This window comes from Metabacillus sp. GQ13, assembly GCF_059758525.1.
On record NZ_JCAXET010000008.1, the window covers coordinates 57,672 to 115,342 of the forward strand.

Genomic DNA, 57,671 nt, shown 5'->3' on the forward strand with positions numbered 1-57,671 from the left:
TCATACATGTAACCAATTACAACAAGAAATAGGTCAAAACCAGTCTCAATCATCTTTTCAAGGTGTACAAAATCAAACCCAACAATTACCTAGATATCAAAATTTCCAACAAAACCAACACTTTATTCAACAATAATGCTATTGGGGTAACAGGCTACTAGTGACGTTACCCCTTATTCCTTTTGTTAATCGCTGGATTTTAATGAAATGTGTGGAATAATCTAGGACACATGGGTTGACATACATAGTAAAGTTGAATTATAATTTATCTTGAATTCGAGATTGTTTCATCTGAGATAAATCGTTCTAATAAGTTCAAAGAAACTTTTTAAAAAATTATCTTGCCATGTAGCTAAGCATAATGCAAACAAATAATAGAAATTAATGCTGGTCGCACAATAAATTCTTTCTTATTATTTTAAACGAGGAAGATAAGTAAGAAGACAAGAGGAGGAAGCAAAAATGAATGTAAAGCCATTAAAAGGTATTCATCATGTTTCAGCACTAACTGCAAACGCGAAAAATAATTTTCATTTTTACACAAAAATACTAGGCATGAGGTTAGTTAAGAAAACAGTCAATCAGGACGATACATCTGTTTATCATTTATTTTATGCCGATGAGCGAGGAAATCCAGGTACTGACTTAACTTTTTTTGAAATTCCTCGTGCAGGGAGAACTTATCCAGGTACTAATAGTATTTCGGCGACATCTTTACGTGTTAAGAACGATTCAGTTCTTCATTACTGGAAGGATCGTTTTAAAGAATATAATGTTGATCATGATGAGATAAATGTAGAAAGTAGTCGATCTACTTTAGCATTCCGTGATCCTGAAGGGCAGCGCCTACTATTAGTCTCTGATGAGAAGAATCATGGAGTATCAGCTGGAAAGCCGTGGGAGAGAAGTCCTGTACCCATTGAAAAGGGGATCGTTGGACTTGGGCCGGTTCACTTAACTGTTTCACGTCCTGAGCGAACGATTAGAGTTTTAACGGATATGATGGGTTTTCGAGAAAAGACTAGTTACAACAGGAACGAAGATCAGAAGGAAGTTCGCGTTTTTGAAACAGGAGAAGGTGGAACAGGGGCAGAAATTCACGTCATAGAAGAAGATCAATTAGGTCGTGAGAGACCAGGACGCGGAAGTGTTCACCATGTAGCATTTCGAGTAGAAGATGTTGAGGAGCTAAATAAATGGGTAGCGATATTAAATGAAAATCACTTACCTAATTCAGGATTTGTTGAACGCTATTACTTCCGTTCATTATATTTTAGAGAACCAAACGGGATTTTATTTGAACTTGCAACAGATGGTCCAGGTTTCGAAGATGATGAGGACTTTGAACATCTTGGTGAACAATTAGCCTTACCTCCTTATTTTGAAGAGCAACGTGAAGAAATCGAAGCAAGACTAGAACCTTTAGAAACAACAAAATAGGATGAAGGGTGGATTAAACATGAAGCATATATTTAAAGAAGGTAAAGATCAGAATGCACCGACTTTATTATTATTACATGGAACAGGTGGAAATGAGAGAGATTTATTACCACTTGCCGAAATGATCGCACCTGATGCCTCAGTACTAGGAGTGAAGGGGAATGTTTCAGAAAATGGGATGCCGCGTTTTTTCCGCAGGTTAGCTGAAGGTGTATTTGATGAGGAAGATTTAATAGCTCGTACACTTGAGTTAAATGATTTTATCTCTGAGGCTTCAACTCAATATTCATTTAATAGAGACAATGTTCTAGCAATAGGCTATTCAAATGGTGCAAATATCGCAGCAAGTCTTATGTTTCATCATAAAGATGCTTTAGAGGGAGCGATCTTGTTACATGCGATGGTACCGCGTAGAGGGATAGAAATTCAGGACCTTACCAATATCCCTGTATTTATTGGGGCTGGAACAAATGATCCAATAATACCTCAAGCTGAAACAAAGGAATTAGCAAATAAACTAAGCCAAGCGAATGCTATTGTAACAGAGCATTGGGGAGGTGCAGGCCATCAATTAACTAGAGATGAGATCATCAAAGCGAAGGAATGGTATGATCAACATTTTGGTAAATAGGATGATGAAAAATAACGACGCTGATGTGCGACGTTATTTTTTTTGGGCGGTGAATTGTCGAAAGTTAGGTAGGTTATTTTCGAAATAGATTTGTTTGAAAAGTTGATAGGCAAGTATTGAAGTATAGAAAAGTTGTTTGAAACAACCTTGGTTAAACTTTGTGCTGTGACGCCAAATTAAACATTTATAAGCTGTTCAATGGTTCTATACAATCTTTAGAATCGTTTTTTGGAGAGTTTACGATGCTTGATACAGGATGGACTTCCATTAAATTCGCATCATATGGTACAAGTAGTGATTTTAACTTTTTTGTCTCACTAAAATCACGATCTAACCAACAATCATACTCCTGCGCTGGAAGAATCACAGGCATTCTGTCATGAATATCCCTCGTTAGATCATTTGGTGTTGTCGTTATAATTGTACAGGTATAAAGAGGGGCATCCCCTGGATTCCAATACTCCCATAAACCAGCAAACGCAAATGGACGTCTATCCTTCATAACGAACCGATATGGTTGTTTTTCATTAGACTTTTTTTTCCACTCGAAAAAGCCATCACTTAAAATTAAGCATCTTTTTTTCATAAAAGGCTGTTTAAAACTGTTCTTTTCATCAATCGTTTCAGCTCGTGCATTGATCATTTTATTGCCAATTCTTTTATCCTTAGCCCATGGCGGTATTAACCCCCAACGCATCGAAGTACCAACTCGATCTTGCCCATTTGAACCAACAACCAAAATTTTTTGTGAGGGTGCAATATTATATTTGAAATTTATTTCTTCATGTAAATCAAAATGAAATTGTTCTTGTAAAATCTCTTGTTCTGTCGCGAGAGAAAAGCGACCACACATATTTACACCCCTTTTAAAAATTGAATATTTCCTAGGTATTCATATGATACAGCAAATCCAAAGAAAGAAGAAATGATTTTTGCCTATAACAGAGTGATGATACGTGACATATAGTAAAACAGATAGAATGGAGGTGAGTTTATGGGAGGCGAAGCTGGTTACGGTTTTGGATCAGGATTTGCACTAATTGTTGTTCTATTCATTCTTTTAATTATCATTGGTGCATCTTACATCGGGTATTAATAGTTAATCAAGGAATGTAATATTAAAAATGTTCAAAAGGTTAGGAGAAAATAGTCAACTCATTCCAATGGCAGCTTGCTAAACCGCACATACATTTTATATACTTTGGCTTAGTATTCCATAAATTCATTGCTATTTTCTCCTCCTTTTAAACACATATTTATAGATCTTTTATCAGATAGATTTATCAACGAACCGATTGAGATTCTGTGGACTGGGTATGTTTAATAAAGCAGATTTCTTTTCATTTCCATTGAAATATTGCAAAATAAGGAAGATAACATGAAAGGAGTGTCTAAATGAAAAACTTGCAAAGTACAACAACATTACATAATGGAATTGAAATGCCATGGTTTGGCTTAGGTGTTTTTAAGGTTGAGGATGGTTCTGAAGTTATTCAATCTGTAAAAGCAGCAATTAAAGCAGGGTACAGAAGTATAGACACTGCGGCCGTTTATGGTAACGAAGAGGGGGTTGGTCAAGCAATTGCTGAAGCTGACGTACCACGATCTGAATTATTTATTACCACAAAAGTATGGAATTCAAAACAAGGCTATGAATCTACATTAGCTGCATTTGATGAAAGTATGAAGAAGCTTGGACTCGACTACTTGGATTTATATCTTATCCACTGGCCAGTTCCAAAGCAAAATAAATATAAAGATACATGGAAGGCACTTGAAAAGTTATATAAAGACGGACGTGTGCGTGCCATTGGTGTTAGTAACTTCCATGTCCACCATCTAAAGGATCTCATGGATCAATGTGAAGTCATCCCTATGGTAAACCAAGTAGAATACCATCCACGTTTAACGCAAACAGAGCTCCATGATTTCTGTAAACAACATAGTATTCAACTTGAGGCATGGTCACCATTAATGCAAGGTGGATTACTTGATGAACCGACGCTAATAGATATAGCTGCAAAATACGGAAAATCAACTGCCCAAGTTATTTTACGATGGGATTTACAAAATGAAGTAGTCACAATTCCTAAATCAATAAAACCGCGACGTATCAAAGAAAATGCTGACATTTTTAATTTTGAGTTAACCTCTAAAGATATGGAAAAAATAAATTTACTTAATCAAGATAAACGTGTTGGTTCTAATCCAGATGAAATGAACAAAATATAGGTGTTTAAAAGAGAATAATGATGATAGACGACTGAAGTTGTTCCTTTTCAGTCGTCTATTTTTGTTAACAAATTAAATGATGATCGGAGAAATATGGAGTTAGTATATTAACTAATTAGAAAGTAAAGGCTAAAGCTTTAGCAACATTAATAAGGAGGAAACAATCTCAAATGGTTAAACGTTTTTTCGTTTGTTTTTTTGTTGGTATACTTTTTCTTACTCCATTCAATGAATCAAAGTCTATCGCATTAGCTAATGGAAAATATTTTGAGGTAACTAATCAATTAAATGAGCTAATCAATAATCACCCTTCTCTACAAGGAGCAATATCGGGAATCAGTATTCGTTCTGCGACATCAGGAGAATTAATTTATTCGTCTAACGGTGATTTACGGCTAACCCCTGCATCTAATATGAAGCTTTTTACAGCTTCTGCTGCGTTATCTACACTAGGAAAGGATTATAAATTTCTAACTGAGATTAGAACAAATGGATCGATAAAAAACAATCAACTAAAGGGTAATCTCTATTTGGTAGGCAAAGGTGATCCAACTTTATTACCTGAGGATTTGAATCAATTTGCTTTAGCACTTAAGAAAAAAGGGATAACCACGATTAGCGGACATCTAATTGGGGACGATTCTTGGTATGATCGAAATCATTATTCTATTGATGTACCTTGGAGTGATGAATCTGCCTATTATGGGGCAGCCATTTCAGCTTTAACCGTATCTCCTGATAAAGATTTAAATACAGGGACAGTCGTAGTAGAAGTCACTCCAGGTAACGCTGTTAAAAAGAAAGCTAAGGTGAAGCTAGAACCGAGTACTGATTATGTGCAAATGATCAATGACACAATAACTGTGGATTCAGAAGGTGAGAATCATATTTTGATTACGCGTGAGCATGGGAGTAATATTATTAAAATTACAGGAACAATTCCGCTAACTGCGACAAAGCAAAAGGAATGGATTGCCGTTTGGGAACCAGCAAAATATGTACTTGATTTATTCAAACAGTCGTTACATAAGCAAGGGATCGAAGTTAAAGGGATAACAAAATTAGCCATCACACCAAAGCAAACAGATATACTCTATGTACATCAATCAATGCCATTATCAAAGATTTTGATCCCATTTTTAAAATTAAGTAATAACAGTCATGCTGAGGTTCTTATCAAAGAAATGGGGAAAAGATTTCAAGGTAAGGGAAGTTGGGAAGCTGGCTTAAAAATTGAAAAGGGAGCATTAACTACGATTGGAATGAAACCAGATAAGATGGAAATAAGAGATGGCTCCGGTATTTCACATATTAGTGTTGTACCAGCAAATGAAGTAACACAATTGCTTTTTATTGTTCAAAGCTTGGATTGGTTTCCGCAATTTTCGAATGCATTGCCTAAAGCGGGATCGAACGATAAAATGATTGCCGGAACATTACGTAATCGCATGCAAAACCTCCCTTTACAAAACAACCTAATTGCAAAAACAGGCACATTAACGAATGTTAGTTCACTATCAGGTTATCTTAAATCAAAAAATGGAGAACCAATCATTTTTTCTATCCTACTAAACCATTTAAACGATGAAGATGATGGAAAAAGAGTTGAAGATCAAATAGTGCATATTCTAGCAAATATAGAATTATAGGCAGAGTTTTTGAAAAAGGGTCAAGTCTTTGAAATAATAAAAAGGAATGATCGTAACTATTGTCTGAAAGGGGCAAACAATCATGAAAGTTTTTGTCGTTGGTGCAAACGGTCAAATTGGAAAGCAACTTATTCATTTATTAAAAGACAGTGAAGGACATACCGTAAGAGCGATGGTTAGAAAAGCAGAACAGGTTGATGCCTTTAAAAAAGATGGAATCGAAGCAGTAGTAGCAGATCTTGAAGGAAGTGTAAGAGAGTTAGCACAAGCGGCTAGTGGCTGTGATGCGATTGTTTTCTCTGCGGGTTCTGGCGGAAATACAGGATCCGATAAAACGTTACTAATTGATTTGGATGGTGCAGTTAAAATGGTTGAAGCTGCAGAAAAGGCTGATATTAAACGTTTTATCATGGTAAGTGCACTTCAAGCACAAAATAGAGAAAATTGGAACGAACAACTTAAGCCTTACTATGTTGCTAAACACTACGCGGATAGAATGCTAATCCAGTCAGATTTAAATTATACAATTATTCGACCAGGTGGTCTTGTAAACGAAGCAGGTACAGGGAGCATATCAATTGGTAACGAGCTTACAAGGACAACGATTCCAAGAGAAGATGTAGCTAGCACAATTCTTACATGTTTAGAGGAAAAAAGTACATTTAAGCGTTCGTTTGATGTAGTGAGTGGAGATGTTATTATTTCAGAAGCATTGGCAAAAATTTAGAATTAAAATGGCTATCAAAATGAAAGGTTCAGCCCCCATATCACATTTTTTTGTTGTTATATGGGTGTCTGACCTATTGAGCTAATTCCTTTTAAGTAAGTGATCAATTTACAAATATCGAGACTGAATTAATCGCATTTGTGTTTTTCTATCTAGATGGATTTAAGTTAGTAAATGATACCTTAGGGCATGATCTCGTTTTAATTGAAATTTCTAAGCGGCATTCCTCGATTGTTCGTCAAGAGGGACAGCTTTATCGGATTGGTTGAGATGAATTTGTTTTTATTTCACATTCTTCAAGAACGGCTGTTTCCAAGGAAAAGCTAGAATCCATTGCTTCAAAAGTCCTATTGGAGTTTTCTAAACTATTACCCTGCAGAGTTTATTCACTAGCTGAAGAATATGGAATGATTACAACATTTACCAAATGGATACTTGAAACGGTCGTTGAGGATTGTCATGTAACTGAAAGTATAGCTTTGCACGACAGAAATTATGTATTAAAGCAACTTGATCAGATTAGAGAAGAGGGAATTGAAATTTCTATGGATGATTTCGGTATAGGTTAGTCATCCCTTAGTTATTTGAAGAAATCCCTAATACAGAAAATGGAAATTGATTGCTCTTTTTTGCAAGGTAATCCAGTAGATGACTATGATAAAGCTCTCGTTATATCTATTATCTCTATAGCTGCTAACTTAGGAAATGAAGTAATTGCAGAAGGTGTTGAAATAGACGAACAAGTAGATTTTTTAATGGTAAATAATTGTTACCAAATTCAAGGATTTTGGTATAGTAAACCAATACCGATGAATGAAGTATCACTATTAATAGATATGGATGTACAAGGAACAGCATAAAGGGTGATTGACCACATTGCGTTTAATGCAGTTGTGGTCCTTTGTGTTAGCAATTTTCAAAAATCAAGTAATAGCTATTTTATTCCGTATGATTTTCTTTAATGAAAACTGGGTAATATAATACTGTACAAACAAAGAGCGGAAGACTAATTGATTCTTTTAAAAGGGGGAAGAAGAATGAAGCTAACTCAAGAACAGCGAATTCAACTTCACGGTTTTAATAATTTAACGAAATCATTAAGTTTTAATATGTATGATATTTGTTATACGAAAACAAGAGAAGAACGTGAAGCATATATCGAATATATTGATGAACAGTACAATGCAGAAAGATTAACAAATATATTGAAGTCTGTGACGGAAATAATTGGTGCACATGTGTTAAATATTGCTCAGCAAGATTATGTTCCACAAGGTGCAAGTGTTACCATACTAGTCTCAGAAGGACCGGTTGTTGAGGTACCAACAGAATCATTAGATGAATCACCTGGTCCACTTCCAGAAGCAATTGTGATGGGATTGGATAAAAGCCATATAACTGTACATACATATCCGGAATATCATCCCAGTGAAGGGATTAGTACGTTTAGAGCAGATATTGATGTCTCGACATGTGGTGAGATATCACCTCTAAAAGCACTAAATTATTTAATCCATTCTTTTGATACTGATATTATGACGATGGATTACCGAGTTAGAGGTTTTACAAGAGATATTAATGGAGATAAATTATTTATCGACCATAACATTAGTTCTATTCAAAACTATATTCCAACTGAAGCAAAAAAACAGTTTGACATGATAGACGCAAACATCTATCAGGAAAACATCTTTCATACAAAATGTAAGTTAAAAAACTTTGATTTAAATAATTATCTATTTGGCTATGCAAAGGATAAATTAAGTGTAGAAGAACAAGAAGAGATAACAGAGAGGTTAACAAAAGAAATGGATGAAATCTTCTATGGTAAAAATATATAAATGGGTATCAGGAAAGAAGAACATTTAAAAATAGATTTAATTAACGAAAGATAAAAAATGGGAAAGAGAATTTGGTAATCTTTTTCTGTATTTCTTCTTATCTTTCTTTAGCAGCTTGAAGTTGTAAAGAAATTTTAATTTGATCATCAACAAGAACTCCAGCAGTTCATTTGTTAAATTCCGTTTTTTCCTAATCGCTACGTTTAAGTTTTCATTTGACTTCGAAGCTGATTTGGCTTTTAAGGCTAAATGGACATAGAAAAAAATGCACTCCAATTGTTAGTTTACTTTCAGACAATTCGGGTGCAATTTTTTCTATTCTTTTCTATTTATCTATGATTGTTTTCAATTAAAGCGTGAATCTTTTTATTACGTACTGCTTTTTCCTCTTTACTAGCTAGGTCATATTTCTTCAATAAGTGGAACAGTGTATTTAACTCTTCTTGATCGATATCGTTGGAAAGATAGTAACTACATGTCTCCGATAGAGTAGCTGAGAGAAATGGAGTTTGATCTGCTAGTTTTTTTTGAACATCTTCTAATGTATGATCTATTTTACATGAACTCATTGTAGCCGTTAACCTCCAATATGGGACATTTCAATCTTTTTGCGTTTTGTTGACGTTTCACTTCGCTCAATTGAGTATTGATCTTTTCTACCATGCCAAATGGATTGGAGAATTTCGGTTAGTTCATCATCTGAAGGTGTGGACCTGATAGATTCACGTAAATCATATCCTTTGGATGCGAATAAACATGTATATAGGGAACCATTTGCAGAAAGACGTGCACGGTTACAAGTGGAACAAAAGGCATCTGATACCGAAGAGATTACCCCTATTTCATCATCTGTTCCAACATACCGATAGCGATTTGCAACCTCACCAGTATAGTTGGGGTCAACAGCTTCCAAAGGCATGATCTTGTGGATATCTTCGATTATTTGTTTTTTCGGATAAACATCAGTTAAATTCCATTGATTTGTATTACCAACATCCATATATTCAATAAATCGTAAAATATGACCTTTCTCACGAAAGTACTTCGCCATAGGGATGATTTCATGATCATTCATTCCACGTTTCACAACCATGTTTATTTTGACCTTTAATCCCGCATTAGCTGCAGCATCTATACCATCAATCACAGTTTTCACAGGAACACCCCGACCATTTATCTTTCCAAACAACTCGTCTTGTAAGGAATCTAAACTAATCGAAACCCGTTTGAGGCCAGCATTCTTTAAGTCTTGTGCATATTTAGGTAGTAGATAGCCATTTGTTGTCATAGCTATATCTTCTAGACCTTCTATTTGATTTAACCTATTAATAAGAGTTGCTAAATTCTTTCTCATTAACGGTTCACCACCAGTAATTCTTACTTTTTTCACACCTAAGGTATGAACGAATATTGTTGTAAGACGTTCAATTTCCTCATAGCTTAAAAGTTCAGCTCGTTTTAAAAAAGGATAGTCCGGACCGAAAATTTCTGCAGGCATGCAATACGTACAACGGAAGTTACATTTATCAGTAACTGAAATACGTAAATCACGAAGAGGGCGGTTAAAAGTATCATAGACAGTTGTACTAGTTTTCAAATTAATTTCCCTCCCAGTGTAGTTTATCATTTTAAAGTACAATAGATGTGAATTACCCCACAAAAAGGATGGTAAATAAGGTTATGTTAAAAAGTTATTTCGAATTAGTGTTATTTTTTGATATGGATGATTATTAATTGTTTATATATTAAGATGTTAGAATACATAACATCAATATTGTATTATTATATCATAAACCTTTGGTACGTTTTATTTTTAGGACCTTTTCTAAAAGTTTATTGCTACTAATCTATAAAAATTGGTCGTTTCGTGTAATTAGAAGCCATAGTTTAAAAGAATATCGCTTTGAAGCAGGAAATATTGGCCATTCTAAAGCCTATCTTTCGGATTATTGGTATTAAGATATTACTATTAACGAGAAAAATCAAGTGATTACTTTTATGTGGGAAAGAATATACTAAAAGGACTCTCATGTTGAACCTATCAGACTCCTTAATACAACGAGTTACTTTTGAAGGTAGAATATAAGAAAGGATAATCATATATATCTTGAGATCGCTTCATCAAAACATAGCGTGTATTTGAGGCAATCGGGTTATTATACTTAAGGAATAATCTATTGCTGGCAATTGCTATCAACCTAGTTTATTTAATTTCTGAACCACAAAGATAATTTGTTTCTCTCTTAGGCAGAAGGGGACAATAAATTATTTCCTTCTGCCCACATCTTTTTAGAAGCCAATAAGACCTAATGTTCGTTCTTCTCTAAATACTCATGTATTTTAGCTCAAATCTAGGGACATTCATCATTTATTCCTCATCATTTATTTCTCCATCACCAACTTCATCTTCTCCCGGAGCATCGTCACAAGCGACAACGGTTGTAGCGAAGAGAATAGCAAGAAAAATGGTAAAAATCTTTTTCATATGGGGTTTCACCACCATTCATTTGTATGTATCATTTAGAGTTCCTCTAAAAAGATCAAATTATGTCAGTTTAATTGACAAGTTTTAATCGTTTATAACATATATTTATTATAGGAAGAAAATAAGGGGGGGATGAATTGTGTTCATTTTTATCGTAATCCTAGTCATTCTAGTAGTTATCTTATTGGTTGTAGGACGAAGTAAAGTGCGAAATAAAACAATTCAGGTCATTCCGGTTGAAGACTTTATGCAAATGCACAACGATGATGAAGATGACATTCTAAGCAAAAATACTGGAATTTTTGATGACGATAAGGGGACAGGAGATAAAAAGGAAAATACAGACGGGTTTGAGAAATAATTAGAATGTTCGATGTCAGAAGATGTATAGGGATTTTTAGATGTAAATATTATGAATATTTAATATTCATCAACCACAAACCATGTTAAAATAAAAAAGGTCTAACAAAAATTCTGGGGGTAGAAGATGGACGCAAAAGCTAAAAGGTATATTGAATTATATGTATATTTCTCTGAAGACCTGGGTAGATTCTTATCTAAAAATGAACAGGACTTCTTAAAATGGATTGTTATTAATGATGGAGATTACGTAAAGTCCTAGTAGCTTTGCGATAACCGGTCTCTAAATTACATAGTTTTTAAAAAGGTTAACCCATACCGTTAGCCTTTTTTTATTGCATTTTTATTTATGTGTTTTCACATATATCGAAAAATGGCTGTGCACTAGCAAATTATAAAGTATCCGAACTGAAAAAACCGTTTACGATAGGTACCTTCATTGACTTAAGCTCTTTTCTAGCGGATACAACTCAGTACTGTATGTAGTAAGTGAATCTTTTTAATAGTGAAACATAAAGTAATAAAGCGAAATGATCACGAAGTAATCTTAAAACTTTATAAAACAACATACATTGTAATAATTAAAACAGCATGGAAGTGGATTATAACGATGTAATATTCTAATTATGATTGTGTATTAACGTATAAATCTGGTTTATTCTTTACATTTATCTGTTTTCATACTAAGGTTATACTGAACCGTATGAAAGAGAATAAGAGGATAAAAGAGGCGAGAGGAGATTTATATGAAAAAAGCACTTTCGATCATTGCGTTATTTACAATGATGCTAACAGGATGTTCTCTTTTAGATGAAGTTAATAATTCCTTAGATTATGTAAATGATGCTAAGTCATATATCAATTCTTTAACTGATTTTGCAGAAGGAACACCCCAACTTATTCAAGATGCTGCTGGAGATCCTGAAGCTATGAAGGAATTGGAGAATCAACTAAATGGTTTAGTTGAACAGGTAAACGAATTTAATGACATAGATGCTCCTGCAATCGCAGATAGTATTCATCAGGAAATTATTACGAAAAATGAAGTCTTACTTGAAGAGATTGACAAAGCGATGGAAAATGGTGAATTAGCGATTGAAAAACTTGAGAATTCTCAGTTAATGGACACTATAAATGAGGTCACCTCACTTTTAGATACCATTGAGAAATTAGGGCAGTAAAGAGCATACAATGTGATGCTCTTTTTTAATTGGACTATACTCAACTTAATTTAGAAAGGTTATATGATGGGTTTCTTTTTCCTTCATATTAAATTAATATAGAATAAAGATATTCTATGACCAAGTTATCATTTAGATAATAAGAATGAATTAGTGATAATATTACGAACAAACAATAACTAGATATTTTTAAAGTGGGGAGAAATAATCATGAAAAAACGTGTCGTTATTACAGGAGTTGGTGCAGTTACACCAATAGGGAATGATGTTTCAACAACTTGGGAAAATGCGAAGAATGGGGTATCAGGTATTGGACCTTTAACGAGGGTTGATTCTGAGAAATTCAATGTGAAAGTTGCTGGTGAGGTAAAAGACTTTGTCCCATCTAAATTTATAGATAGTAAAGAAGTTCGTAGGATGGCTAGGTTTGCACATTTAGCTATTGCTGCTAGTAAGATGGCTGTATTGGATGCGGGTATCCAAATAGGTGAGCAGGTTGCACCTGAACGTGTAGGTGTATGGATTGGTTCGGGTATTGGTGGTCTTGATGAATTTGAAGAGCAGCATAAACGATACTTGGCTAAAGGTCCTAGACGTGTTAGTCCATTTATTATTCCAATGTTGATACCAGATATGGCTTCAGGTCGAGTTTCGATTGAGCTGGGAGCGAAAGGGATTAATAACTGTTCTGTAACAGCATGTGCTTCTGGAGCAAACTCGATAGGAGATTCCTTTCGTGTTATTCAAAATGGTGATGCAGATATGATGGTAACTGGTGGTTCAGAGGCATCAATAACTGAAATGACGATTGCGGGATTTTCAAATATGACAGCTCTTTCTACGAATCCAGATCCTAGAACAGCTAGTCGCCCCTTTGATAACGACCGTGATGGTTTTGTTATAGCTGAAGGTTCAGGAATCATTATTTTAGAGGAACTTGACCATGCGTTAAATCGGGGGGCAAAGATTTATGGAGAGATCGTTGGTTACGGTGCAACTGGTGATGCATACCATATTACAACTCCTGCACCGAATGGAGAAGGCGGGCAACGAGCAATGAATTTAGCATTAAATGATGCTAGCTTAAATCCAGAAGATATTGATTATATAAATGCACATGGTACGAGCACTTATTATAATGATCTTTATGAAACGATTGCCATAAAAGAGGTCTTCGGTGGTCATGCACTTAAGTTACCAATTAGTTCTACCAAATCAATGACAGGTCATATGCTAGGAGCTGCAGGGGCAGTCGAGGCGATTTTTGCATTATTATCGATAAGAGATGGAATCATTCCACCTACAATTAATTATCAAACACCTGCTGAAGATTTAGATTTAGATTATGTACCTAATGTTGCGAAAGAGTCAGAGGTTAATGCAGTATTGTCAAATTCATTAGGATTTGGCGGTCATAATGCTACATTGATTTTTAAAAAATATCAATAATTGAAAATCGATTTATAAAAAAGGCTTGTAGAAAAAATGCTATTTTTCTACAAGCCTTTTTATGTTGGTGATTATGCCTTAGCTGTTTCGTTAGGATAATCGCAATATTCAATAATCGTGCCTTCTGTATCAGCAGGGTTTAAATAAATTAATCTTCTACCGTGTTTGTTAATTCTTAATGTATCCACTAATGTTCGAATACCTAGTTCATCAAGTTCTTTTAGCGCTTCATCAAGGTTTTCTACGTGATAAGCGATGTGATGGACACCTTTTCCTTTTTGTTTAATAAATCGTGCAATAGGTGAAGTTGAGTTATTGGTGGGAGATAATAATTCAATCCGATCACCATTCATTTCGATAATCGCAATTTCACTTTCAACTCCAATGGCATCACTTCTGTATCGATCGATTAATGTAGCACCTAATACGTTTTGATAAATTGAGATGCTATTGTCTAAGTCGCGGACAGCAATGCCAATATGATCTATTTTTTTCTCTATCATTTCATCACACCCGTTTTTTTTATCATTTTATCGATTTCCTCTGAAACCACAAATGCTAGATCATCATTCCCAAAAGCAGACAAAACATTGAGCAAGGTAGAATGCGAGATTTCGTCAGATTGTTCTTTTGGCAAGGTTTCATTTAGGACCTGTTGAAGAGCCTCATTTTTAGCTTGGTGAGGATATGCTTGTACATAAATATTAATTGGATCTAAATCATTATTCACACACCATTGTGCAAAAATAAGGATCATCATGTTCTCATCTTCCTGATACTTTCGGATTATGTAATCTTCTAATTCCTTTGAATTCAAGTTGTATTTCTCCTTTAAAGTAGCATTATCGATCATTATACATTAAAACAGATGTGAAGCTGCAATAAAATGCATAATTTATATTAGATTTGTAGTGATGAAAATAGGCATTCACCCTTGTTAGATAATGTACATATAATAGGAGAAAGAGTTGGAAAGGATGAGATGATGGGTGCAATAAAACGTCATTACTATGCTGGTGGCAACACTGCTAAAGGATTTTACAGTTTATATGACTCAGCAATAGAGGGATTGGATCGTCTGTTTATTTTAAAGGGTGGGCCTGGTACGGGTAAATCATCTTTAATGAAGAATATTGGTGAATTAATGGAAAGAAAAGGTCTAGATATTGAGTATTTGCATTGTTCCTCCGATAATAATTCAATTGACGGTATGATCTTACCTGCATGTAAACTTGGTATTGTAGATGGAACCGCACCACATATCATTGAACCAAAAGCTCCTGGTGTTATTGAAGAATATGTCAATCTAGGGAACGCTTGGGATTCTGAAAAATTAGCTGTGCAAAAAGAAGAGATTTTGGCATTAAACAAGGCAATTACAATTAAATTCGATAAGGCTTATGAAACATTTGCAGAAGCATTAAGTGCTCATGATGATATTGAAGATATCTATATTGATAATATGGATTTCGCAGAAGCAAATGTATTAACTGAAGAACTGATTGATCAATTTTTTGGTGGGGAACAATTAAATAAAAGTTCAACTATAAAACATCGCTTTCTAGGTGCAGCAACCCCGCTTGGTGCCGTTGATTACATTCAAAATTTAACTAAAGATATTGACAAACGTTATTTTATTAAAGGAAGAGCTGGGTCTGGAAAATCTACAATGCTCAAGAAAATAGTTAGTGCAGGTGAAAAAAAGGGCTTTGATGTAGAAGTCTACCATTGTGGTTTTGACCCTAATAGTCTTGATATGGTCATTTTAAGAGAACTAGGGATCGCCATTTTTGATAGTACAGCACCACATGAATACTTTCCTGACCGAGAAACGGATGAAATAGTCGATATGTACGAACGATGCATCACTCCAGGTACTGATGAATTATATAAAGTTGATATAGCAAGAACGACAAAAGCATATAAGGATAAAATGAAGGAAGCGATATCTTACTTAGCAGAAGCAAAAGAACTAAGAGATGAACTCGAATCATACTATATTGAGGCAATGGATTTTACAATCGTTGATGAAATTCAAGAGGATTTACTAACTGAAATTGAGTTATTCTTAGAAAAAAACGACTTAGTATGAAGGTAATCTCCAGGTGATAATTTTCAAAGAAATTGGAATACTTTGCTCCTATGTCCAAAGGGATATCAGAGTAATTTAACGAAAAGCACGAAGATATCTCTAAAACGTGTACATTAGTACTTGTACGGAAAACAACAATTTTTGCGAAAACAGCCTATTTATATGAGTGTGACTCAAAAATTAGCGTTATCAGATCTTTTGAGTCACACTCGATCATATAAAAGTCATTAATAAAGAAAGACTACCGAAAGTTTTGCTTTAATTTCTATTTGTTGATTTTGTATCGGAGGATTTACTTGTACAGATGCTGCATCTGCGAAGCTAACCATTCCTCGCGGGAGAGTTTCTAAAGATTCTTCCTTTACATTTAACGGCGGATGTAAAATTGTCACGCCCATTTCGTTTCCTAGTTTAAGAGCTTTTTCCGTTGCGTTTTTCATTGCTAGTTGTAATGCCTGTTGATAATAGGCATCTAAATTTGAAACATCAAATCGAATGTCGCCTGATAAATTAGCGCCAGAGGATACTGCAATACCATAAACAGTTGAAATCTTTTGAAGGTCTCTTACCGTTACCTCATAAATATGTTGAACCTGATAACCTTTTAAGATGGAATTTCCATCGACATATTCATAAATTGGCTGAATCGTGTACACGACAGTTTCGATATCATTATCTTTTATTTCGAGTTCCTTTAATGCTTCTAAAAGTTGATTTGATAGTAGGGAGTTTTCGGCTTGAGCATCAGTTACATTAAGTTGTTCAGTACTAACACCAATTCTTATGATGACATGATCTGGTGCAACCGTTAAATGTCCAAGTCCTTCTACAATCATTTTACGGCGCAATGATGTATCTCTTACATATGAATGTTGATAATAGGTCATAATAGTTATCTCCTTCTGTAAAGAACTTTACCTACACCCAGGTAATTACCTTTCTTTATAAGTTATGCAGACTCTTTCAAATAGAATGCATGAATTTAATGATTGTTCAGGAAACCAAAAAATTCTAAAATGGATAATGAGGTTACTTCAGTTCCAAAGCCCAGTGACTAAAGAACTTTATATGCCTCCTTAGGATGAGGGGATATCGTATCACTGCTCTCTTCGTGTAGAAATTTTAGGACTAACAAATGAATTATAAGGGAATTAGTATAAAATTATTTGGAATGATAAGGATATTAGTGTTACGATATGAACGATAGAAAGGAGTGTTCGTAAATGGATAAGATTGAAGTAGGGGAAGTATTTACGATTACCGATGAAAATGATCAAGAGAATGATGTTGAAGTATTAGCTGCGATGGAATTAGAAGGTACAGAATATGTTGCTGTAGGTTTTGTAGACGATATTCAGGAAGAAACAGAAGAAGATATAGATGTTTTCTTTCTAAAGATAGATGCAGAGGGTGACTTCTCACCAATCGAAAGCGATGAAGAATTTGAACAAGTTTCTGCTTTATTTGAAGAAGTGATGGAAGAAGAAGAGAAAGAGTAGAGAATTAATAGAGAGGGTAACTCCTCTCTTTTCCTCGTTTAATCACGGTATTTAATCGTAGAACCTTCTACTTTATAACCCAGTCTGTGTAGGTGTTTGCGTACTCCGCCTCGCTCCCAAGTCCTAAGCATTGAATTTTCTAAAGCCTTTTTTGGATAAAAGATCCCGATACTTGTTAGTTCATCAAAATCGATGCCATAACTAACGTATTGCCTAATAATTTGATCACGTTTATCTATTAATGAAAGAAACTTCTCCATTTCATTTTCGAATTCTGATCTAGTGAAAATGCCTTTTTGGTGACCAGTTATGAACGTGTCTGCATCGATGGTTAAAAGGCGTTTGCCGGATGTGATGAAATGATCAATATTACCATCTGTACCATTATACCAAGGCCCGAATGATGTCATATCATAGTCTCCAGTATAAACAATCCCCAAATCCGGAAAATAGGGACATGAAAATCCACTTGTATGTCCAGGAGTATGTAAAAAGCTAACATTTATTCCGCCAAAAGAATATACCTTTTCATACTCATAGGTCCCACTAATATCTAAAAGACTTTTCAGCCACTCCTCTGGAATGTTTTTTTTCCACTGTTCTACTCCTTTTGGACCCCATTCTTGAAAGACTCCATTATTATGTGTTATTCCATCAATCGTTAACGATGATTTGTATTCTTTTGGGTTTATCAACTTAGTAGCACGGGGAAACAAATGATTATGTAGCGTATGGTCTGGGTGATAATGAGTATTGATAATTAAATCGACTCCATATATTTGATCGACATATAATAAATCTTCACGTTTTGCACCAGTATCAATTAATACTTTATCCGGACAATCAAGATATAAACTCCTTGAGTAAGGAACTTTACTATGATTAGGACCTTCAATGATCATAATAGGACCAATTTTTTGCAATGATCACACCGCCTTTGTATGGGATAGCATTAGATTTTATCAATAATGAATGGCTATTCATTCATTATACCATATATTATTCAGTATGAGACATGGGATATGAGGGGGAAAATGAATAATGTTGTGAATTATTACATTTTATTAGGAAGGGGATTTATGACTTATCTATTATTGATAATCGGATTTGCATTATTAATTAAAGGAGCAGACTACTTTGTAGACGGTGCTTCTAAGTTAGCAGAATTGTTGCATGTGCCACCTATCTTAGTCGGACTAACAATTGTTGCATTTGGAACAAGTTCACCAGAAGCAACAGTAAGTATCATAGCCGCACTAGAGGGAAGCTCAGATATTACATTAGGGAATGTCATTGGTAGTAATATATTCAATATCACACTTGTCATTGGTTTAACTGCTATCATTAATCCATTAAAAGTTGAAAGTGAAACAATCAGAAAAGAAATTCCTTTCATCTTATTAGCAAGTTCAGCATTATTAGTAATGATTAGTGATGTGACATTACAGAACAACATATCGCAAAATCTAATTACTAGAAATGATGGGATCATTTTTTTGTTGTTTTTCGTCATTTTTATGTATTATGTGTTTGAGATTGCCAGAACTAGTAGAGAAAATGAAAAAGAAGAACAAAGGAAGTCTAATCAAACATGGGGGAAAAATATAGTTTTTACTTTAATCGGTCTTGCATCCATTGTTTTTGGAGGAGATCTAGTTGTAACAAATAGTACAAAAATAGCTTATGCACTTGGTATGAGTGAAACATTAGTTGGGCTAACAATGATCGCGATAGGAACATCATTACCTGAACTGGTTACATCCATTACTGCTGCCATTAAAAAACAAAGCGAAATAGCTCTTGGAAATATAGTAGGGAGTAATATTTTTAACATTTTATTCGTATTAGGTCTATCTTCAGTTATTTCACCATTAGCTGTTGATCAGAAAATGTTTTTAGATACGATATTAATGCTTATTTTAACGTTTATCTTGTTAATATTTTCGAGAACCAGATACAGAATTGGGAAAATTGAAGGGACTATCTTAAGCGCATCTTACATCGTTTATTTGATTTTCATTATTACCAGGAACTAATGAAGTAAAATGTTGTATGAATAAGAATAAACAATTAGAAAGAATAAAACCAAGACGAGTAAAGTAATCGTCTTGGTTTTATGAATTGATTATAAAGATTCCATCTCTACATTAATCACATGTTCAACTTGCTTTAATGTATAATAAACGTCTGTTACATACAATTTTTCATCCACTAAAAGAATAAGCTCCATCTGCTGCAAGTTTCCTTTGTCTAAATCCTTCACTCTAACTTTTCTTGCTTTCATTTTTTTATTCTTTAGTTCTTTAAGAATTTCAGTTAGTTTTTCTTCTGCATCAACAATAATCTTTACCTTTAGTTCTCGTTCTCTTAACGATTTTGGCCCGATGTATTTAAATATAAAGGGTACAACCTCGACACTTATTATCAGTAAAAGTGTCGCAATAATAGCTTCAAACCAAAAACCTGCTCCAACAGCAATTCCGATACCACCAGCACCCCATACCATTGCGGCCGTAGTGAGACCAGAGATCATATCATTGCTACGTCTTAAAATGACACCAGCACCTAAAAAACCAATGCCAGACACAATCTGAGCAGATAAACGTAATGGATCCATCGGTCGAACATACGATTCAGCATATCGTGAAGATGCTTCAATTGAAACAGAGGTCAATAAGCAACTAACAATTCCAATTACTAGACATGTTTTTAAACCTAAAGGCTTTTTCTTTAATTGGCGCTCAAGTCCAATAATAATCGATAAAATGGTCGCAATTGCTAATTTGAATAAAAACGAATCTGGTTGAATGGGAATGGTCATTTTATTTAGCTCCTATTTTATTATTTCTATTTTATCCATAATATAAAAATAATATTAATTTTATGCATGATTGATCATTTTTCAACTAAATTGATAGTTTGCAGATTGGTACATTATTTTAGAGTATCTGTTAAAAGTATATTATAATAGAGTTTATGAAAAGAAAATATACTAATTTACTAGAATTAACTAGGTAGCAGGGAGTAGATTTCAGGTTTATGAAGCTTGTATCATGGAATGTAAACGGAATAAGAGCGTGTGTTCGTAAAGGGTTTTTGGATTATTTTAATAAAGTTGATGCAGATATATTTTGTATCCAAGAATCAAAACTACAAGAAGGTCAAATCATATTGGAACTTGAAGGGTACCATCAATATTGGAATTATGCATTGCGTAAAGGGTATTCAGGGACAGCAGTATTTACAAAACAAAAGCCAATAACTGTATCGTATGGAATAGGTAATCTTGATCAAGAAGCAGAGGGTAGAATAATTACACTCGAGTATGAACGTTTTTATTTGGTTACGGTTTATACGCCTAATTCTAAGAGAGACTTGGCTAGACTAGAAGAACGTTTAGTTTGGGAAGATGAAATCCGTCAATACATGATTGAATTAGATCATTTAAAGCCGGTCATTCTTTGTGGAGATCTAAATGTAGCACACCAAGAGATCGACTTAAAAAATCCAAAGCCCAACAAAGGTAATTCTGGATTTACTATGGAAGAGCGTGGAAAGTTAACGAACCTACTTGAAGCAGGTTTTATAGATAGCTATCGATATCTATATCCAGATAAACAAGATGTGTTTACTTGGTGGTCTTATATGAGCAAAGTTAGGGAAAGAAATATTGGTTGGAGGATTGATTACTTTATTGCTTCAAGGAACTTGGCAGCACTTCTGTTAGACGTCCAAGCACATACAGATATACTCGGAAGTGACCATTGTCCAGTTTATCTCGAGATAGATCTTTAAAAGGTTCTTTTCTACAAGTTAGCTACATAGGCTGTTGTTTCTGTTATGGAGAAGCGATAATTCTCTTTAACAATATCTCCTTACAGTGGCTAGCTATGGATTTTCAGATGTTATTAGGGCATAATGAAAGTTGCATCTTAAATACATAGGTTAGAATATGGACGGAGGTTTCCTTGAATTGTTAAAAAAGGAATTGAAACAATTTATCATAACGATAACAGAAGAACAGCAGGCACTTCAACAGACTAGTACCGAGATTGCGTTATATAAAGAGGAAAAAGATTATCTAGAGAAAAATTTATTGTCGGATGAATTAAATAGTGAAATATCTTTTGTCGAGAAGGAACCAAATACACGATTTGAGGATGCTTATATCGAACGGAGCCTGAAAGCAACAGAAGAAGTGATTGCTATAGAAACAGCTTCATTTTTACAGCAACCACTGAACTTTCTAAAAGATCATAAAGAAGAGTTTATTTATCTTGAGTCTAAATGGGTTGAATTAATCGGAGTCGATGCCATTTCTTTAGAAATTGATGATGTATTTGGTAACTATGATGTTATGGTTGGTTTGAAAATGCAGAAAAAACGAGAAAAACCAATAAAAGAATACCTCGCTAAGAAATTGAGCAATCATGAGAAATCATATGATTTAATGTTTAATCAAGACGACGGTCTATGGGATTTAAATGTGACGCTTGATGATATGAACAACTTTGATGAGTCGATTTCTCTCGGAGAAGCTTTTGCTTTCATTTATCGTTTTCTTTTTAAATTAGCGGAAGCAGTAGAAGAAACAGAAGAGGAAGCCAAGTAATATTAAAATATCGAAGCTATCGTTAGCCTCGATATTTTTTGTTTATTTATTGACTCTTTTCTAAAAAAATTTTGCTATTCAAATGAAATTAACCAATGCGCATTACTTTGTAAATAGCAACAAAGTTTGCGAAAACATTATTTGTTAATCGAACTAGTCTATGAAACTAGTAAGTAAAATGTTTGACTAACCTTGCGGGAATGATGATCATTCGATATAAAAGTAATTAAATCAGTTGGAATAGTACCTTTCATTCAATATTTAGTGAATTGAAATTATAATTATCATATATTTTTTATAAATATAACAGTCTACTGAATAGTATAAACTTCTAGATAGTAAGGAGAACTTTACTTGGCTAGTTTTAATCATCAATTTTTGTATTGTGTCATAATAATAGCGATCGGTTACATATTAAAACGTTCCAATATATTAAAAGAAAAAGATGGTGAAGGTGTATCCAGAATTATCTTTAATCTTACACTCCCCACCTTAATCATAGTTACTTTTAGTGATATTAAGATAGAGCCATCATTATTTTTATTAATTTTTATCGCATTTATTTATGGAATCATTTCAGGATTTCTTAGCTTGTTTATGATGAGGAGATCCATCAAGTTAGAAAAAGGGATGATTGGGATGATGGTCCCTGGCTTTAATATCGGTCTTTTTGCATATCCGTTAGTTGAGGTCATCTTTGGTAAAGAGGGCTTAACCTACTTTGGAATGTTCGATGTCGGGAATGCGTTTATTGTATTCGGTTTAAGTTATCTTATTGGGAGCTACTATTCTTCTGATGAGGTTGAATTAAATTTTAAGACAGCTATTTCTAAAATGTCAAAATCGATTCCTTTTATGACCTATATTCTTGTCGTTGTTATTAATTTAGTAGGGTGGAGATTACCTGAAACGGTTCTACATGTTTCTGAAATCATTTCAGCGGCAAATATGCCGCTATCACTATTACTGTTGGGGATCTATTTGAATTTTTCATTTAAAAAAAGGTATATTAAGTTAATGATGAAGTTCTTGGGATTACGATATGGTTTAGGTTTGGCTGTAGGTATTGGGTTATTTTTCTTATTGCCATTTGATGATATGTTCAAGTACACGATATTAATCGGTCTAATATTACCTACTTCTGTCTCTGTTTTACCTTACTCTGTAGAGTTTGGCTATGATCAGAAGTTTGTTGGGACCCTATCAAATGTAACGATCGTTATTAGTTTTGTTTTATTATGGGGTATTGCGAATATTTTAATGTAATAGAATAGTGACTTCGTTAAAATCAACTCAATACTTAATAAACAAACTGCTGCTACTTACTTGAAGCCCTTTATTCTGTTAAAATCTATATAGATCGTATCTCATCTGTGGGAAAGAAAGTAGGCAAATGCTTCATGGAAACATTTTTGGAACAGCATCAGGAAGAGATGTTGCAATTTATTGAAAAGCTTGTAAACATAGATAGTGGTTCCTATCAAAAACAAGGCGTCGATAAAATTGGTAAGATATTAGAAAAAAGCTATAAGGAGCTTGGATTCAATTGTCTGGTAGTAGAAGAAGAAGAATATGGAAATCATTTAATTATTGAGCACAAGGATGCAATAGATCCTAAAATTATTATACTTGCCCATATGGACACTGTATTTCCTGAAGGTACAACAGCAGAAAGACCGTTTCGTATTGAAGGGAATAGAGCATTTGGACCAGGTGTCATAGATATGAAGGCAAGCCAAGCGGCCGTTTTATATGCTGTCAAAGCGTTGTTAAACAATAGAAGTCCTGGGTATAATAATATCCGCATTGTTCTAAATAGTGACGAAGAAATAGGTTCACCTACTTCTCGTAAAATGATTGAAAGAGAAGCGAAGGGGAAAAAATTCGCACTTGTCATGGAGCCAGCGAGGAAAGATGGTTCACTCGTTACTGCTAGACGAGGAAAGGGAAATTATACTTTGATCGTAGAAGGTAGAGCTGCTCATTCTGGTATAGAACCAGAAAAAGGGAGAAGTGCGATTGAGGCATTGGCACATAAAATTATCCAATTGCACGAACTATCTGATCATGAAAATGGAATAAGTGTCAATGTCGGTATGATCGAAGGTGGCTCGAGTGCAAATACGATTTCTGATCATGCTGAGGCACAGATCGATGTGCGGATAAAGGAATTGGAACAAGTAGAGAGACTAGAAGAGAGTTTAGAAAGAATATGTTCTTCTTCAGATGTAGCAGGTACAAAAATTTCTTTAGAAGGTGAAATGAATCGACCTCCTATGGAAAAAAACAAAAAAACCCGCGCATTACTTAGAATCATTCAAGATGTTGGGGATGAAATTGGTGTCGTGATAGAGGATACAGCAACTGGTGGTGGTTCAGACGCATCGTTTACCTCATCCCTTGGTGTAGCAACAATAGATGGGTTAGGACCTATTGGTGGAAATGCACATAGTGACAAAGAATATCTTGAGATTCCAAGTCTTGTCGAACGAACATTTTTATTAGCGACAATTATTGAGAGATTATCTCAAAAGTAAACAAACGTATCTTTTTTTTAACTTCAATGGTTATCGTTGAATAGACGTGGGTTGACTGTTTATCTGAGAACAGTTATTATACGGTGACCATGGTAGATGATTTACTAGGTAATGATAAAAAAGAAACAAGGAAGTGAAATCACTTGATAAAAATTGAAATGCCAGCGATTGAAATGGAAATAGTGAAAAAAAGACAGTTAGGTGAAAAGGGCGAGCCCGACCTAAGTAGCGTGTATGGATTTACAGATTATATGAAAATACCTAGAGATAAAAGTGGAATTTATCTATTTTTTAATAATAGAGACCAATTGTTATTTGTCGGTAAGGCAAGAAAGTTGCGACATCGTGTCAGAAAAAATTTCGAAGACAATGTATCAGCAATTAAAATGCATCGTGACGAAGTATATAAAATTGCTATCTGTCTCGTGGATAATCCTGTTGATAGAGAAATTTATGAAACGTATATGATTAATACACTAAAAGCAAAATATAATGTGGATAAAGTTTTTTATTGATAGGCACTTTACTAAGATAATTCACTGATACTAATACAAAAGAAATGGTTGAAATCACTGAGGTAGACTCACAAAAAAATTGAGCACACAAAGTAGAGGGAATAGTGTTTAAAAAGCTATTTCTTTACATGTGATATCTCGATTATTTGGATGAGTTTGCCTCTTTTTTATTTAGCTCCAGAGCCCAACCTCTAGTGAACTTCATCCTCCTCCATGAATAAGTCAACATCGAATATCGTGTTGCTTATCATGTTTCCTTTATCTCATTATGAAGTGCTCATGTTCTTATACATCGCTGAAAGGGCTCTTGCGAATTTTCACTTCTATTTCAATTAATAATAGAACTTTCTTACTAGTTAACTAGGTAGGTTTGTTGTGTTATAAGGAAACGGATGTTATATTAAATATACTTAATATAACAACTAAACAAAAAGGTGATTGATATCAATGAAAACTCCTCTTTACGAAAAAATACTAACTTATATTACTGAACAAATAAAAGCTGGGCAGCTTAAAATTGGTGATCGTGTTCCTTCTGAAAAGGAGTTAGCTGATCAGTTTAGTGTTAGTAGGATTACCTCAAAGAAGGCATTAGACTTATTAGCTCAAAACGAGATAATTGAGCGGATAAGAGGAAAAGGATCTTTTGTAGCGGACGCTCATACCGAAAAAATAGAACGGACCAAAAATATAGTTACGAATATACGCGCAGATAGTAAATTAATTGCTTTAATTATTCCTGACTTTTCCGACACATATGGTTTAAACCTCGTTAAAACAATAGAGAAGCATTGTTTGCAAAATAATAGTCACTTAATTATCCGTCGAACGAGCGGTCTAATCAAAGAAGAGGAGAATGCGATTAATAGTCTTGTTAATGATGGAGTAGACGGTTTAATCATTTTTCCTGTTCATGGTGAACATTACAATGTTGAATTGCTGAAATTGGTGTTAATCGATTTTCCCTTAGTCCTCATTGATCGTTATTTGAAAGGCATTCCTGCTAGTTCTGTATGCACGGATAATCAACGAGCAAGTGAAACATTAACGAAACATTTATTCGAACTAGGACATACAGAAGTTGCTTTCATATCTCCTTCCCCAATAGGTACATCGACAATAGAAGAAAGAATTAAGGGGTTTCATATGGCCTATTCTAAACAAGGCATAAAATTAAATCCGAACTTAGAGCTAACTAATTTGGTTAGTAGTTTACCTCAGAATGTTTCTAAAGATGATTCAAAGGTTCTATTATCTAATGATTATCAACTGATGAAACGATTTATTCTTGATAATCCTACATTAACTGGATTTGTTGTTTGTGAATATGAGTTAGCACGTATTTTAACTAAAGTAATCAATGATATAGGCAAAAAAGTCCCAGAGGATTATTCAATTGTTTGCTTTGATTCTCCGGAGAATCGAATTGACCAAGCTACCTTTACCCATATCCTTCAACATGAGGTTGATATGGGTAGTGAAGCTGTAAAATTACTAATGAAGCAATTAAAAGGTGAAATTATCCCTAAGCATACTTTTATCGATTACACCTTGATAGAGGGTAAATCGACAATCGTTAAATCTAACTTATAAAGAGTTTAGCTCAATTTTGTGACCCCCTAAAAACCTCTCAACCTGAAATTCCTATCAGGTTGGGAGGTTTTTTGAAGCAAAATCTCACGAAAGAGAGTGGGTATTTATTATCTGAAGATTATAAATATATAAAAAGCATATTGACATATATTTATAAGGTTGTTAATCTAATGATATACCATTAATATCAACATAGATTACATGTTATATTATATTTAAGGTAACTCTATTTTTTCACACGGTAATGTAAGCGCTTTTATTAATGGTGTTTTTGAAAAACAAAAGAAAGGGGCAAGTACAAGTTTATTTAACCTGAATCTTATTATAAAAAAGGTAGGGGGATTTAAATGGAGCAAAACAAAAGTAGGTTTAAATTAGTAGCATTTGTTTTCGTTTTATCATTATCTTTGTTTCTATCTGGGTGCTCATCAAATTCTAGTTCGAATGATGAATCAAAGGATAAACAAACGACAGTTACCTTTTGGCATTCAATGACAGATGTTACAGGTGAAGCTGTCGAGGAGGTCATTAAGTCTTTTGAAGAAAAAAATCCAGACATTAAAATAAATGCTGTTTACACTGCAAATCAAGGTGAAGGACAAAATGAAAAATTGCTGACTGCCGTTTCGGGGGGGAATCCACCAGATGTAGCCTATTTTGACCGTTTTGAAATTGGCTCCTGGGCAGCACAAGGTTCATTAGAAGATTTGACTGAATTAGCTAACGAAAGTGGAGTCTCAAAAAATACTTATTATCCTTTTGCATGGGAAGAAGCTAGTTATGAAGGCAAATTATATGGTATGCCAACTACAACTGATTCTCGTCTTGTCTATTATAATAAGGATCATTTCGATGAAGTTGGGCTGGATGCTGCTAATCCACCAAAAACAATAGCAGAGTTAGAAGCTGCTGCCGAAAAATTAACAGTTAAAGATGGTAATAGATTTGAACAAATTGGTTTTATTCCTTGGTTCGGACAAGGATGGTTGTATGGATGGGGTTGGGCTTTTGGAGGAGATTTTTATGATCCTGACACTAAGGCCGTCACTGCAAATGATCCGAATGTAATTGAGGCGCTCCAATGGATGACAGATTATGCAAAGAAATATAATGTTGAGAACATTGCTGGATTTACAGATTCCCAAGGGACAGGTGCAATGGACCCATTCTTAACAGGACAACTCAGTATGAAAGTAAGTGGGCCATGGGAAGTTTCAGCTATTAATAAATTCAAACCAGATTTGAATTATGGTGTGTTCCCGATTCCAACTCCGACTGGTGAAAATCATACAACTTGGTCGGGTGGGTGGTCAGTTGTTATGCCTAAAGGAGCCAAAAATAAAGAAGAAGCTTGGGAATTTATGAAGTTCTATAGTGGTGAAGAGGGTCAAAAGATATTTAGTGGAATTGCTAGAGATTTTTCCGTAATTGATGCTGTTAATGAAGAACTAGGCTACAAGGATGATCCAATTTTAAAAGAGTTTGTTGAAATACTGCCAGCTTCACATCATCGACCGGTAATGACGCAAGGATCTTTATATTGGAATGAACTTGCTAGTGCTGTCGAGAATGCAACAAGAGGTAATGGTACTCCAAAAGAAATCCTTGATAAGGTAACAGAGAAAGTAAATAAAGAGCTAAATAAATAATAAATAAAGGGGAGGCTGTTTCCTCCCCATATGGATCTTTTAGAAAGGGGAGAATGAAAGTGAAAGGTAAATCGCAAATGGTCGGACCTAATATGCCGGCAAATACACCCCCTAGTAAGCTAGTAAGTGTTCCTCCTAAAAAGAGATCTTCGAATTTAGGAGAATACAAGTATGGTCTAATATTTGCATCTCCATGGTTGATTGGGCTAATCATTTTCTATGCACTTCCATTATTCTCTTCTATTTATTTTAGTTTCACAACATACAGTATTTTACAGCCGGGAGAATTTATAGGCCTTCAAAATTATAAGGATTTAATGAGTGATACGTTGTTTTGGAAATCGGTCTATAATACCGTTTACTTTGCAGTGTTTTTTGTACCGTTAAGTGTCATCTTCGGGGTAGCACTTGCAATGATGCTGAACATGAAGGTAAAGGGAATGGCTATATACCGGACCGTTTTTTTCTTGCCGACGTTAGTACCACACGTAGCACTAGCTGTTTTATGGATGTGGCTTCTAAATCCTGGATTTGGTTTGGTGAATGGGATTCTTAGCACGATAGGAATTGAAGGACCAGCGTGGCTTGGAAGTGAAATATGGTCAAAACCATCGCTTATTATGATGTCATTATGGGGAATTGGGCAGGCGGTAGTGATTTATTTGGCAGGCCTTGGTGATATCCCGGAGGATTATTATGATGCGGCTAAAGTTGATGGAGCGAATTGGTTTCAAAAGACCTTTCATATTACACTACCTCTATTAACACCTGTTATCTTTTTTAATCTAATAATGGGGATTATCGGGGCCTTTCAGCAATTTACCTTGCCATATACCTTGACACAAGGACAAGGAACACCAGCAAACTCGTTAACCTTTTATGTCATGTACTTGTATGACAACGGGTTCAAGTTTTTTAAAATGGGCTATGCCTCGGCAATGGCTTGGATTCTTTTTGTGATTATTATGGCCTTAACAGCAATCGTCTTTATCACATCTAAGCGATGGGTACATTATCAAGGTAAATAAGGAGGGAAAATAATGGAGGGGATTAGGAATAAGAAAATCTCTCGTTTTTCAGCTCATCTCGTGCTAATTATCGCGTCTCTTTTCTTTATGATTCCGTTTATTTGGATGGTATCAACATCATTGAAGCCTTTAACACAAGTGTTTACGTTTCCACCTGAATGGATTCCAAAGCCGGTTATGTGGAGCAATTACCTCGATGCGATGTCATATATCCCTTTTTTCACATATTTGAAAAATACAATCATTATCACCGTATTAAGTACGATAGGTGCAATTTTATCCTGTCCTCTCGTTGCTTATAGCTTTGCTAAGCTTAAGTGGCCAGGTAGAAATATCATCTTTATGATCACAATTGGAGTCATGATGATTCCTGGTCAAGTGACAATGATCCCACTGTTTTTGTTGTTTGAAAAGTTAGGTATGGTTGGAACACCATATCCATTGATCATTCCTGCATTTTTTGGAGTTCCCTTTTATATCTTCTTGTTACGACAATTCTTCATGGGCTTACCTGATAGTTTGAGAGAGGCAGCTAAAATTGATGGAGCTGGGGAGTTTAGAATCTATTGGCAAATCATGCTACCACTTGCAAAACCAGCTGTATTAGCAGTAGGATTATTTCAGTTTATGGCGAGTTGGACAGATTTTATTGGCCCACTGCTCTATTTAACAGATTCTGTAAAATATACCCTTTCATTAGGTTTACAGCAATTCCAAAGCCAAAAAGGATCAGAATGGGGATTAATGATGGCTGTTTCTACCATGATGACGGTTCCTGTCATTATTCTATTCTTCTTTTTACAAAAAACATTTATCCGTGGCATCACATTTAGTGGAATTAAATAATGATAGAGAAATAACATATTCTAGTAGGAGGTTTTTGTTATGAATAAAAAAATAGGTATGAGAATTCCGCCTAAAATTGGTTCACATGGAATAGAGTTACTATCAAACTGGGCTTCGAGTATTGGAATTGATGTCATTGATGTCCCATATTATAACCAGGAAGTAAAGTCTGTTTTAGAAACCGCAGGACTAGAAGTTGGTACGATTGATGGGATAGGTGCTGTTGGTCAAACAAAGCTATTAAGTTCAGATGAAATTTCCAGAACAGATGCGGTAGCAGCACTAAATAATCAAATAACAGAAATCTCACAGCTAGGTGGAAAGGTACTATTTATGTGTCTTGTTCCGGATGACATTACGATGTCCCGAGAAGAAGCGTTTGGGATTTGGAAAGAGACTTTTCCAAGCATTGTGAAGCATGCTGAATTAGCTGATGTTTATCTTGCCCTAGAAGGATGGCCTGGACCTGCCCCATATTATCCGACCTTGGGTTGTACACCTGAAATGCTCCGAGCTATGTTCAATACGATACCATCTAAACACTTTGGAATTAATTATGATCCTTCTCATTTAGTTCGACTAGGTATTGATCATTTACGTTTTTTAAGTGAGTTTGGTGATCGAGTGAACTATTGCCATGGAAAAGATACCGAGGTATTGCATGATGAATTATATGAATCTGGTGTCATTCAAGCTACATTTGGTTCAAAATACGATTTTTCAGAAGGATCTTGGCGTTATACCATTCCTGGTCAAGGTGATGTTAATTGGTCCAAAATCGCCATTAGATTAGAGAAAATCGGATATACAGGACCGATAAGTATTGAGCTTGAGGATCATCGCTATTGGGGATCACTTGAATCTGAACGTCAAGGAATTGTGAAAGCAAAGGAGCATCTTGAGCTTTATTTTAAATAAATACTAAATAACAATATTGGAGGAATAAAGAATGTCTAAAAAAGTAAAAGTGGCTATTATCGGTTGTGGTGGAATTGCAAATGGGAAGCATATGCCTAGCTTATCAAAATTAAATACTGTAGAACTAGTTGCATTTTGTGATGTACTTGTTGAAAGAGCTGAAAAAGCAGCATCTGAATATGGCTCTAGCACCACGAAAGTTTATCAGGATTACCAAGAATTGCTTATGGATGAGTCCATTGAAGTTGTTCATGTTCTGACACCTAACACTTCTCATGCTGAAATCTCAATAGCTGCCTTAGATTCAGGTAAACATGTTATGTGCGAAAAACCAATGGCAAAGACCTCAGACGAAGCTCGTCTAATGGTTGAGGCGGCAAAACGTTCAGGAAAAAAACTAACGATTGGTTATAACAATCGTTTCCGTCCAGATAGTCAGCATTTACATAATCTTACTGAACGTGGTGATCTAGGAGAAATCTATTTTGCTAAAGCCCATGCGATACGTCGACGGGCAGTGCCAACTTGGGGTGTGTTTTTAGATGAAGAAAAACAAGGTGGAGGTCCATTAATTGATATTGGTACACATGCATTGGATTTAACATTGTGGATGATGAATAACTATAAACCAAAGTCTGTAATGGGCTCAACATATCATAAGTTAAGCCAGAAAAAAGGAGCTGCAAATGCATGGGGGCCATGGGATCCAGAAAAGTTCTCAGTTGAAGATTCTGCTTTTGGTTTTATCACGATGGAAAATGGAGCAACGATTGTTTTAGAATCAAGCTGGGCATTAAATTCTTTAGATGTTGATGAAGCGAAATGCTCGCTTAGTGGAACTGAGGGTGGAGCAGATATGAAAGATGGCTTGCGAATTAATGGTGAAAGTTTCGGGAAACTTTACACGACCAATGTTGAATTAGATGCAGGAGGTGTAGCATTTTACGATGGTAAATCGGAATCTGATGCTGACTTAGAAGCTCGTCTATGGATAAATAATATCATTGAGGATACAGATCCTGTCGTGAAACCAGAGCAGGCCTATGTTGTTACACAGATCTTAGAGGCTATTTATGAATCTGCTAAAACAGGGAAAGCTGTTTATTTTGAAGAACAGCATACACTTATTTAATACGAATCTACTTATCTCAGCTTAGCTCAAAGGACATCATGCTGTGGTGATGATTCCGTATAAAACAACCATCTAGCAAAAATATATTCTGTGAAAAAGTTTACGACATAGTCATAGTCAGGATAAGTATATATAAAAAGGAGAGAGGCGAATCTCTCCTTTATACTATCGATTACTGGATTGGTAATTGTCGACCTCTAAATACCAAACGTATTTCCACCATTAACTGATAAGGATTGACCGGTGATAAATCTTCCGCCTTCTGATGCTAAGAAGACAACCGAATGTCCAATATCAATCGGTTCTCCCATTTTACGAAGAGGTACATTCTTTTGATAACCACTAATAATATCTGAACCTAGATGACTATGTCTTTCAACAGGGATAAATCCTGGGTTAACTAAATTCACGGTGATCCCAAAAGGACCTAGTTCATTTGCCCAAGACCGAGTCATTCCTAGTTGCGCAGATTTTGCTGTTACATAATTTGCGAAATTTGCATTGCCGATTTGAATAACTTCACTTCCGATATTAATAATTCTACCTTCACCTTTTTCCTTCATGCTTGGCAAGATCGCCTTGACTAATAGTAGAGGAGCCTTTACAAAGAAGTTGAGTTGGTCTAAATAGTCTTCCCAGTTGCTTTCTTCAATTGATAACTCAGGTTGTGGACCAGTTGCATTGTTGACTAAAATATCAATCGAACCACCACAAGAGTTTTCTACTTCTTTAACAAGAGTAGTGATATCATGCTCATTTGTAATATCAGCTTTTATGGCGAAAGATTTGCCTCCAGTTGATAAAATAGTATTAACTGTTTGATCAGCTGCTTTTTGATTATTTGCAAAATTCACGACAACGGTGGCTCCTGCAGCTGCTAATTCAGCACTTATGACTTTTCCAAGTCCCTTTGATCCACCTGTCACTAAGGCGATTTTCCCTGTTAAATGTTGCTTCATGATCTCACTCCAGTTTGTACAGGATTAATTTAGATTTAAAAAATCAATTTCTTGAAAGTCTTTTACTTCCTTTTTCCAACGATTCTCAACGAAAGATTGGTGGCTAGGGTGGTTATTGTATGTATCATAATCATCTGAACTTTTAAATTCCATTGAGAATCCAAAATCAAATGTTGTCTTTGGACTTACTTGACGTAAGACTTCAAAGTTTTCAACCACTGGAATAGCTCGTAAAATACTTTCTCCATCTTGTAAAAAATTCATTGCTTCAGTTGAATCTACCGGATACTTCAATGTGAAGATAGCTATATGTCTAATTCTCCCATTTTTCATGTTATTCACTCCTCTTTTTAAGTTTTTCCTCTTGCAAATATCGTTTAGTAGTCTACCTAAATATTATTAACTTTTATGGGAATGATTGCAATTAAAGTAACTAAAATATAAGAATAAATGAACTTTTAAGTAATGTTAATGTCTGTTAGTTTGAAATGATGTAAAAATCCTAAAGATTCTTGGTTCTGAAATTTAATAAGCATAGAATTCTAGAATATTTTTTGAATATTTGTTAAAATAGTATGTTATAGAACGGATTTAATAGAGGTAGATAGTAGCGAGAACGAATAGGTAATTAAATAAAAATTTCGGGGAGAAGGGAAAGATTATCAACCAACTAGATAATGGACTATCAACGAAAAGAATTCTGATGTTTTTTATTCCATTGGGGTTATCAGCTAGTCTCGTGACATTTTCTCATATGATCATTAATGGAACGTTAACGAGAGGGGAGAATGCAGAGGTTATCATTGCTAGTTATGTTATAGCGATGAGCTTATTTGGAATAACAGAACGTCTTGGTGTCTTGTTAAGAAATACTTGTTCCGCCTTAGTCCGTGATAAAGCTTCATTTAGACTGATGTCGATTGTAGGAGTGTATGTTGTAAGCGTTTTAATGATCATTGCAGCTACTATAGCGTATACGCCTGTAGGTAAGTGGATTTTTTCTGAGTTTTTTGGTGCAGATCCAATAATGGTCGACCAGATTGTCGATGTGTACCAAGTGTTAATCATTGTTACGTTTTTTTCTGCGATACGGTGTTTGTTCCAAGGTGTAATTATTTTAAATAAGCAGACGAAATGGTTGACGATCGGAATGATTATTCGGCTGATCGTCATGTATATCCTCTCACTTATATTTATAAAAACTGGAAATATTAATGCTAAAACGGGAGCGTATATTTTTTTAGCGGGGATGGTAGTTGAAAGTTTCATTAGTTTTATAGAAGGGCGTTTCTTAGTTAAAAAGATGGTAAAGCTTAATCAGGAATATACAATAACGAAAAAGGCTCAGATTTTTCGTTTTTATAATCCATTAATCATTTCCTCGCTGATTATCGTTATGGTTGGACCGGTAATCAATGCTTTTCTTGGTAAAACGAATCAAATAGAGTTAGCGATTGCGTCGTATGCAATTGCTCTTAGCATAACTCAGTTGTTCCTGAGTTTCTTTACCTACACACATCAAATTGTTCTAACGTTTTATAAAGAAAATCCGCATAAAGTACAACGATTTACGTTAATGATTGGATTCATTCCAACTGGATTATTGGCGATATTTTGTTTTACACCAATAGGTAGTTGGTTTATCGAGGATATACTTGGGGCGAATCAGCGTCTTGTCATTGCGAGTATGGATAGTTTGAAAGTATTTATGTTGATGACGCTTGTCTTTCCATTCATCGATTTTTGTAATGGATTATTAATGGTAGGGAAAAACACAAAAGTTATGGTTATTTCACAATCCGTGAATCTACTTTTTACATTTCTTGTTTTAGTGATAACATCTACGCATTTTCCTTATTGGAATGGGAAAATCGGAGCGCTGGCACAATCAGTTGGTATGTTAGCAGAACTAGGTATTTTGGTTTTTATTCTCTTTAAGTTAGAGAAAAAAGTTAATAATCGAATGATAAGCTCAAATAAACGGAAATATATTAATGGATAACCAAAGAAATAGAAATTGGTTCATACGAAGCTGACCCTTGATTCTTGGGTTAGCTTTTTTTTGTGAGCACGTTCGCAAATGTATTCGTTTTAGACTAAAAAAGACCTTAATTGGACTGAACCAAATAAGGTCTTACTATTTACTGTAGTTGTAGCATCTTGTTTATACTGACTAATTTAATGCATAGACACAATACCTCGATAGCTGTTTTTAATTCAATTAGATTTGGATAAGTAGGTGCAATCCGGATATTTCGATCTCTTGGATCTATTCCGTAAGGGAAGGTGGCACCTGCTTTCGTAAGCGTAACACCGACTTCAGAGGCAAGTTTGATTACTTCCGTAGCACATCCTTCTAATGTATTTAGACTAATGAAATACCCACCATTTGGTTTGCTCCATGTTGAAATAGAATAATCACCTAAATTGGATTCCAATTCGTTTATGACAATATCGAATTTAGGCTTTATTAAATCAGCATGCTTTTTCATATGTTCGGTGATATTGTCTATTTCTTTCAAAAAACGTACATTGCGTAATTGATTTATTTTATCTGGTCCTATTGTTTGTATAGCCAATTGTTTTATTATAAAAGCAATATTTTCTTCACTTGCCGCCATTGCTGCAACTCCAGAGCCTGGGAAGGTTATCTTGGAAGTTGATGTGAAAATGTATACTCGATTTGGATAACCAGCATCCTTACAAGTAGTTAAGATATTTTTCAAAGTGTCAGGCTCATCAGTTAAATGATGGACTGCATACGCATTATCCCAAAAAATCTTAAAATCGTTCGCTTTAGTGGACATACTAGCAAGCCGTTCTACAACTTCATCACTATAGGTTATCCCATCTGGATTACTATATTTCGGCACACACCAAATCCCTTTAATTGTTTCATCTTTACTAACTAACTCCTCTACTTTATCCATATCAGGTCCATCGTCTAACATATCAATAGTGATCATTTCAATATTAAATAACTCACAAATAGCAAAATGTCTATCATATCCTGGACTAGGACATAAAAACTTCACTTTAGGTAACCTAATCCATGGTGTATCACTGTCTATCACACCGTGAAGCATGGCTCTTGCAACAGTATCATGCATCATACTTAGACTGGAGTTACCGCCGATAATCACTTGATTACGATTCACTTGTAGCATTTGAGCAAATAGATCTTTCGTTTCTACTAAGCCGTCTATTGATCCGTAGTTGCGAATATCTAATTTTTCTTCTACTTTTAAAGAATCATTATCTAATACATTCATCATGTCCATGGACAAATCAAGCTGTTCAGGGCCTGGCTTTCCTCGTGACATATCCAAAGACAGCTTCATAAGTTTATAATCTTCGTATTCCTTTTGTAAAGCAGGATATTGGTCAATTAGTTTATTCATTGATTTATTTACTTCTGGCAATTTCAGGACCTCCTATTATCATTCTAACCTTAAAATTATTCGACAAGTTTTAACAAATTCCTTCCCGTACTGCAAAAATGATTAAATTTTCCTACCAATAAATTATTGGAAAATCTTAAGAAAAATAAATGAACTTCGGTAAAGTTGTCTAATATCCTTCGTATTGGCCAAGTTTTAACAACTCCATCAACTGTAACGTCCCCTCAATCAATTCCGACTACAAATACGTTGTTGCAGAAGCAAATAATCTTGCAACTGATGCCCTGAAAATTGGCCAAACGTTGTCAATTATTGTTAACAATAAGGGGCAAGCGCCAAAATCTCCAATTACGGAAAAAAGAACAACGTTTATTTATTCCGTAAGGTCAGGAGATAATTACTCATTCTTAGCAAATCGTTTTGAGGTGGCCATTGAATCGATTCGTAAAGAAAACAATTTGAAAACAGATCTATTGAGAGTAGAGCAGGCACTTACCATTATTTAATGGCTTAGAATGAACCTTCTAAGGGAATAAATACTTTATCCTATCTGACTCATACAGTTGCCTCTGGCGACAATATATGGAACTTAAGTTTGAAATAAGGAATACCACAAACTGAACTAGTAAATGCTAACAATTTAAAAATGATTAATATGTTGTCTCTCGGCCAGAAGTTAAAAATACCGGTCCGTATTATTGCTATAAAACAAGTTGTTGGAGAGAAATATGGTGAGATGTTAGATTGGTGGACAGAGGCACAATATGTGTTTACAATAGGAAAAACAGCTAAAGTTAATGATTTAATGACTGGCAAGAGCTTCAATATTAAATGGACGTTGGATGCTAATCATGCAGATTCTAAAAACAGTTACAAGTAACGACTCTACAATCGCAAAGTCAATTTGGGGAGGGTTTCTCATGGAATCCGTGAGCTGTGATTCTCGAATTTGAAGGTAGAAGGATTGCGCCAAGCATGAGTTTTATGCCTCATGAACAGGAATATATATATAATAATGGAATTACAGGACATTTTGATGTTTACTTCGATAATAGTATAAAGCATAAAGATGGAAATCCAGATGCTTCTCATCAAGCGCAAGTAGAAAAAGCTGTAAGTCTTCGTTAACAAGGAGGTTTACAATTCATTCAAGATATAACACTCGATACTAAGGTATTTTTGAATTGAAGTTAAGAAAAAAAACGCGTAGTTAGTAACACCAAAATTGGGGGAACGAATGTGAGTGAAAAAAACAACATTGATGAATATATCCAACAAGGACTTACTGGAATTAGAGAAACGAAACCCGATGAGAGACGGAAATTTCTAGGCACCCTTCGTGAACGAGTTGTTGTCGCGTTATCGAAACAACAAGTAAGGGAAAAAGGAACATATAAAGAAGTCGAAGAATTTATGAATCAAAACAAAGAGGCTACATTATTTTTAAATGGGAAAATGAATTACAAGTATTTGTCTGATTACATAAAGCTAGCAAATAGAATGGACTGTAAATATTTACTCTCTACAAACAAAGAATTTGAAACTGAATTAGGTTTAGTACTGGCATATGATTATGCGATAAACAAAGACGATATTTACATTAGGAATCAAAACAATATAAAGCGACAGGAGGATACAGAAGAGGATCATGAACATCATTTGCTCAACTTTTTCAAAAAATTATTTTAAAATACATCTACCTGCCTAACAATATTTCAGTCAATCCATCATTTAATAAAGTAAGAGTTAAATGATGGCTCTTTTCGTATTAGGATGATTGTACGTTTCAAGTTTATCGTGTGCTCTTTTCACTTAAATACTCATCTAATTTCTATTAAAATTGCTTCTAATTTATATAGAAAAAATCCAAGAGCCGATTTTTCTTGTGTGAAAGCAACATACTTTTAGAAAAGAGTCTAAAAGAAAGATGGATGATGGAAATGGCGAAGAGATATCGGGGGAAAAGTTTAAAAAAGCTTCCGCACAAAGGACGTGGAGAATGTCCATTATGCAAAAGAACAAGAATTAAATTATTATATCCTTATAGAACGGACAGTAATCCAGTTTTTAATGTTTGTAAGAACTGTCGTAATAAATAATTTTACTTGAAGTCAACAGGATATCCTGTTGACTTTTTTTGTTTCGAGTAGCGCCTTGTGTGTTTATAAAAACTAAATAATGCAAAAATTAGTTGGAGATTATAACTAGCTTTTACGTGAATAGAATAGTAGTAGATAGTCTACTGATGGATAGATGAGAATCGAAGGAGGGCGCAATAAAATGAACAAGGTAGTTTCTAATATGGCAGGGAGTGTATGGAAAATAGTTATTCAAGTTGGTGATCACGTAGATCAAGGTCAAGATGTAATCATTTTGGAATCGATGAAAATGGAAATCCCTATATCAGTAGAAATGAGTGGCACAATTAAAAAGATCATGATTAGTGAGGGTGATTTTGTTAATGATGGCGATGTATTAATTGAATTAGAGTAATGTTTCTTAACAGATACAAGAATATCTCCTGAAAATGATAAGCCCATTTGGAGGTGATTTTAAGTTATGAATTGGCCAAAATCTGTCATCATTAAAGAGGTTGGTCCACGTGATGGATTGCAAAATGAGAAATTGTTTATTTCAACCGAAGATAAAATAAGTTGGATTAACCATCTATCGATAACTGGACTATCTTACATTGAAGTGACATCTTTCGTTCATCCAAATTGGATTCCAGCTTTGGCAGATGCCATTGCGGTTACTAAAGGTATTGATCGCCAAAAAGATGTAACATATGCTGCACTGGTTCCAAATATGAAAGGTCTTGAGCGTGCACTGATGGCAAATATTGATGAGGTAGCTGTGTTTATGTCTACTAGTGAAACGCATAACAAACAGAATCGTAATCAAACAATAGAAGAAACATATCCGATAGTAAAGCAAGTTATCCAAGAATCTCTTTCAGCAGGTAAGACAGTGAGAGCCTATCTATCAACAGTATTTGGTTGTCCATTTGAGGGAGAAATCTCGATCAAATCCATTTTAAACGTAATCGATAAATTAATTGAAATGGGAGTGAATGAGCTATCTATAGGAGATACGATTGGTGTAGCAAATCCTAGACAAGTCCAAGAAGTAGTAATGGCTTTACTTTATCGTTTTCCCAGTGATATCTTTGCCATGCATTTTCATAATACAAGGGGAACAGCGCTTGCAAATGTAATCGCTTCCTTATATATGGGGATTTCAAAATATGATAGTTCAGTAGGTGGACTGGGTGGTTGTCCCTATGCTCCAGGTTCATCTGGTAATCTAGCAACTGAGGATCTTCTTTATATGGTAGATGGTATGGGAATCAGTACTGGAGTCAGCAAAGAAAAGATCCATCAGGCAGGATTATTTATTCAGGAGAAGATTGGGAGGGAATTGGACAGTCATAATCTACAAGCAAACAAAGGTAATCCGGATTTTTAGTAGCTAGTGAGATCAGAAACAAAGGGGGAAAGGATGATGTCTTTTGAAAAGGAATTACAAGGGCGTCTCGATACGATTAAAAAGGGTGGGGTAACAAAATACCATGAAAAAAATAAAACACAGGGAAAGTTATTTGTTCGAGAAAGATTAGCGTTACTTTTTGATGAAGGGTTACAAATAGAGGATGCTATTTTAGCGAACTGTATGGCAAAAGGCTTACCTGCAGATGGTGTCGTTACCGGAATAGGGAAAATAAATGGGCAAACAGTTTGTGTTATGGCAAATGATTCAACAATTAAAGCAGGCTCTTGGGGAGCTAGAACGGTAGAAAAAATAATCCGAATCCAAGAAACAGCAGAAAAACTTCAGGTACCACTCCTTTATCTTGTGGATTCTGCCGGTGCAAGAATTACAGATCAACTCGACATGTTCCCAGGTCGTCGAGGCGCAGGGAGAATTTTTTATAACCAAGTAAAATTGTCAGGGAAAGTCCCACAAGTTTGTTTATTATTTGGTCCGTCTGCTGCAGGAGGAGCTTATATACCAGCATTCTGTGATATTGTCATCATGGTGGAAGGGAATGCCTCCATGTATTTAGGTTCACCACGTATGGCAGAATCAGTCATTGGTGAAAAGGTATCGTTAGAAGAAATGGGTGGAGCTAAAATGCACTGTTCAGTATCAGGATGTGGTGATATATTAGCTAAATCTGAGGAAGAAGCTATTGGAATTGCCCGTAACTATTTAGCTTACTTCCCTGCTAACTTTTCAGAGAAGCCACCAACTATACAAGCAAAGTCTCCCAAAAGCTGGGCCAAGACATTAGAGGAAATCATTCCTAAACATCAGAATTCACCATTTAATATGAATGATTTAATACAACGGATTATTGACGAAGATTCTTTTTTTGAAATCAAACATTTATTTGCACAAGAATTGATCACAGGTTTTTGTCGGTTAAATGGTCAGTCCATCGGAATAGTCGCGAACCAACCCCGGATAAAAGGTGGTGTTCTATTTCATGATTCTGCAGATAAGGCTGCAAGATTTATTACATTATGTGATGCATTTCATATTCCTTTATTATTCCTTGCTGACATCCCCGGATTTATGATTGGCACAAAAGTAGAAAGAGCTGGGATCATTCGTCATGGAGCTAAAATGATTTCAGCTATGGCGGAAGCGACAGTACCGAAGATATCGATTATTGTCCGCAAAGCGTATGGAGCAGGTCTTTATGCGATGGCAGGTCCAGCATTCGAACCGGATTGTTGTCTAGCTTTACCTAGTGCACAAATAGCGGTTATGGGTCCTGAGGCTGCAGTGAATGCAGTATATGCAAATAAAATTGCTGAACTACCAAATACAGAACGGTCAGCTTTTATTAACCAAAAACAAGAAGACTATCGAAAGGAAATTGATATTTATCAATTAGCTTCAGAGATGGTTATTGATGGAGTGATCCCAGCGAACTCACTTAGAGATGAACTGGTAGCACGATTTGATGTCTATATGTCTAAATATCTAGTCTTCTCTCAAAGAAAGCATCCTGTTTACCCAGTCTAATGCAGATATTTACGTATTGCTGAAAGGAGTGAACAATATCTTGAAGCCTATCTTAACATCTTTTGCAGAGGCAGTAAGCGAAATAACAAATGGAGCAACGATTATGGTTGGTGGATTTGGTCTAGTTGGAATTCCTGAAAATTTAATACTAGCTCTTAGTCAAACTGGAGTAAAGGATCTAACAATCATTTCAAATAACTGTGGAGTTGACGATTGGGGTCTTGGCTTGCTATTAAAAAATAAACAAATTAAAAAGATGATCTCTTCCTATGTCGGTGAAAACAAAGAGTTTGAGCGTCAAGTATTACAAGGTGTACTTGAAGTGCAGCTTACACCACAGGGAACCCTTTCTGAAAAAATTCGAGCAGGAGGTGCCGGGATACCAGCATTTTATACAAAGGCTGGTGTCGGAACGTCTATTGCTGAGGGAAAAGAAACAAGATTATTTAATAATAAAGAATATCTTTTAGAGGAAGCAATCACAGCAGATTTTAGTTTCATTCGTGCCTTGAAAGCAGATCGAATGGGAAATCTTATTTACAATAAAACAGCGCAAAATTTTAATCCGTTAATGGCTGCAGCTGGAAAGATAACCATAGCTGAGGTTGAGGAGTTGGAAGAAGATATGCTACCACCTAACCATATTCATACTCCAGGTATTTATATTCAGAAAGTAATCGTCGGACAGCAGGAAAAACGAATTGAGCGATTAACCATTCAAAGTTAATTGAAGGATCAAATTATGTTGATCACTAAATGTGCGTAGAAATGATGAGTTAGCAAGGGAGGTTTATTATGCCACTGTCTACTAGAGAGAAGATTGCGATGAGAGCAGAATCTGAGATTGCAAATGGAGCCTATGTGAATTTAGGAATTGGGATGCCAACACTTGTAGCAAACTATTTGTCCCACAGCAAAGGGGTTGTCCTCCAATCGGAAAATGGGTTGTTAGGGATTGGTCCTTTTCCGACGAAGGCAGAGGTTGATCCAGATTTAATAAATGCTGGAAAGGAAACCGTTACGGCTGCAAAGGGAGCTAGTTATTTTAATAGTGCTGATTCATTTTCAATGATACGTGGTGGGCACATTGATGTAGCAATCCTTGGTGGTATGGAAGTCTCAGAGACTGGTGATCTAGCTAATTGGATGATTCCTGGAAAGATGATCAAAGGTATGGGAGGTGCAATGGATCTTGTCCATGGCGCTAAGCGAATTATTGTTATTATGGAACATACGAATAAAATGGGACAATCAAAAATACTAAAAACATGCACGTTACCTTTAACAGGGAAAGAAGTTGTCGATCGAATTATTACAGACCGAGCCGTTTTTGATGTGACAGAAAAAGGGTTGATGCTAGTTGAAGTAGCAAAGGGCTATACGGTTGAAGAAATCATCACAATTACTGAACCAGATATTATTGTCGATGAAAATGTGAAACTAGCTGCCTATTAAAAAAGATGGTGATAAGCCTTTTTCCAAAAGATAATCCAGTGGTTGTTGTACGTTTCACCAGTTTCGTGTTCTTTCCATTCAATTATTAAGAACTTCTATGGAGAAGTACCTGAAAGAAAGGATGAGGTCAATGAATTTTGAATTAACAAAAGAACAAGCAATGATTCGCAAGGTTATCCATGAATTTGCTGAAGCAGAAGTTGCACCAAATGCGGATGAAAGGGACCGAACAGCAGAGTTTCCTGTAGAGATATTCACAAAGTTAGCTGGACTAGGGATGATGGGGCTCCCTTTTCCTGAAAAATATGGTGGTGGTGAGGCAGATACTATAAGCTTTGCAATTGTAGTGGAAGAGCTAAGCAGAGTTTGTGCATCTACGGGGATTACCTATTCTGCACATATATCATTAGGAGCTGCACCACTCTATTTATTCGGTACAGAAGAACAAAAACAAAACGTCTTACTCCCACTTTGTAAGGGGGAGTATTTAGGTGCATTTGGTTTAACTGAACCAAATGCAGGTTCTGATGCAGGGGGCACACAAACGAAAGCTGTTCTAGAGAACGATCATTGGCTGATTTCTGGGTCAAAGTGTTTCATAACCAATGCGAGTTTTGCCAAGGTTCTCGCAATTACTGCTGTTACTGATCAATCAAAGGGAACAAATGGGATTAGCGCTTTTCTTATCCCTACAGATACCCCAGGATTCACGATCTATGACAACTATCAAAAATTAGGTCTTCATGCATCTAATACAACTGAACTTGTTTTGGAAAATGTAAGCATTCCAAAAGAAAACCTTCTCGGAGTAGAAGGGAATGGCTATAAACAGTTTTTAGCAACTTTGGATGGAGGAAGAATTGGCATAGCCGCAATGGCTGTTGGAATCGCTCAAGGTGCTTTTGAAAAATCACTTCAATATGCTAAACAACGAAAACAATTTGGTAATAACCTATCCACTTTCCAGGCCATTCAATTTAAGTTGGCGGACATGGCTATGAACATCGAGCTAGCTAGAAATAGTGTCTACAAAGCAGCTTGGTTAAAAGACCAAGGAAAATTATATAAAAAAGAAGCTGCGATTGCTAAGTTGTTTTCATCGGAAATGTGTATGAAGGTTTGTGATCAAGCGATCCAAATTCATGGTGGTTATGGATATATGAAGGAATACCAAGTAGAACGATTCTTTCGAGACGCAAAGCTTCTTGAGATTGGAGAAGGAACTTCAGAAGTACAAAGAATGGTGATTGCACGTCAAATTGGTTGTTAATTATTGGGATGTTTTCGCTAAGATCGTTTGTCGTTTAAGAGCAACAATCTAATAGAATATAGCAGGGTTTTTTCAGGAAGGGAGGGCAAAGCATGTTCAATAAAGTTCTGATCGCGAACCGTGGCGAAATTGCTGTTCGAATCATCAAAACATGCAAATTGTTAGGGATTCATACAATTGCTGTATATTCAGAGGCCGACTTTGAATCACTACATGTCCAGTTGGCAGACGAGGCCCATTTAATTGGAGGTCCTCGGGTTACGGAGAGTTACTTGAACATGGATAAATTGTTAGACGTTGCAGTAAAAACAAAAGCGGAAGCAATTCACCCAGGCTATGGACTTCTTTCAGAAAACCCCAAATTCGCTAGTCGATGTCAGGATGAAGGCATTGTGTTCATTGGTCCTAGTCCACAGGTGATTTCTCAAATGGGGAATAAAATTGAAGCAAGAAAAGCGATGAAAGAAGCTGGACTCCCCGTTGTCGACGGAATATTGAATCCATTAGCGAATCGAGAAGAAGCGAGAAGTTATGCTAACCACATCGGTTATCCCGTCATGCTCAAGGCCTCTGCAGGAGGAGGGGGGGTTGGCATGCAAATTATTCGAAAAGAAGATGAGATCCTAAAGGCGTATGATGGCAATCAAAAGCGAGCTAAATTGCTTTTTGATAATGGAACGATGTACCTTGAAAAATATATTGAAAATCCAAGACATATTGAAATTCAAATTTTTGCAGATCATTTTGGGAATGTCGTGCACTTATGGGAACGTGAATGTTCTATACAGCGACGGCATCAGAAAATAGTAGAGGAAGCTCCTTCTGTGTTTCTCGATGAAGGCACCCGGCAAAAAATGGTGAACGCTGCTGTGTTAGCTGCTAAATCAATTGGCTATACAAATGCAGGTACAATTGAATTTTTAGTCGATAGTAACAAACAATTTTATTTTCTTGAAATGAATACACGTCTACAAGTTGAACATCCAATTACCGAAGAAATTACTGGAATGGATCTTGTTAAAGAACAGCTATGCATAGCTGCAGGTGAAAAATTAACTCGATCACAACAACAAATAAAACGAGAAGGTCACGCCATTGAAGTTAGAATATATGCTGAGGACCCAGTAACCTTTTTTCCATCTCCAGGGACAATCACAAAATTAGTTTTACCAATAGATCAAGGTGTTCGTCATGAACTAGGTATTGGTGAACAATCGGTTGTATCGCCTTTTTATGACCCGATGATAGCAAAAATGATTGTGAAAGGAAACGATCGAAATGAAGCGATAACTAGACTGCAAACAGCGCTAGCAAATTATAAAATTGACGGAATTAAGACGAATATCCCGTTGCTTCAAAAGACTGTTTCACATCCAGCCTTCTTATCAGGTGATACAACGACTGAATTTCTAACTAAGCATAGATTGTTTTCGCAATGATTTTTGTTTTGATTTAACACGTAGCTTTAAATAAAATCGGCTGGAGGGTGAAGGATGGCCACTGTCTTACAAATTTCTAAACTAGAAAATGGAATTGTGATCATGATCTTAAATCGACCTGAAGCGGCAAATTCGTTATCTTTACAGATGTTAGAAGAGTTACAAAAAGAGATTCAATCCTATAAATACGATAAAACAGTACGTTGTCTTGTGATAACGGGTAGTGGTGAAAGAGCCTTCTGTGCTGGTGCAGATCTAAAAGAACGTGCAGAAATGGACAGAAACCAAGTTCGTAAAACAGTGTCGTTGATCCGAGATATGATAAATGCAATAGAGGAGTTGCCACAACCCGTAATAGCTGCGGTGAATGGAGCGGCTTTTGGTGGTGGAACTGAATTAGCATTAGCATGTGATATCCGAATTGCTTCTGCAACAGCTGCGTTTGGTTTAACAGAAACCTCACTTGGAATCATCCCTGGAGCAGGAGGCACACAACGCTTACCGAGATTAATCGGTAAAGGAAGAGCAAAGGAGTTAATTTTCACAGCAAGGAAAATTGAAGCAAAAGAAGCGCAAGAAATAGGGTTAGTAGAGTATGTGGTTTCTGCTCAATCGGTACTGATTAAAGCACTGGAGTTAGCCAATTTAATCGTGAAAAATGCACCGATTGCGATTACCCAAGCGAAATTGTCGATCAACAAAGGGTGTGAAGTAGACTTACACACTGGGCTTGCGATTGAACAGAATGCTTATGAAGTAACGATTCCCACTAAGGATCGATCAGAAGGACTTCAAGCATTTAAAGACAAGAGACAGCCAGAATTTAAGGGTGAGTGATTATGATAGTTCGCCTTAAACAAAAGAGCTCTTTCTAAACCGAGGCAAATAATAAGCTATACGACAAGTTTAAATAATGCAATCGATAACATAGGAACTGGGTAATCGGTATTTCTTAAATAATTATGTAAATATGTTAACAGAAATATAAAACCTAGGAGATGTCATATAATCGGGATAAGGGTAAGTTGTGACATTTCTATCCTAGGAGGTACTATATGCAATTATTCTACACCGTCATGAATGATGATACACTTTATCAAATCGCTACACGATGGGATCTTCCAGTTGAAGTGGTGATTGCAGCAAATAACTTGATCCCTCCATATACGATTTACAGCGGTAAACAACTCTCTATCCCACCTGGTGCCAATACTATTCGTGTCGTGCAAGATGATACACTTGACCAAATATCTCACCATTATCGAGTTCCGAAATCTGTGATCATTGAGGCAAATCAGCTTCAGCCCCCATATCAACTCAAGATTGATCAGCTGCTCCATGTGCCACCTGGAGTTCCTTACTATGTTGTTCAAAAAGGAGATACGTTGTATCAAATTGCAAAAAGCTTTAACGTGTTAATAGCGGGACTTATTAATCCCGAACCGATCAAAATGGTTAATCAACTTAAATTAAATCAGCTATATCCAGGCATGAAGATCCGGATCCCATATACGACTCCACTAGTAAGCGGGCTTATTGCTTATACGTCAAACAAAAATGGCAACTTCGATTTATCAATATTTAATCCTAGCAATGGTTCCGTTGTTCAGGTCACAAACGGTTTAGCAGAAGCTTACTCTGTACCTGTTTGGTCTTGGGATAACAAGAAAATAGCTTTTGTTGGAAAACTTGGAAACCTATATATTTTATCACTAGAGCGTGATGATATTGAATGTGTTGATCAAATAAATGAAGGATTTGATGGTCATTTGGAATGGTCACCAAACAATCAAAAACTTGTATATGTAAAAAGTGGGCGGATGAATTTTTATGACACCATCACCAAAAGTCATGGATTAATAGGAAACAAACGAGGGGCATCAGATGCTAACTGGTTTCCAAACGGTGAGGAGCTATTATTTCAATCACCTGATTTAAAAGGCATCAGTCAGATTTACCGTATCCATGCAAATGGTACGGAATTACAACAAATTACAAAAAATTCAGACGGACGTCTCAGAAATATCCGATTATCAAATGATGGAAGCTCAGCCCTTTATACAACCACTATCGCTAACAACATACATCTCCAAATCATTGATCTATCAACTGGATCGCAGACAACTATAAAAGAAGGAGCCCTTATGAAAAACACGATCCCTCTGTGGTCCCCACAATCAAATAAAATCGCATACATCTCTACAGGCAATATGACTAGCAGTTCATTTTCATTTATTCGTTCCACAGACACAACGGGGGAAAATCACAAAACGTATGCGATTTCGGATTACCTTGCAACATCTTTGGCATGGTCGCCAGATGAACGGATAATTGGCTATCTTTCAGGATGGAATGACAACAGCACGGCGGGTGAAATTTGGCTAGTTGACGTAAAATATCCTGCGCCAATTCGAATAATGGAAACTCAGCAGATTACATCGTTAACATGGTCAAATTCAGAACCTACAAATTCCAAAAGCTAACTATTCAAAAACGTATTGTTTCATATTATTTATAGAGGTAGGCATAGGTGATAGGAAGTTATGACTGAAAACACTTGGGACAGTTCTGCTGTCAGGATAATGATTAAAGTATTAAAAAGAAAAAAGACGAATAAAAACCCTTTTTATCGAGCTATTGTTCGTATATAATAGGCTGTAATTACTTAAAAGGGGGACGATTAGATGTATCAATCAAAAAAATTATTATTATTAGGGTCTGGTGAATTAGGAAAAGAACTCATCATAGAAGCTCAACGATTAGGAGTAGAGACAGTTGCTGTCGACCGATATGAGCACGCTCCAGCAATGCAAGTCGCAGATCGTAGCTATGTCATCGATATGCTTGATCCTCGCCAGATAAGGAAAATTGTTAAGTTGGAAAAACCTGATTTAATTGTCCCAGAAATAGAGGCAATTGCTACATCAGAGCTTATCAAATTAGAAGCAGAAGGTTTTCAGGTGATCCCAACAGCACGAGCAGCTAAACTGACAATGGATCGGGAGGGGATCAGACGCCTTGCTGCTGAAACGTTAAAGTTACCTACAGCTAATTATCAATTTGCCAATACATATCAAGAATTTATTCAATCTTCCAAAGAAATTGGATTTCCATGTGTTGTTAAACCGCTTATGAGCTCATCAGGAAAAGGACAGAGTGTTTGTAGGTCGATAGATGAGATGGAGGAATGTTGGAAAATTGCGATGGAAGGTGGAAGGGTCCAAAATGGAAGAGTGATAATTGAGGAATTTATTAAATTTGATTTTGAAATTACACTTTTAACAGTCCGTGCAGTTAATGGGACGATGTTTTGTGCACCAATTGGCCATACTCAAAAGGACGGAGATTATATTGAATCTTGGCAACCACATAATATGTCTGAGAATCAAATGCTAGAAGCAAAAAATATTGCACAAACGATAACAGATGAACTAGGTGGCCAAGGTATTTTCGGGGTTGAATTATTTTTAGCGAAAGATAAAGTCTATTTTAGTGAAGTATCACCTCGACCACATGATACTGGTCTAGTTACGTTAGTTACCCAAAACTTATCAGAATTCGCCTTACATGTTCGAGCAATTTTAGGTTATCCAATCCCTGAAATTACCCTTGCCAAACCAGGAGCAAGTCGACCATTAAAGGCTGAAAAAGAATGGAATGACTATTTAATAACAGGTATTGATCAAGCACTAGCTGTAAAGGATACACAGCTTCGTGTATTTGGAAAACCTGTGACAAAGGTCGGCCGTAGATTAGCAGTTACCTTGTCAACTGGAGATACAGTTGAACTTGCCAGAGATCGAGCAAAGTCAGCATTGGATAAACTAGATACTCATAGAGTCTAAAAGTTACCAACAACTGAGCTAAAATGAAGGAAAATAGTAAGCTCTATTTCCCAGGGAAGCGCAATAATAGACAAAATAGGCGTTTATTGTGTTTTTATTGTCAGATTAAATGCTCTTTTTAAAGACCTTCTCGAGAAGTTTGATGAATCCGTAGAAATTGTAACAAATTTATCATTTAAATGTAACCTATAGCAACTCATAACAAGGAACATCCACAAATATACTAATACAGGAGCAGAACAGAAGAAAACTTTGTACGTGAGTTCGTTTTTCTTGGCTCTAAATTGTTGCTCCTTAAATAGTAGATGTGGGAGGGAATTACATGAAGTGTAAAAACTGTAATGGTGATAGCTTGCTAAATTGTAAAAGTTGTTCAGGAGAAGGCTTCGACTTTGGAAACCATAAGTGCGATACATGTTCTGGAGAAGGTGTCATCGCGTGTTCTTCATGTGAAGGTAAAGGGAAAATTGGCTTTTTTAAGTGGTTAAAGACTAGTTAAGTAAATAATAGGGTAGTGTTCTGCAATACTTACACCTTATTTAAATTGATAGTTAATACAGAGCCTAACACATTTAAATTGTGTTAGGCTTTTTCTATTTAACAATAAAAGGTTTATTTAAACTGGATAAATCAATTTCTTACTCATTATACAAATCCATGTCCCATATAAAGGAATTTATGTTTTTACCATTAGTTTAGATAATTAATGATCAACTGGACACTATAAAGAATGAAATTTCAACCTGAAAACGTAATTGAGATTATTGGTTAAAACAGGAGGAAGGAAAATGGATTCTTTGACATTTGTCTTACTGGGAGCAACTGGAGATTTAGCTAAAAGGAAAATCATTCCTGCCTTATATCGTTTATTTTTAGATCAGAAAATGCCTCCTTCTTTTTCTCTAGTTGGGGTAAGTCTTTCAGAATTAACAGATACAGAGTTTCATGAACTTGTGACCGAATCGATAAGTACTTTTACAGATCTTAGTATACATAATCAAGACCAACTATTAACTTTTTTAGATTCCATTCGCTATTGTAAAGTTGACGTCACGATTCTAGATGAGTATAAACGGTTATTATCACTAGTAAAGATTCGAGAAAAGGAATTATCGATTCCAGAGAATCGATTGTTTTACATGTCTGTTGCTCCGCGGTTTTTCGACGTGATTGCTTTAAATATTCACGATAGTGGCTTGGGAAAAACATCAGGTTGGAAACGTCTGATTATTGAAAAGCCATTTGGGCATGATTTAAAGTCTGCACAGGAATTAAATCATAACCTTACGAAAGCATTTCAAGAAGAAGAAATATATCGGATCGATCATTATTTAGGAAAACCAATGGTGCAAAATCTTGAAGCTTTAGAATTTGCAAATCCAATTTTTCAAACATTGTGGAATAATCAACATATCGCAAATATTCAAATTACTGCTAGTGAAACAGTTGGTGTTGAGAAAAGAGCAGGCTATTACGATCAAGCTGGGGCAATTCGAGATATGTTTCAGAACCATATGCTGCAATTGCTAATGATGTCTGCCATGCATCTTCCAAAAAGGATCACAGCAAAGGCAATTCGAGATGAAAAGAGGAAAATTATTGAATCAATTCGTCCACTTACTAGGGAGTCAATCATGATCGATGTTGTACGTGGACAGTATGGCTCAGGTGAAATTGATGGAAATCATGTCATGGGTTATACCGATGAACCAGGAATTGATAACACTTCGAATACCGATACGTTTGTAGCTGTTCGTTTGTGGATTGATGACCCTTTTTGGAAGGGGGTACCATTTTATCTTCGGACAGGAAAGCGAATGAATAGAAAATCGACTCGAATTGTCATTGAATTTAAAAATCCTTCAAAAGACCTTTATTTAGAGCAAAATGAAGAAACTGTCCCAAATCTTTTAATTATTGGGATAAATCCAAACGAAGGTGTATCCCTTCAATTAAATAGCAAGAATCCACTAAAAGAGGGAAAACTTGAGCCAATCAATATTAATTTTATCGCGGATCAAGAAGATGTACCTAAAGCATATGAACTGTTAATTTTAGATGCAATGCAAGGTGATTCCACCTTTTTTGCGCATTGGTTGGAAGTAGAACAATCTTGGAAATGGGTACAACCTATCCTTAATGCATTTAAAGAAAACACTTTGCCTCTTCATCCCTATCCTTCAGGCTCCTTTGGTCCTGTCGCATCACTCGACCTACTTCAACAAGAAGGGTTTGGTTGGTGGTTAGATAAAAACACACTTGAATCCTCTAAAAAATAAATTTTTAGACAGTAATTATAAACTCTAGGAGGGTTAAATATGAAAATTGGTGTTATCGGTTTAGGTAAAATGGGTCTAAACATTAGTAAAAATCTTATTGATCACGAGCATCAAGTTGTAGCTTATGATATAAATCAAGAAGCTATTAACGAAATAAGTGAGTATGGAGCTATTGGAGCAACGAAATTAACAGATTTTATAGAATTATTGGATAAGCCGAGAATTATCTGGATTATGGTGCCACATACAGTGGTGGATACGGTTCTAAACGAGATTAAATCTTTATTAACAAAAGGAGATATTGTCATCGAAGCAGGTAATTCTCATTTTAAGGAGTCAATCCGTCGTTATCAAGAATTTAAAACGATAGGAGTAAGCTTTCTTGACGCAGGTACCTCTGGTGGAATTGAAGGTGCTCGTAACGGGGCAAATTATATGATTGGTGGAGATGAGGAGGCATGGAACGCAGTAGAGCCGATATTCCGTGATACCTCCGTTAATAAAGGATACTTATATACAGGAAAATCAGGTAGTGGACATTTTCTGAAAATGGTGCATAATGGGATTGAATACGGGATGATGGCAGCCATTGGTGAAGGGTTTGAAGTATTGGAAAAAAGTGAATTTGATTACAATTATGAGGGTGTTGCTCGGGTTTGGAGTAATGGATCTGTGATTCGTTCATGGCTTATGGAATTGATGGAGAGTGCATTTTCTAAGGATGGAAATTTAGATGATATTAAAGGGATTATGCATTCTTCGGGAGAAGGAAAGTGGACGGTTGAAGCAGCTTTAGACCTACAGGCAGCTACACCAATTATTGCCCTATCACTGTTAATGCGGTATCGTTCATTGGAAAATGATACATTTACCGGCAAAGTAGTAGCAGCTCTCCGAAATGAATTTGGAGGACATGCTACTGTAAAAAGTGAGTAGTTTGATCAAGATGAAAACTCCAGTGTATGAAGAGCTGACTAGATACTCATTTGTCGGCTCTTTTATGTTATGATTTTTATGGTCATTCAATTGGGAAATGAGTCACCATCCAAATAAATACTTATTCGTTACAAATACATTAAACAAACGTTTAATTAGCACTAAAATGGATGTTTAGTTTGAGAGGAGATTGCTTTGTTAAAACAACGATTAGTCATAGCAGGGGTTTCAAGTGGAGTTGGCAAGACAACGATTACATTAGGGTTAATGGCTGCACTTAAGCAAAGAGGGCTAAATGTACAAGGGTTTAAATGTGGTCCGGATTACATAGATACAAGTTTTCATACGGCTGTCACCGAAAGACCTTCTCGTAATATAGATAGCTGGATGTTTTCTAAGAATGTGATGAAAGAGATATTTGTAAATGGAAGTAACCGAGCTGACATTTCGATTATCGAAGGCGTAATGGGTTTATATGACGGCAGGACAGCTACCTCAAATGAAGGGACAACTGCAGAGATTAGTATTCTCTTAGATTCTCCTATTGTTTTAGTGATTGATTGCAGTCTAATGGCAAGAAGTGCTGCAGCGATTGTTAAAGGGTACCAACTTTTAGATGATCGAGTCAAAATTGTCGGTGTAATTGCAAACAAAGTCGGAAGCATAGGACATTACCAAATCATTAAAGCTGCGATTGAACAAGAATGCGCTATACCAGTATGTGGCTATTTATTAAATGATTCCAAGGTTACTATGCCAGAAAGACACTTAGGGCTTGTTCCATTAACGGAGAGTAGTAATGTAAAAAGTCTGTTCTCTAAATTAGCTAAGCTAGTTGAAGAGACAATAAATGTCGAACAAATAATAGAGCTTAGTAAGAGTAAGCCGCTAGCCGTTGATGTCTCAGATTCTATTTTCATTAAACAACCTACAAATGGGCTGAAGATCGCCATCGCTAAAGATCAAGCATTTAATTTTTATTATCAAGAAAACATAGAACTAATCGAAGCATATGGAGCAGAGTGCCTTTACTTTTCACCTTTGAGAAGCGAAGCGATACCAATAGAGGCAGACGGTCTATACATTGGTGGTGGATTTCCTGAACAATTTTTAGAAGAATTGTCTAAGCAAGTAGCCGTTAACCATTCGATTAAACAAAGAATAGAGAATGGTTTACCAACGATAGCTGAATGTGGTGGATTTATGTATTTGGCAGAATCAATTGAAACAAAGGAAGAAGATCATTATCAAATGGTCGGAGTTATACCTGGGTCGATTAAAATGGAGAACAGTTTGCAAGGCATTGGATACAGGGAAATCACGGGACAAACGGGAAACTACTTGTTTACCAATGACCAAACAGCCCGAGGACATGAGTTTCACTACTCATCTTTCAACCCGAAGGAGATTACAATGTCTGCATATCATACAATCGGAGTATTTGGAGAATGTGTTGAAGGGGTCATAACGAATAATGTGATAGCTGGATATACCCATATTCATTTTGCCTCATGTCCAAAGCTCGTCGAAAACTTCTTAAATAAATGTTTAGAGATGAAGAATAATGAGTGAATATAAAGCGAAACCCATCATGGTACAAGGAACACATTCAGATGCAGGTAAAAGTATTTTAGTGACAGCATTGTGCAGGATTTTTACACAGGATGGATATCATACTGCACCATTTAAATCTCAAAATATGTCACTGAATTCATATATTACGATAGACGGGAAAGAGATTGGTAGGGCACAAGGTATTCAAGCAGAAGCAGCAGAGATTCATGCCACGACAGATATGAATCCAATTCTGATTAAACCTACGGGTGAATCTAATGCACAAATCGTTGTTCATGGAAAACCACTAAAAAATATCGAAGCATATACCTATAGAAGTGATTACTATGATACGGCAAAAAAGGTAATAAAAAAATCGTATGATCAGTTAGCTTCTACATATGAGAGAATAGTGATTGAAGGTGCTGGGAGTCCCGCTGAGGTCAATCTAAATGATCGAGAACTAGTCAATATGAGTGTTGCTAAAATGGCAGATGCTCCCGTCATTATCGTTGGAGATATTGACAAAGGAGGCGTATTTGCAAGTCTCGTTGGGACACTACAACTGCTTGATCCAAAAGACCGCGATCGTGTAGTTGGCGTGATCATCAATAAATTCCGTGGTGATCTCTCGTTACTTGAACCAGGATTAACATGGTTTGAAAATTACACAGGTAAGCCAGTATTGGGAGTTGTTTCTTTTCTGAATGACTTGCTAATCGACGCAGAGGATTCACTAAGTCTAGCGAATTACAGTTTTCAAAAAAATCAACATAAAGAGTTGGATATTGCGATACTTAATCTTCCTAAAATTTCAAACTTCACTGATTTCGATCCTTTACATTATGAAAAGGATTGCCATGTGCGGTTTGTAGATCATGCCCATCAATTAGAACAACCAGATGTGATCATCCTTCCAGGAAGCAAAAACACAATAGAAGATCTGATATACTTAAAACAAAAAGGCTTAGATCAAGAAATTGTTCAAGCTCATCAAAATGGAGCACTTATCTTTGGAATTTGTGGAGGATACCAAATGCTTGGTGATTTAATTGAGGATCCCTTTCAAGTTGAAACAAATATCAACTATGTAGACGGGTTGAAGCTCCTTCCATTACATACCACACTATCAAAAGAAAAGATAACCGTTCGATCAGAAGGAACACTAACCTTATTTGGTAAAGAGATAGACGTTACCGGATATGAAATTCATATGGGTTTAACCAGTCATCTAGAAGATTTGCAAACGCTCATTGAATTATCCGATCGAGTAGATGGTAGTAAAAATCAATCGGAAACATGTATCGGAACATATTTTCATGGTGTTTTTCACAATGACCTTTTCAAAGAACATTTTTTAAATCACATACGAAAACGTAAATCGCTTAAGCCACTTCTAAATAGGAAGTCATATGAAACTAGACGATTAAGTGAATATAATCGATTAGCAGATCATGTAAGAGAAGCGATAGATATAGAGAAACTATCTGAAATGATTAATAATTATCATAGAAAAGAGAGAGAAATCGATGAATCTTAATGACATTAAAAAAACGTTACAAGCGATAGAACCACTTAACAATGAAAAAATGAAAGAAGCCGAAGAATACATTAATACCTTGACGAAACCAATTGGCAGTTTAGGGAAATTAGAAGAATTAGCTATCCAACTTTCAGGGATTACTCATCAAGTCTTTCCAGAGGTGACCCGTCCCGGCATATTGGTATTTGCCGCGGATCACGGAATTAGTGACATGGGCGTATCGGCTTTTCCTAAGGAAGTTACGATCCAAATGGTACATAATTTCTTGAATGGTGGCGCAGCGATCAATGTCTTTGCAAAGCAAATCGATGCGATTTTAAAAATTGTTGATATCGGAATTGCCGAGGATATAGATCATCAATACTTGCTACAAAATAAGGTGAAACACGGTACAGATAACTTCTATGAAAAAAATTCGATGTCAGTGGAGGAGGCAAACCAGGCAATCCTTGTTGGAATGGAAACTGCACAATTGGTCATTGATAAAGGAGCAAAGAGTCTAATTGTTGGTGAAATGGGCATTGGGAATTCAACAACTGCTGCTGCTATTGCTTCTGTTATAACAGGTTGTTCTGTTGAGGATGCAGTAGGAATTGGAACAGGAATAACCGATGAAAGTAGACAAAGAAAGGTCTCTATCATAACAGATGCGTTAGAAAAAAGAAATCCAGATCCTAGCGACGCAATCGATATATTATCGAAAATAGGTGGACTTGAAATCGCTGGGATGGTCGGAGCAATCATAAAAGCTGCTGAACAAAGGATTCCAATTATATTAGACGGATTCATTTGTACGTCTGCTGCGTTGTTAGCTGTTCTACTCGAGGAAAAGGTAAAGGAATATTTGATTGCAGGACATATTTCACAAGAACCAGGCCATTTCCATGCTTTGTCCCATTTATCTAAGTCGCCATTATTAAATCTAGATTTGAGATTAGGTGAAGGCACTGGCGCTGCTCTTTCGTTTCCGTTACTAGAGGCGGCAACTCAAATGGTTAAAGGAATGGCAACGTTTGATTCAGCAGGCGTTGCAAATAAACGCGAATAAACGCGGAATCTTGTCGTTTTTTCATTTACTTGACTACAATAATCTACTATAATAATCATTGTCACAAAAATTGAATAGTCAATAATAGGTCCTTACAAATGAAAATTTTAAGGGTAAAAGGGAAGTTATGGTGAAAATCCAACGCGGTCCCGCCACTGTAAACGTTGAATGAAGCTTACATAATCCACTGCATCCTTATTGGATCCGGGAAGGAAAGCGATCATGTTGATGCGTGAGCCAGGAGACCTGCCTATTATGTTGTTGAAGTATCCTTCGTGGAAAAGGATGCCTTTAAAGTATCCGATGTTTGATTTGTGCAATTCAATCGTATACCCTAAAACAACTTACGCCTATTCCATGAGAAGAGGCGTTTTTTCTTTATAGGAACAACAGCGACTAGACAAAAAACAATAGTAATGTTTTCTTCAATTATAGGACAGTTTACAGTACATAGATCTTGCCACCTTATTGGGAAGACTTACTATTATTAAA

61 protein-coding genes, 1 pseudogene and 1 riboswitch (1 of these 63 only partly in view) are annotated in these 57,671 nt (G+C 35.7%); of the genes and pseudogenes, 51 read left to right on the plus strand and 11 right to left on the minus strand.

Annotated elements, in window-relative coordinates:
* From AC6CHR_RS11445 to AC6CHR_RS11455, 3 genes are all read left to right on the plus strand, one after another.
* Window positions 1-136, plus strand: partial view of a hypothetical protein gene (locus AC6CHR_RS11445; protein ID WP_498248886.1) — the 3' portion only. It extends 233 nt beyond the left edge of the window; 136 of the gene's 369 nt are visible here — the last part of the coding sequence; its start codon lies beyond the left edge, outside the window; it ends in the stop codon at window positions 134-136.
* A gap of 326 nt (window positions 137-462) precedes the next feature.
* On the plus strand, window positions 463-1,440 hold the full coding sequence (locus AC6CHR_RS11450) for a ring-cleaving dioxygenase (protein WP_498248887.1): 978 nt from the start codon (window positions 463-465) through the stop codon (window positions 1,438-1,440).
* Between the two features lie 19 nt (window positions 1,441-1,459).
* Complete coding sequence (locus AC6CHR_RS11455; protein WP_498248888.1) at window positions 1,460-2,071, plus strand: alpha/beta hydrolase; 612 nt, start codon at window positions 1,460-1,462, stop codon at window positions 2,069-2,071.
* 184 nt (window positions 2,072-2,255) lie between these two features.
* On the opposite strand, the gene AC6CHR_RS11460 is transcribed toward AC6CHR_RS11455, so the two are convergent.
* On the minus strand, window positions 2,256-2,924 hold the full coding sequence (locus AC6CHR_RS11460) for an SOS response-associated peptidase (RefSeq protein ID WP_498248889.1): 669 nt from the start codon (window positions 2,922-2,924) through the stop codon (window positions 2,256-2,258).
* A 141-nt stretch (window positions 2,925-3,065) separates the two neighbouring features.
* Here AC6CHR_RS11460 and AC6CHR_RS11465 point away from each other — a divergent pair, with 141 nt between their 5' ends.
* The 8 genes and pseudogenes from AC6CHR_RS11465 to speD all read left to right on the plus strand — a co-directional run bounded on the left by AC6CHR_RS11465 (window position 3,066) and on the right by speD (window position 8,520).
* On the plus strand, window positions 3,066-3,167 hold the full coding sequence (locus AC6CHR_RS11465) for a YjcZ family sporulation protein (protein WP_498248890.1): 102 nt from the start codon (window positions 3,066-3,068) through the stop codon (window positions 3,165-3,167).
* Window positions 3,168-3,466: 299 nt separating this feature from the next.
* Window positions 3,467-4,303 (plus strand): glyoxal/methylglyoxal reductase, encoded by an 837-nt coding sequence (gene pgoN / locus AC6CHR_RS11470; RefSeq protein WP_498248891.1) that lies wholly within the window; start codon window positions 3,467-3,469, stop codon window positions 4,301-4,303.
* A 170-nt stretch (window positions 4,304-4,473) separates the two neighbouring features.
* A complete protein-coding gene (dacB, locus tag AC6CHR_RS11475; protein ID WP_498248892.1) occupies window positions 4,474-5,952 on the plus strand; it encodes a D-alanyl-D-alanine carboxypeptidase/D-alanyl-D-alanine endopeptidase in 1,479 nt (492 codons plus the stop codon).
* An 82-nt stretch (window positions 5,953-6,034) separates the two neighbouring features.
* Window positions 6,035-6,679, plus strand: a complete 645-nt coding sequence (locus tag AC6CHR_RS11480; protein ID WP_498248893.1) for an SDR family oxidoreductase — start codon at window positions 6,035-6,037, stop codon at window positions 6,677-6,679.
* 131 nt (window positions 6,680-6,810) lie between these two features.
* Window positions 6,811-6,948: a diguanylate cyclase domain-containing protein gene (locus tag AC6CHR_RS11485; RefSeq protein WP_498249136.1), complete on the plus strand. Its 138-nt coding sequence runs from the start codon at window positions 6,811-6,813 to the stop codon at window positions 6,946-6,948.
* Between the two features lie 81 nt (window positions 6,949-7,029).
* Window positions 7,030-7,248, plus strand: a complete 219-nt coding sequence (locus AC6CHR_RS11490) for a hypothetical protein (RefSeq protein WP_498248894.1) — start codon at window positions 7,030-7,032, stop codon at window positions 7,246-7,248.
* A 12-nt stretch (window positions 7,249-7,260) separates the two neighbouring features.
* Window positions 7,261-7,539, plus strand: a pseudogene (locus tag AC6CHR_RS11495) (EAL domain-containing protein); the annotation flags it as partial.
* A gap of 177 nt (window positions 7,540-7,716) precedes the next feature.
* Window positions 7,717-8,520, plus strand: coding sequence for an adenosylmethionine decarboxylase (gene speD / locus AC6CHR_RS11500; protein ID WP_498248896.1), 804 nt, complete (start codon window positions 7,717-7,719; stop codon window positions 8,518-8,520).
* A 329-nt stretch (window positions 8,521-8,849) separates the two neighbouring features.
* On the opposite strand, the gene AC6CHR_RS11505 is transcribed toward speD, so the two are convergent.
* Both AC6CHR_RS11505 and moaA read right to left on the minus strand, forming a co-directional pair.
* Window positions 8,850-9,089 carry a hypothetical protein gene (locus AC6CHR_RS11505; RefSeq protein WP_498248897.1) on the minus strand — a complete coding sequence of 80 codons (240 nt, stop codon included), beginning with the start codon at window positions 9,087-9,089 and terminating at the stop codon, window positions 8,850-8,852.
* 8 nt (window positions 9,090-9,097) lie between these two features.
* Complete coding sequence (moaA, locus tag AC6CHR_RS11510) at window positions 9,098-10,147, minus strand: GTP 3',8-cyclase MoaA (RefSeq protein WP_498248898.1); 1,050 nt, start codon at window positions 10,145-10,147, stop codon at window positions 9,098-9,100.
* 997 nt (window positions 10,148-11,144) lie between these two features.
* On the opposite strand from moaA, the gene AC6CHR_RS11515 reads away from it, so the two are divergent.
* The 4 genes from AC6CHR_RS11515 (at window position 11,145) to fabF (ending at window position 13,995) form a co-directional block, all read left to right on the plus strand.
* Window positions 11,145-11,366, plus strand: coding sequence for a hypothetical protein (locus tag AC6CHR_RS11515; protein ID WP_498248899.1), 222 nt, complete (start codon window positions 11,145-11,147; stop codon window positions 11,364-11,366).
* Between the two features lie 126 nt (window positions 11,367-11,492).
* Window positions 11,493-11,627: a hypothetical protein gene (locus tag AC6CHR_RS11520; RefSeq protein WP_498248900.1), complete on the plus strand. Its 135-nt coding sequence runs from the start codon at window positions 11,493-11,495 to the stop codon at window positions 11,625-11,627.
* Window positions 11,628-12,111: 484 nt separating this feature from the next.
* On the plus strand, window positions 12,112-12,546 hold the full coding sequence (locus tag AC6CHR_RS11525) for a DUF6376 family protein (protein WP_498248902.1): 435 nt from the start codon (window positions 12,112-12,114) through the stop codon (window positions 12,544-12,546).
* A 207-nt stretch (window positions 12,547-12,753) separates the two neighbouring features.
* On the plus strand, window positions 12,754-13,995 hold the full coding sequence (gene fabF, locus AC6CHR_RS11530; RefSeq protein WP_498249137.1) for a beta-ketoacyl-ACP synthase II: 1,242 nt from the start codon (window positions 12,754-12,756) through the stop codon (window positions 13,993-13,995).
* Window positions 13,996-14,066: 71 nt separating this feature from the next.
* On the opposite strand, the gene AC6CHR_RS11535 is transcribed toward fabF, so the two are convergent.
* Together AC6CHR_RS11535 and yxiS are read right to left on the minus strand one after the other, a co-directional pair.
* On the minus strand, window positions 14,067-14,495 hold the full coding sequence (locus tag AC6CHR_RS11535; RefSeq protein ID WP_498249138.1) for a VOC family protein: 429 nt from the start codon (window positions 14,493-14,495) through the stop codon (window positions 14,067-14,069).
* The gene (gene yxiS / locus AC6CHR_RS11540; protein WP_498248904.1) at window positions 14,495-14,812 is read right to left on the minus strand and encodes a protein YxiS; all 318 of its coding nucleotides are present in this window, start codon (window positions 14,810-14,812) and stop codon (window positions 14,495-14,497) included. Before yxiS ends, AC6CHR_RS11535 begins: the two co-directional genes overlap by 1 nt.
* A gap of 165 nt (window positions 14,813-14,977) precedes the next feature.
* Here yxiS and AC6CHR_RS11545 point away from each other — a divergent pair, with 165 nt between their 5' ends.
* Window positions 14,978-16,087 carry a PRK06851 family protein gene (locus AC6CHR_RS11545; RefSeq protein ID WP_498249139.1) on the plus strand — a complete coding sequence of 370 codons (1,110 nt, stop codon included), beginning with the start codon at window positions 14,978-14,980 and terminating at the stop codon, window positions 16,085-16,087.
* A gap of 227 nt (window positions 16,088-16,314) precedes the next feature.
* Here the strand turns inward: AC6CHR_RS11545 and AC6CHR_RS11550 are convergent, their stop codons facing one another.
* Window positions 16,315-16,974 carry an SIMPL domain-containing protein gene (locus AC6CHR_RS11550; RefSeq protein ID WP_498248905.1) on the minus strand — a complete coding sequence of 220 codons (660 nt, stop codon included), beginning with the start codon at window positions 16,972-16,974 and terminating at the stop codon, window positions 16,315-16,317.
* Between the two features lie 336 nt (window positions 16,975-17,310).
* Between AC6CHR_RS11550 and AC6CHR_RS11555 the strand changes: the two genes are divergently transcribed.
* On the plus strand, window positions 17,311-17,586 hold the full coding sequence (locus tag AC6CHR_RS11555; RefSeq protein ID WP_498248906.1) for a DUF1292 domain-containing protein: 276 nt from the start codon (window positions 17,311-17,313) through the stop codon (window positions 17,584-17,586).
* A 38-nt stretch (window positions 17,587-17,624) separates the two neighbouring features.
* Here the strand turns inward: AC6CHR_RS11555 and AC6CHR_RS11560 are convergent, their stop codons facing one another.
* The gene (locus tag AC6CHR_RS11560; protein WP_498248907.1) at window positions 17,625-18,509 is read right to left on the minus strand and encodes an MBL fold metallo-hydrolase; all 885 of its coding nucleotides are present in this window, start codon (window positions 18,507-18,509) and stop codon (window positions 17,625-17,627) included.
* Between the two features lie 156 nt (window positions 18,510-18,665).
* Between AC6CHR_RS11560 and AC6CHR_RS11565 the strand changes: the two genes are divergently transcribed.
* Window positions 18,666-19,622: a calcium/sodium antiporter gene (locus tag AC6CHR_RS11565; RefSeq protein ID WP_498248908.1), complete on the plus strand. Its 957-nt coding sequence runs from the start codon at window positions 18,666-18,668 to the stop codon at window positions 19,620-19,622.
* 89 nt (window positions 19,623-19,711) lie between these two features.
* On the opposite strand, the gene AC6CHR_RS11570 is transcribed toward AC6CHR_RS11565, so the two are convergent.
* Window positions 19,712-20,407, minus strand: a complete 696-nt coding sequence (locus AC6CHR_RS11570; protein ID WP_498248909.1) for an MgtC/SapB family protein — start codon at window positions 20,405-20,407, stop codon at window positions 19,712-19,714.
* Between the two features lie 218 nt (window positions 20,408-20,625).
* Here AC6CHR_RS11570 and AC6CHR_RS11575 point away from each other — a divergent pair, with 218 nt between their 5' ends.
* From AC6CHR_RS11575 to AC6CHR_RS11625, 11 genes are all read left to right on the plus strand, one after another.
* Window positions 20,626-21,381, plus strand: a complete 756-nt coding sequence (locus tag AC6CHR_RS11575; protein ID WP_498248910.1) for an exodeoxyribonuclease III — start codon at window positions 20,626-20,628, stop codon at window positions 21,379-21,381.
* Between the two features lie 157 nt (window positions 21,382-21,538).
* A complete protein-coding gene (locus AC6CHR_RS11580) occupies window positions 21,539-22,198 on the plus strand; it encodes a branched-chain amino acid aminotransferase (protein ID WP_498248911.1) in 660 nt (219 codons plus the stop codon).
* A gap of 354 nt (window positions 22,199-22,552) precedes the next feature.
* A complete protein-coding gene (locus AC6CHR_RS11585; RefSeq protein ID WP_498248912.1) occupies window positions 22,553-23,464 on the plus strand; it encodes an AEC family transporter in 912 nt (303 codons plus the stop codon).
* A 134-nt stretch (window positions 23,465-23,598) separates the two neighbouring features.
* A complete protein-coding gene (locus AC6CHR_RS11590) occupies window positions 23,599-24,735 on the plus strand; it encodes a M20 family metallopeptidase (protein WP_498248913.1) in 1,137 nt (378 codons plus the stop codon).
* A gap of 143 nt (window positions 24,736-24,878) precedes the next feature.
* The gene (locus AC6CHR_RS11595) at window positions 24,879-25,250 is read left to right on the plus strand and encodes a nucleotide excision repair endonuclease (protein WP_498248914.1); all 372 of its coding nucleotides are present in this window, start codon (window positions 24,879-24,881) and stop codon (window positions 25,248-25,250) included.
* Window positions 25,251-25,697: 447 nt separating this feature from the next.
* Window positions 25,698-26,843: a GntR family transcriptional regulator gene (locus AC6CHR_RS11600; RefSeq protein WP_498248915.1), complete on the plus strand. Its 1,146-nt coding sequence runs from the start codon at window positions 25,698-25,700 to the stop codon at window positions 26,841-26,843.
* 347 nt (window positions 26,844-27,190) lie between these two features.
* A complete protein-coding gene (locus tag AC6CHR_RS11605) occupies window positions 27,191-28,492 on the plus strand; it encodes an ABC transporter substrate-binding protein (protein ID WP_498248916.1) in 1,302 nt (433 codons plus the stop codon).
* A gap of 59 nt (window positions 28,493-28,551) precedes the next feature.
* Entirely contained in the window at window positions 28,552-29,520 is a 969-nt protein-coding gene (locus tag AC6CHR_RS11610) for a carbohydrate ABC transporter permease (protein WP_498248917.1), read from the plus strand.
* 12 nt (window positions 29,521-29,532) lie between these two features.
* Window positions 29,533-30,366, plus strand: a complete 834-nt coding sequence (locus AC6CHR_RS11615) for a carbohydrate ABC transporter permease (protein WP_498248918.1) — start codon at window positions 29,533-29,535, stop codon at window positions 30,364-30,366.
* A gap of 39 nt (window positions 30,367-30,405) precedes the next feature.
* Window positions 30,406-31,284, plus strand: a complete 879-nt coding sequence (locus tag AC6CHR_RS11620) for a sugar phosphate isomerase/epimerase family protein (protein ID WP_498248919.1) — start codon at window positions 30,406-30,408, stop codon at window positions 31,282-31,284.
* A 31-nt stretch (window positions 31,285-31,315) separates the two neighbouring features.
* The gene (locus tag AC6CHR_RS11625; RefSeq protein ID WP_498248920.1) at window positions 31,316-32,416 is read left to right on the plus strand and encodes a Gfo/Idh/MocA family protein; all 1,101 of its coding nucleotides are present in this window, start codon (window positions 31,316-31,318) and stop codon (window positions 32,414-32,416) included.
* A 197-nt stretch (window positions 32,417-32,613) separates the two neighbouring features.
* Here the strand turns inward: AC6CHR_RS11625 and AC6CHR_RS11630 are convergent, their stop codons facing one another.
* Together AC6CHR_RS11630 and AC6CHR_RS11635 are read right to left on the minus strand one after the other, a co-directional pair.
* Window positions 32,614-33,375, minus strand: a complete 762-nt coding sequence (locus tag AC6CHR_RS11630; protein ID WP_498248921.1) for an SDR family oxidoreductase — start codon at window positions 33,373-33,375, stop codon at window positions 32,614-32,616.
* Window positions 33,376-33,399: 24 nt separating this feature from the next.
* A complete protein-coding gene (locus tag AC6CHR_RS11635) occupies window positions 33,400-33,708 on the minus strand; it encodes a Dabb family protein (RefSeq protein ID WP_498248922.1) in 309 nt (102 codons plus the stop codon).
* Between the two features lie 370 nt (window positions 33,709-34,078).
* Here AC6CHR_RS11635 and AC6CHR_RS11640 point away from each other — a divergent pair, with 370 nt between their 5' ends.
* Complete coding sequence (locus AC6CHR_RS11640; protein WP_498248923.1) at window positions 34,079-35,377, plus strand: multi antimicrobial extrusion protein MatE; 1,299 nt, start codon at window positions 34,079-34,081, stop codon at window positions 35,375-35,377.
* A gap of 139 nt (window positions 35,378-35,516) precedes the next feature.
* On the opposite strand, the gene AC6CHR_RS11645 is transcribed toward AC6CHR_RS11640, so the two are convergent.
* Window positions 35,517-36,776 carry an aspartate aminotransferase type Ic gene (locus AC6CHR_RS11645; RefSeq protein ID WP_498249141.1) on the minus strand — a complete coding sequence of 420 codons (1,260 nt, stop codon included), beginning with the start codon at window positions 36,774-36,776 and terminating at the stop codon, window positions 35,517-35,519.
* Between the two features lie 302 nt (window positions 36,777-37,078).
* Between AC6CHR_RS11645 and AC6CHR_RS11650 the strand changes: the two genes are divergently transcribed.
* The 21 genes from AC6CHR_RS11650 to cobT all read left to right on the plus strand — a co-directional run bounded on the left by AC6CHR_RS11650 (window position 37,079) and on the right by cobT (window position 57,179).
* Complete coding sequence (locus tag AC6CHR_RS11650; protein WP_498248924.1) at window positions 37,079-37,282, plus strand: LysM peptidoglycan-binding domain-containing protein; 204 nt, start codon at window positions 37,079-37,081, stop codon at window positions 37,280-37,282.
* A 140-nt stretch (window positions 37,283-37,422) separates the two neighbouring features.
* Window positions 37,423-37,656 (plus strand): hypothetical protein, encoded by a 234-nt coding sequence (locus tag AC6CHR_RS11655; protein ID WP_498248925.1) that lies wholly within the window; start codon window positions 37,423-37,425, stop codon window positions 37,654-37,656.
* 56 nt (window positions 37,657-37,712) lie between these two features.
* On the plus strand, window positions 37,713-37,904 hold the full coding sequence (locus tag AC6CHR_RS11660; protein WP_498248926.1) for a hypothetical protein: 192 nt from the start codon (window positions 37,713-37,715) through the stop codon (window positions 37,902-37,904).
* A 111-nt stretch (window positions 37,905-38,015) separates the two neighbouring features.
* The gene (locus AC6CHR_RS11665; RefSeq protein ID WP_498248927.1) at window positions 38,016-38,465 is read left to right on the plus strand and encodes a YueI family protein; all 450 of its coding nucleotides are present in this window, start codon (window positions 38,016-38,018) and stop codon (window positions 38,463-38,465) included.
* 251 nt (window positions 38,466-38,716) lie between these two features.
* The gene (locus AC6CHR_RS11670) at window positions 38,717-38,875 is read left to right on the plus strand and encodes a hypothetical protein (protein WP_498248928.1); all 159 of its coding nucleotides are present in this window, start codon (window positions 38,717-38,719) and stop codon (window positions 38,873-38,875) included.
* 181 nt (window positions 38,876-39,056) lie between these two features.
* The gene (locus AC6CHR_RS11675) at window positions 39,057-39,269 is read left to right on the plus strand and encodes an acetyl-CoA carboxylase biotin carboxyl carrier protein subunit (protein ID WP_498248929.1); all 213 of its coding nucleotides are present in this window, start codon (window positions 39,057-39,059) and stop codon (window positions 39,267-39,269) included.
* Window positions 39,270-39,335: 66 nt separating this feature from the next.
* On the plus strand, window positions 39,336-40,244 hold the full coding sequence (locus tag AC6CHR_RS11680; RefSeq protein ID WP_498248930.1) for a hydroxymethylglutaryl-CoA lyase: 909 nt from the start codon (window positions 39,336-39,338) through the stop codon (window positions 40,242-40,244).
* Between the two features lie 36 nt (window positions 40,245-40,280).
* A complete protein-coding gene (locus AC6CHR_RS11685) occupies window positions 40,281-41,810 on the plus strand; it encodes an acyl-CoA carboxylase subunit beta (RefSeq protein ID WP_498248931.1) in 1,530 nt (509 codons plus the stop codon).
* Between the two features lie 40 nt (window positions 41,811-41,850).
* A complete protein-coding gene (locus AC6CHR_RS11690; protein WP_498248932.1) occupies window positions 41,851-42,537 on the plus strand; it encodes a CoA transferase subunit A in 687 nt (228 codons plus the stop codon).
* 68 nt (window positions 42,538-42,605) lie between these two features.
* A complete protein-coding gene (locus AC6CHR_RS11695) occupies window positions 42,606-43,265 on the plus strand; it encodes a 3-oxoacid CoA-transferase subunit B (protein ID WP_498248933.1) in 660 nt (219 codons plus the stop codon).
* Between the two features lie 130 nt (window positions 43,266-43,395).
* The gene (locus AC6CHR_RS11700; protein WP_498248934.1) at window positions 43,396-44,535 is read left to right on the plus strand and encodes an acyl-CoA dehydrogenase; all 1,140 of its coding nucleotides are present in this window, start codon (window positions 43,396-43,398) and stop codon (window positions 44,533-44,535) included.
* A 92-nt stretch (window positions 44,536-44,627) separates the two neighbouring features.
* Window positions 44,628-45,974: an acetyl-CoA carboxylase biotin carboxylase subunit gene (locus AC6CHR_RS11705; RefSeq protein ID WP_498248935.1), complete on the plus strand. Its 1,347-nt coding sequence runs from the start codon at window positions 44,628-44,630 to the stop codon at window positions 45,972-45,974.
* 54 nt (window positions 45,975-46,028) lie between these two features.
* Window positions 46,029-46,811 (plus strand): enoyl-CoA hydratase, encoded by a 783-nt coding sequence (locus tag AC6CHR_RS11710; protein WP_498248936.1) that lies wholly within the window; start codon window positions 46,029-46,031, stop codon window positions 46,809-46,811.
* Between the two features lie 218 nt (window positions 46,812-47,029).
* The gene (locus AC6CHR_RS11715; RefSeq protein ID WP_498248937.1) at window positions 47,030-48,457 is read left to right on the plus strand and encodes a LysM peptidoglycan-binding domain-containing protein; all 1,428 of its coding nucleotides are present in this window, start codon (window positions 47,030-47,032) and stop codon (window positions 48,455-48,457) included.
* 201 nt (window positions 48,458-48,658) lie between these two features.
* Entirely contained in the window at window positions 48,659-49,819 is a 1,161-nt protein-coding gene (gene purT / locus AC6CHR_RS11720) for a phosphoribosylglycinamide formyltransferase 2 (RefSeq protein ID WP_498248938.1), read from the plus strand.
* Window positions 49,820-50,141: 322 nt separating this feature from the next.
* On the plus strand, window positions 50,142-50,318 hold the full coding sequence (locus tag AC6CHR_RS11725; protein WP_498248939.1) for a hypothetical protein: 177 nt from the start codon (window positions 50,142-50,144) through the stop codon (window positions 50,316-50,318).
* 289 nt (window positions 50,319-50,607) lie between these two features.
* Window positions 50,608-52,098, plus strand: coding sequence for a glucose-6-phosphate dehydrogenase (gene zwf / locus AC6CHR_RS11730; protein WP_498248940.1), 1,491 nt, complete (start codon window positions 50,608-50,610; stop codon window positions 52,096-52,098).
* A gap of 39 nt (window positions 52,099-52,137) precedes the next feature.
* Window positions 52,138-53,034 (plus strand): phosphogluconate dehydrogenase (NAD(+)-dependent, decarboxylating), encoded by an 897-nt coding sequence (gene gnd / locus AC6CHR_RS11735; protein ID WP_498248941.1) that lies wholly within the window; start codon window positions 52,138-52,140, stop codon window positions 53,032-53,034.
* Between the two features lie 195 nt (window positions 53,035-53,229).
* Window positions 53,230-54,606 (plus strand): cobyrinic acid a,c-diamide synthase CobB, encoded by a 1,377-nt coding sequence (locus tag AC6CHR_RS11740; RefSeq protein WP_498248942.1) that lies wholly within the window; start codon window positions 53,230-53,232, stop codon window positions 54,604-54,606.
* Window positions 54,599-56,128: a cobyric acid synthase gene (locus tag AC6CHR_RS11745; protein ID WP_498248943.1), complete on the plus strand. Its 1,530-nt coding sequence runs from the start codon at window positions 54,599-54,601 to the stop codon at window positions 56,126-56,128. The genes AC6CHR_RS11740 and AC6CHR_RS11745 overlap by 8 nt, the downstream gene beginning before the upstream one ends.
* Window positions 56,118-57,179 carry a nicotinate-nucleotide--dimethylbenzimidazole phosphoribosyltransferase gene (gene cobT, locus AC6CHR_RS11750; protein WP_498248944.1) on the plus strand — a complete coding sequence of 354 codons (1,062 nt, stop codon included), beginning with the start codon at window positions 56,118-56,120 and terminating at the stop codon, window positions 57,177-57,179. Before AC6CHR_RS11745 ends, cobT begins: the two co-directional genes overlap by 11 nt.
* Before the next feature lie 69 nt (window positions 57,180-57,248).
* Window positions 57,249-57,447: riboswitch (cobalamin riboswitch) on the plus strand.
* Window positions 57,448-57,671: the final 224 nt, after the last annotated feature.

Coding starts and splice junctions, on each gene's coding strand:
- AC6CHR_RS11450 (WP_498248887.1), top strand. CDS start 463: ATGAATGTAAAGCCATTAAAAGGTATTCATCATGTTTCAGCACTAACT.
- AC6CHR_RS11455 (WP_498248888.1), top strand. CDS start 1,460: ATGAAGCATATATTTAAAGAAGGTAAAGATCAGAATGCACCGACTTTA.
- AC6CHR_RS11460 (WP_498248889.1), bottom strand. CDS start 2,924: ATGTGTGGTCGCTTTTCTCTCGCGACAGAACAAGAGATTTTACAAGAA.
- AC6CHR_RS11465 (WP_498248890.1), top strand. CDS start 3,066: ATGGGAGGCGAAGCTGGTTACGGTTTTGGATCAGGATTTGCACTAATT.
- pgoN (WP_498248891.1), top strand. CDS start 3,467: ATGAAAAACTTGCAAAGTACAACAACATTACATAATGGAATTGAAATG.
- dacB (WP_498248892.1), top strand. CDS start 4,474: ATGGTTAAACGTTTTTTCGTTTGTTTTTTTGTTGGTATACTTTTTCTT.
- AC6CHR_RS11480 (WP_498248893.1), top strand. CDS start 6,035: ATGAAAGTTTTTGTCGTTGGTGCAAACGGTCAAATTGGAAAGCAACTT.
- speD (WP_498248896.1), top strand. CDS start 7,717: ATGAAGCTAACTCAAGAACAGCGAATTCAACTTCACGGTTTTAATAAT.
- AC6CHR_RS11505 (WP_498248897.1), bottom strand. CDS start 9,089: ATGAGTTCATGTAAAATAGATCATACATTAGAAGATGTTCAAAAAAAA.
- moaA (WP_498248898.1), bottom strand. CDS start 10,147: ATGATAAACTACACTGGGAGGGAAATTAATTTGAAAACTAGTACAACT.
- AC6CHR_RS11520 (WP_498248900.1), top strand. CDS start 11,493: ATGGACGCAAAAGCTAAAAGGTATATTGAATTATATGTATATTTCTCT.
- AC6CHR_RS11525 (WP_498248902.1), top strand. CDS start 12,112: ATGAAAAAAGCACTTTCGATCATTGCGTTATTTACAATGATGCTAACA.
- AC6CHR_RS11545 (WP_498249139.1), top strand. CDS start 14,978: ATGATGGGTGCAATAAAACGTCATTACTATGCTGGTGGCAACACTGCT.
- AC6CHR_RS11550 (WP_498248905.1), bottom strand. CDS start 16,974: ATGACCTATTATCAACATTCATATGTAAGAGATACATCATTGCGCCGT.
- AC6CHR_RS11555 (WP_498248906.1), top strand. CDS start 17,311: ATGGATAAGATTGAAGTAGGGGAAGTATTTACGATTACCGATGAAAAT.
- AC6CHR_RS11565 (WP_498248908.1), top strand. CDS start 18,666: ATGACTTATCTATTATTGATAATCGGATTTGCATTATTAATTAAAGGA.
- AC6CHR_RS11570 (WP_498248909.1), bottom strand. CDS start 20,407: ATGACCATTCCCATTCAACCAGATTCGTTTTTATTCAAATTAGCAATT.
- AC6CHR_RS11575 (WP_498248910.1), top strand. CDS start 20,626: ATGAAGCTTGTATCATGGAATGTAAACGGAATAAGAGCGTGTGTTCGT.
- AC6CHR_RS11580 (WP_498248911.1), top strand. CDS start 21,539: ATGGACGGAGGTTTCCTTGAATTGTTAAAAAAGGAATTGAAACAATTT.
- AC6CHR_RS11590 (WP_498248913.1), top strand. CDS start 23,599: ATGGAAACATTTTTGGAACAGCATCAGGAAGAGATGTTGCAATTTATT.
- AC6CHR_RS11600 (WP_498248915.1), top strand. CDS start 25,698: ATGAAAACTCCTCTTTACGAAAAAATACTAACTTATATTACTGAACAA.
- AC6CHR_RS11605 (WP_498248916.1), top strand. CDS start 27,191: ATGGAGCAAAACAAAAGTAGGTTTAAATTAGTAGCATTTGTTTTCGTT.
- AC6CHR_RS11615 (WP_498248918.1), top strand. CDS start 29,533: ATGGAGGGGATTAGGAATAAGAAAATCTCTCGTTTTTCAGCTCATCTC.
- AC6CHR_RS11620 (WP_498248919.1), top strand. CDS start 30,406: ATGAATAAAAAAATAGGTATGAGAATTCCGCCTAAAATTGGTTCACAT.
- AC6CHR_RS11625 (WP_498248920.1), top strand. CDS start 31,316: ATGTCTAAAAAAGTAAAAGTGGCTATTATCGGTTGTGGTGGAATTGCA.
- AC6CHR_RS11630 (WP_498248921.1), bottom strand. CDS start 33,375: ATGAAGCAACATTTAACAGGGAAAATCGCCTTAGTGACAGGTGGATCA.
- AC6CHR_RS11635 (WP_498248922.1), bottom strand. CDS start 33,708: ATGAAAAATGGGAGAATTAGACATATAGCTATCTTCACATTGAAGTAT.
- AC6CHR_RS11640 (WP_498248923.1), top strand. CDS start 34,079: ATGTTTTTTATTCCATTGGGGTTATCAGCTAGTCTCGTGACATTTTCT.
- AC6CHR_RS11645 (WP_498249141.1), bottom strand. CDS start 36,776: ATGAATAAACTAATTGACCAATATCCTGCTTTACAAAAGGAATACGAA.
- AC6CHR_RS11655 (WP_498248925.1), top strand. CDS start 37,423: ATGATTAATATGTTGTCTCTCGGCCAGAAGTTAAAAATACCGGTCCGT.
- AC6CHR_RS11670 (WP_498248928.1), top strand. CDS start 38,717: ATGGCGAAGAGATATCGGGGGAAAAGTTTAAAAAAGCTTCCGCACAAA.
- AC6CHR_RS11675 (WP_498248929.1), top strand. CDS start 39,057: ATGAACAAGGTAGTTTCTAATATGGCAGGGAGTGTATGGAAAATAGTT.
- AC6CHR_RS11680 (WP_498248930.1), top strand. CDS start 39,336: ATGAATTGGCCAAAATCTGTCATCATTAAAGAGGTTGGTCCACGTGAT.
- AC6CHR_RS11685 (WP_498248931.1), top strand. CDS start 40,281: ATGTCTTTTGAAAAGGAATTACAAGGGCGTCTCGATACGATTAAAAAG.
- AC6CHR_RS11695 (WP_498248933.1), top strand. CDS start 42,606: ATGCCACTGTCTACTAGAGAGAAGATTGCGATGAGAGCAGAATCTGAG.
- AC6CHR_RS11700 (WP_498248934.1), top strand. CDS start 43,396: ATGAATTTTGAATTAACAAAAGAACAAGCAATGATTCGCAAGGTTATC.
- AC6CHR_RS11705 (WP_498248935.1), top strand. CDS start 44,628: ATGTTCAATAAAGTTCTGATCGCGAACCGTGGCGAAATTGCTGTTCGA.
- AC6CHR_RS11710 (WP_498248936.1), top strand. CDS start 46,029: ATGGCCACTGTCTTACAAATTTCTAAACTAGAAAATGGAATTGTGATC.
- AC6CHR_RS11715 (WP_498248937.1), top strand. CDS start 47,030: ATGCAATTATTCTACACCGTCATGAATGATGATACACTTTATCAAATC.
- purT (WP_498248938.1), top strand. CDS start 48,659: ATGTATCAATCAAAAAAATTATTATTATTAGGGTCTGGTGAATTAGGA.
- AC6CHR_RS11725 (WP_498248939.1), top strand. CDS start 50,142: ATGAAGTGTAAAAACTGTAATGGTGATAGCTTGCTAAATTGTAAAAGT.
- zwf (WP_498248940.1), top strand. CDS start 50,608: ATGGATTCTTTGACATTTGTCTTACTGGGAGCAACTGGAGATTTAGCT.
- gnd (WP_498248941.1), top strand. CDS start 52,138: ATGAAAATTGGTGTTATCGGTTTAGGTAAAATGGGTCTAAACATTAGT.
- AC6CHR_RS11745 (WP_498248943.1), top strand. CDS start 54,599: ATGAGTGAATATAAAGCGAAACCCATCATGGTACAAGGAACACATTCA.
- cobT (WP_498248944.1), top strand. CDS start 56,118: ATGAATCTTAATGACATTAAAAAAACGTTACAAGCGATAGAACCACTT.